The 57,423-nt window shown below is 62.8% G+C and carries 49 protein-coding genes and 3 pseudogenes (1 of these 52 only partly in view); 31 read left to right on the top strand and 21 right to left on the bottom strand.

Translation table 11 applies throughout. The features are described 5' to 3' along the window. Positions 1-242: the start of an FMNH2-dependent alkanesulfonate monooxygenase gene (ssuD, locus tag AWB82_RS15240; RefSeq protein ID WP_086968470.1), read on the bottom strand. It extends 907 nt beyond the left edge of the window; 242 of the gene's 1,149 nt are visible here — the first part of the coding sequence; its start codon is at positions 240-242; its stop codon lies off the left edge, out of view. Between the two features lie 143 nt (positions 243-385). Then, positions 386-1,372, bottom strand: coding sequence for a sulfonate ABC transporter substrate-binding protein (locus AWB82_RS15235; protein ID WP_086968467.1), 987 nt, complete (start codon positions 1,370-1,372; stop codon positions 386-388). Positions 1,373-1,607: 235 nt separating this feature from the next. Between AWB82_RS15235 and AWB82_RS15230 the strand changes: the two genes are divergently transcribed. Then, the gene (locus AWB82_RS15230; protein ID WP_086968466.1) at positions 1,608-2,435 is read left to right on the top strand and encodes a MetQ/NlpA family ABC transporter substrate-binding protein; all 828 of its coding nucleotides are present in this window, start codon (positions 1,608-1,610) and stop codon (positions 2,433-2,435) included. A gap of 247 nt (positions 2,436-2,682) precedes the next feature. Here AWB82_RS15230 and AWB82_RS15225 read toward each other — a convergent pair whose 3' ends face one another. The 3 genes from AWB82_RS15225 to AWB82_RS15215 all read right to left on the bottom strand — a co-directional run bounded on the left by AWB82_RS15225 (position 2,683) and on the right by AWB82_RS15215 (position 4,891). Further along, positions 2,683-2,877, bottom strand: a complete 195-nt coding sequence (locus AWB82_RS15225; protein WP_086968463.1) for a hypothetical protein — start codon at positions 2,875-2,877, stop codon at positions 2,683-2,685. A 319-nt stretch (positions 2,878-3,196) separates the two neighbouring features. Continuing rightward, positions 3,197-3,892, bottom strand: coding sequence for a CBS domain-containing protein (locus AWB82_RS15220; RefSeq protein ID WP_086968634.1), 696 nt, complete (start codon positions 3,890-3,892; stop codon positions 3,197-3,199). Positions 3,893-4,051: 159 nt separating this feature from the next. Next, entirely contained in the window at positions 4,052-4,891 is an 840-nt protein-coding gene (locus AWB82_RS15215) for an alpha/beta hydrolase (protein ID WP_086968461.1), read from the bottom strand. Positions 4,892-5,159: 268 nt separating this feature from the next. On the opposite strand from AWB82_RS15215, the gene AWB82_RS15210 reads away from it, so the two are divergent. Together AWB82_RS15210 and AWB82_RS15205 are read left to right on the top strand one after the other, a co-directional pair. After that, entirely contained in the window at positions 5,160-6,722 is a 1,563-nt protein-coding gene (locus tag AWB82_RS15210; protein ID WP_086968458.1) for a hypothetical protein, read from the top strand. Between the two features lie 349 nt (positions 6,723-7,071). Then, complete coding sequence (locus tag AWB82_RS15205; protein WP_086968456.1) at positions 7,072-10,203, top strand: acetoacetate--CoA ligase; 3,132 nt, start codon at positions 7,072-7,074, stop codon at positions 10,201-10,203. Positions 10,204-10,262: 59 nt separating this feature from the next. Here AWB82_RS15205 and murJ read toward each other — a convergent pair whose 3' ends face one another. Next, positions 10,263-11,642 carry a murein biosynthesis integral membrane protein MurJ gene (murJ, locus tag AWB82_RS15200; protein ID WP_086968453.1) on the bottom strand — a complete coding sequence of 460 codons (1,380 nt, stop codon included), beginning with the start codon at positions 11,640-11,642 and terminating at the stop codon, positions 10,263-10,265. 296 nt (positions 11,643-11,938) lie between these two features. Between murJ and AWB82_RS15195 the strand changes: the two genes are divergently transcribed. The 4 genes and pseudogenes from AWB82_RS15195 to AWB82_RS15175 all read left to right on the top strand — a co-directional run. Continuing rightward, a complete protein-coding gene (locus AWB82_RS15195; protein ID WP_235023303.1) occupies positions 11,939-12,988 on the top strand; it encodes a glycoside hydrolase family 55 protein in 1,050 nt (349 codons plus the stop codon). 101 nt (positions 12,989-13,089) lie between these two features. Then, positions 13,090-13,398 (top strand): hypothetical protein, encoded by a 309-nt coding sequence (locus tag AWB82_RS37645; protein WP_086968448.1) that lies wholly within the window; start codon positions 13,090-13,092, stop codon positions 13,396-13,398. Positions 13,399-13,542: 144 nt separating this feature from the next. After that, complete coding sequence (locus AWB82_RS15185; protein ID WP_086968445.1) at positions 13,543-14,571, top strand: SGNH/GDSL hydrolase family protein; 1,029 nt, start codon at positions 13,543-13,545, stop codon at positions 14,569-14,571. 306 nt (positions 14,572-14,877) lie between these two features. Next, positions 14,878-15,207: pseudogene (locus AWB82_RS15175) on the top strand (dihydrofolate reductase family protein); the annotation flags it as partial. Here the strand turns inward: AWB82_RS15175 and AWB82_RS39340 are convergent. After that, a pseudogene (locus AWB82_RS39340) lies at positions 15,208-15,549 on the bottom strand (bestrophin-like domain); the annotation flags it as partial. Between the two features lie 158 nt (positions 15,550-15,707). After that, positions 15,708-15,998: pseudogene (locus AWB82_RS15165) on the bottom strand (dihydrofolate reductase family protein); the annotation flags it as partial. Here AWB82_RS15165 and AWB82_RS15160 point away from each other — a divergent pair. Then, the gene (locus tag AWB82_RS15160; protein WP_235023302.1) at positions 15,903-16,394 is read left to right on the top strand and encodes a bestrophin-like domain; all 492 of its coding nucleotides are present in this window, start codon (positions 15,903-15,905) and stop codon (positions 16,392-16,394) included. The pseudogene AWB82_RS15165 and the gene AWB82_RS15160 overlap by 96 nt on opposite strands. Positions 16,395-16,404: 10 nt before the next feature. Here the strand turns inward: AWB82_RS15160 and bktB are convergent, their stop codons facing one another. From bktB to AWB82_RS15145, 3 genes are all read right to left on the bottom strand, one after another. After that, positions 16,405-17,589 carry a beta-ketothiolase BktB gene (gene bktB, locus AWB82_RS15155; protein ID WP_086968442.1) on the bottom strand — a complete coding sequence of 395 codons (1,185 nt, stop codon included), beginning with the start codon at positions 17,587-17,589 and terminating at the stop codon, positions 16,405-16,407. Positions 17,590-17,620: 31 nt separating this feature from the next. Beyond that, the gene (locus AWB82_RS15150) at positions 17,621-19,423 is read right to left on the bottom strand and encodes an acyl-CoA dehydrogenase (protein ID WP_086968439.1); all 1,803 of its coding nucleotides are present in this window, start codon (positions 19,421-19,423) and stop codon (positions 17,621-17,623) included. 159 nt (positions 19,424-19,582) lie between these two features. Continuing rightward, positions 19,583-20,587 (bottom strand): AraC family transcriptional regulator, encoded by a 1,005-nt coding sequence (locus tag AWB82_RS15145; protein ID WP_200818115.1) that lies wholly within the window; start codon positions 20,585-20,587, stop codon positions 19,583-19,585. 277 nt (positions 20,588-20,864) lie between these two features. Between AWB82_RS15145 and AWB82_RS15140 the strand changes: the two genes are divergently transcribed. Next, the gene (locus tag AWB82_RS15140) at positions 20,865-21,374 is read left to right on the top strand and encodes a hypothetical protein (protein ID WP_235023301.1); all 510 of its coding nucleotides are present in this window, start codon (positions 20,865-20,867) and stop codon (positions 21,372-21,374) included. A 30-nt stretch (positions 21,375-21,404) separates the two neighbouring features. Here AWB82_RS15140 and AWB82_RS15135 read toward each other — a convergent pair whose 3' ends face one another. Beyond that, complete coding sequence (locus tag AWB82_RS15135; protein ID WP_235023300.1) at positions 21,405-22,298, bottom strand: LysR substrate-binding domain-containing protein; 894 nt, start codon at positions 22,296-22,298, stop codon at positions 21,405-21,407. Between the two features lie 116 nt (positions 22,299-22,414). On the opposite strand from AWB82_RS15135, the gene AWB82_RS15130 reads away from it, so the two are divergent. Next, positions 22,415-23,170, top strand: coding sequence for an SDR family NAD(P)-dependent oxidoreductase (locus tag AWB82_RS15130; RefSeq protein WP_086968436.1), 756 nt, complete (start codon positions 22,415-22,417; stop codon positions 23,168-23,170). A gap of 7 nt (positions 23,171-23,177) precedes the next feature. On the opposite strand, the gene AWB82_RS15125 is transcribed toward AWB82_RS15130, so the two are convergent. From AWB82_RS15125 to AWB82_RS15100, 6 genes are all read right to left on the bottom strand, one after another. Continuing rightward, a complete protein-coding gene (locus tag AWB82_RS15125; protein WP_086968434.1) occupies positions 23,178-24,065 on the bottom strand; it encodes a class I SAM-dependent methyltransferase in 888 nt (295 codons plus the stop codon). A 74-nt stretch (positions 24,066-24,139) separates the two neighbouring features. Beyond that, entirely contained in the window at positions 24,140-24,955 is an 816-nt protein-coding gene (phaZ, locus tag AWB82_RS15120) for a poly(3-hydroxyalkanoate) depolymerase (RefSeq protein ID WP_086968431.1), read from the bottom strand. A 42-nt stretch (positions 24,956-24,997) separates the two neighbouring features. Continuing rightward, positions 24,998-26,689 carry an alpha/beta fold hydrolase gene (locus tag AWB82_RS15115; RefSeq protein WP_235023299.1) on the bottom strand — a complete coding sequence of 564 codons (1,692 nt, stop codon included), beginning with the start codon at positions 26,687-26,689 and terminating at the stop codon, positions 24,998-25,000. Between the two features lie 44 nt (positions 26,690-26,733). Then, positions 26,734-27,198 carry a MaoC family dehydratase gene (locus tag AWB82_RS15110; RefSeq protein ID WP_086968428.1) on the bottom strand — a complete coding sequence of 155 codons (465 nt, stop codon included), beginning with the start codon at positions 27,196-27,198 and terminating at the stop codon, positions 26,734-26,736. Between the two features lie 11 nt (positions 27,199-27,209). Further along, positions 27,210-27,581 (bottom strand): BON domain-containing protein, encoded by a 372-nt coding sequence (locus AWB82_RS15105; RefSeq protein WP_086968426.1) that lies wholly within the window; start codon positions 27,579-27,581, stop codon positions 27,210-27,212. A 44-nt stretch (positions 27,582-27,625) separates the two neighbouring features. Further along, the gene (locus tag AWB82_RS15100; RefSeq protein ID WP_086968424.1) at positions 27,626-28,750 is read right to left on the bottom strand and encodes a porin; all 1,125 of its coding nucleotides are present in this window, start codon (positions 28,748-28,750) and stop codon (positions 27,626-27,628) included. A gap of 273 nt (positions 28,751-29,023) precedes the next feature. Between AWB82_RS15100 and AWB82_RS15090 the strand changes: the two genes are divergently transcribed. The 4 genes from AWB82_RS15090 to AWB82_RS15075 all read left to right on the top strand — a co-directional run bounded on the left by AWB82_RS15090 (position 29,024) and on the right by AWB82_RS15075 (position 32,137). Further along, positions 29,024-30,079: a BKACE family enzyme gene (locus AWB82_RS15090; protein WP_086968419.1), complete on the top strand. Its 1,056-nt coding sequence runs from the start codon at positions 29,024-29,026 to the stop codon at positions 30,077-30,079. A 168-nt stretch (positions 30,080-30,247) separates the two neighbouring features. Continuing rightward, on the top strand, positions 30,248-31,600 hold the full coding sequence (locus AWB82_RS15085) for an MFS transporter (RefSeq protein ID WP_086968417.1): 1,353 nt from the start codon (positions 30,248-30,250) through the stop codon (positions 31,598-31,600). A gap of 38 nt (positions 31,601-31,638) precedes the next feature. Continuing rightward, entirely contained in the window at positions 31,639-31,842 is a 204-nt protein-coding gene (locus tag AWB82_RS15080; protein WP_086968414.1) for a hypothetical protein, read from the top strand. Positions 31,843-31,849: 7 nt separating this feature from the next. Then, a complete protein-coding gene (locus tag AWB82_RS15075) occupies positions 31,850-32,137 on the top strand; it encodes a Rieske (2Fe-2S) protein (RefSeq protein ID WP_086968411.1) in 288 nt (95 codons plus the stop codon). A 14-nt stretch (positions 32,138-32,151) separates the two neighbouring features. On the opposite strand, the gene AWB82_RS15070 is transcribed toward AWB82_RS15075, so the two are convergent. Both AWB82_RS15070 and AWB82_RS15065 read right to left on the bottom strand, forming a co-directional pair. Further along, positions 32,152-32,883 (bottom strand): oxygen-binding di-iron domain-containing protein, encoded by a 732-nt coding sequence (locus tag AWB82_RS15070; RefSeq protein WP_086968408.1) that lies wholly within the window; start codon positions 32,881-32,883, stop codon positions 32,152-32,154. A 145-nt stretch (positions 32,884-33,028) separates the two neighbouring features. Then, the gene (locus tag AWB82_RS15065; RefSeq protein ID WP_086968405.1) at positions 33,029-34,327 is read right to left on the bottom strand and encodes a citrate synthase; all 1,299 of its coding nucleotides are present in this window, start codon (positions 34,325-34,327) and stop codon (positions 33,029-33,031) included. Positions 34,328-34,487: 160 nt separating this feature from the next. Between AWB82_RS15065 and AWB82_RS15060 the strand changes: the two genes are divergently transcribed. From AWB82_RS15060 to AWB82_RS15045, 4 genes are all read left to right on the top strand, one after another. After that, positions 34,488-35,849: an MFS transporter gene (locus AWB82_RS15060; RefSeq protein WP_086968403.1), complete on the top strand. Its 1,362-nt coding sequence runs from the start codon at positions 34,488-34,490 to the stop codon at positions 35,847-35,849. Positions 35,850-35,995: 146 nt separating this feature from the next. Continuing rightward, positions 35,996-36,757, top strand: coding sequence for a class II aldolase/adducin family protein (locus AWB82_RS15055; RefSeq protein WP_086968401.1), 762 nt, complete (start codon positions 35,996-35,998; stop codon positions 36,755-36,757). A gap of 150 nt (positions 36,758-36,907) precedes the next feature. Further along, positions 36,908-38,815 carry an FAD-binding monooxygenase gene (locus AWB82_RS15050; RefSeq protein ID WP_086968398.1) on the top strand — a complete coding sequence of 636 codons (1,908 nt, stop codon included), beginning with the start codon at positions 36,908-36,910 and terminating at the stop codon, positions 38,813-38,815. Further along, positions 38,796-39,269 (top strand): MarR family winged helix-turn-helix transcriptional regulator, encoded by a 474-nt coding sequence (locus tag AWB82_RS15045; protein WP_407643005.1) that lies wholly within the window; start codon positions 38,796-38,798, stop codon positions 39,267-39,269. Before AWB82_RS15050 ends, AWB82_RS15045 begins: the two co-directional genes overlap by 20 nt. A gap of 21 nt (positions 39,270-39,290) precedes the next feature. On the opposite strand, the gene AWB82_RS15040 is transcribed toward AWB82_RS15045, so the two are convergent. Then, positions 39,291-39,854 (bottom strand): sugar O-acetyltransferase, encoded by a 564-nt coding sequence (locus AWB82_RS15040; protein ID WP_086968396.1) that lies wholly within the window; start codon positions 39,852-39,854, stop codon positions 39,291-39,293. A 283-nt stretch (positions 39,855-40,137) separates the two neighbouring features. Here AWB82_RS15040 and AWB82_RS15035 point away from each other — a divergent pair, with 283 nt between their 5' ends. From AWB82_RS15035 to AWB82_RS37950, 13 genes are all read left to right on the top strand, one after another. Beyond that, positions 40,138-41,274, top strand: a complete 1,137-nt coding sequence (locus tag AWB82_RS15035; RefSeq protein ID WP_096031432.1) for a branched-chain amino acid ABC transporter substrate-binding protein — start codon at positions 40,138-40,140, stop codon at positions 41,272-41,274. A gap of 632 nt (positions 41,275-41,906) precedes the next feature. Then, complete coding sequence (locus AWB82_RS15025) at positions 41,907-44,375, top strand: arylsulfatase (protein ID WP_086968393.1); 2,469 nt, start codon at positions 41,907-41,909, stop codon at positions 44,373-44,375. A 173-nt stretch (positions 44,376-44,548) separates the two neighbouring features. After that, complete coding sequence (locus tag AWB82_RS15020; RefSeq protein WP_235023313.1) at positions 44,549-45,643, top strand: formylglycine-generating enzyme family protein; 1,095 nt, start codon at positions 44,549-44,551, stop codon at positions 45,641-45,643. A gap of 213 nt (positions 45,644-45,856) precedes the next feature. Continuing rightward, entirely contained in the window at positions 45,857-48,241 is a 2,385-nt protein-coding gene (locus AWB82_RS15015) for a bifunctional salicylyl-CoA 5-hydroxylase/oxidoreductase (RefSeq protein ID WP_086968389.1), read from the top strand. 2 nt (positions 48,242-48,243) lie between these two features. Next, positions 48,244-49,005, top strand: a complete 762-nt coding sequence (locus tag AWB82_RS15010) for an SDR family NAD(P)-dependent oxidoreductase (protein WP_086968386.1) — start codon at positions 48,244-48,246, stop codon at positions 49,003-49,005. Further along, entirely contained in the window at positions 49,002-49,562 is a 561-nt protein-coding gene (locus tag AWB82_RS15005; protein ID WP_086968384.1) for a MarR family winged helix-turn-helix transcriptional regulator, read from the top strand. The genes AWB82_RS15010 and AWB82_RS15005 overlap by 4 nt, the downstream gene beginning before the upstream one ends. Before the next feature lie 17 nt (positions 49,563-49,579). Then, positions 49,580-50,431, top strand: coding sequence for an enoyl-CoA hydratase family protein (locus AWB82_RS15000; protein WP_086968381.1), 852 nt, complete (start codon positions 49,580-49,582; stop codon positions 50,429-50,431). A 1-nt stretch (position 50,432) separates the two neighbouring features. Next, on the top strand, positions 50,433-51,614 hold the full coding sequence (locus tag AWB82_RS14995; protein ID WP_086968379.1) for an acyl-CoA dehydrogenase family protein: 1,182 nt from the start codon (positions 50,433-50,435) through the stop codon (positions 51,612-51,614). Beyond that, a complete protein-coding gene (locus tag AWB82_RS14990) occupies positions 51,611-52,060 on the top strand; it encodes an acyl-CoA thioesterase (protein WP_086968377.1) in 450 nt (149 codons plus the stop codon). Before AWB82_RS14995 ends, AWB82_RS14990 begins: the two co-directional genes overlap by 4 nt. Further along, complete coding sequence (locus tag AWB82_RS14985; RefSeq protein WP_086968374.1) at positions 52,057-52,452, top strand: RidA family protein; 396 nt, start codon at positions 52,057-52,059, stop codon at positions 52,450-52,452. The genes AWB82_RS14990 and AWB82_RS14985 overlap by 4 nt, the downstream gene beginning before the upstream one ends. Positions 52,453-52,464: 12 nt before the next feature. Next, a complete protein-coding gene (locus tag AWB82_RS14980) occupies positions 52,465-54,102 on the top strand; it encodes an AMP-binding protein (RefSeq protein WP_086968371.1) in 1,638 nt (545 codons plus the stop codon). A gap of 85 nt (positions 54,103-54,187) precedes the next feature. After that, a complete protein-coding gene (locus AWB82_RS14975) occupies positions 54,188-55,795 on the top strand; it encodes an ABC transporter substrate-binding protein (RefSeq protein ID WP_086968369.1) in 1,608 nt (535 codons plus the stop codon). A 647-nt stretch (positions 55,796-56,442) separates the two neighbouring features. Next, a partial coding sequence (locus AWB82_RS37950) for an alpha/beta hydrolase (RefSeq protein WP_235023298.1) occupies positions 56,443-57,423 on the top strand: 981 nt, incomplete at its 3' end.

Genomic DNA, 57,423 nt, shown 5'->3' with positions numbered 1-57,423 from the left:
CTAAGCCCAGGCCGGATCGCCACGAGAAACTTGAGGCGCTTGGTCGCGGGAATGAGGCTCGACGCGACCACCCACGCGTCCTCGCATGAACGGCCCGTGGGCAGCAGCACGCCTTCATAGCCGAGCGTGTCGGCGGCTACCGCGATCTGGCGAAAGTAATCGTAATTCGCAGCGCGCGCGCCTTGCGCAGTGCCGAGATAACGGCTGTCGCCGTGCGTGGGAATAAACCAGAAAACGTTCATATTCGTCGGTCTAAATGAGGGCTTGCCGCGTGCAGGAATGCAGCGGCGCTCCGGCGAGTCTAACGACGCGTCGCGCGCAGCCGAACCATCGATTCGCACTAAGGATGTGTGCGATCGTGCTAACGCTAACGCCGGCCGCCGCGTCAGGCGACGTTCCAGCGCGCCTCGGTCACGTCGAGCTTCTTCGGAATCAGCTTGAGGCTCGTGAAGGTATCGGCGATCTGTTGCTGATAGGCGAGCGTGGCCGGATCGATCGATTGCACGCCATACGACGTGCGTCCGAGCGCCGTTTCGAGGATGCCACTATCGAGCCCGACGAGCGGCGACAATTGCGCGGCCACAGCCGGCACGTTATCGCGCGCCCAGCGGTCGACCTGATCGAGTTCTTCGAGCACCGCGTGCACCAGTTGCGGCTGCGCCGTCGCGATCTTGCGCGTCGCGAGGTAGTACTGCACGTTGCGCACGATGCCGTTCGCGTCGGTGAGTTGACGCGCGTTCGCCTGCTTTTCGGCGGCGGCGAGATACGGGTCCCAGATCGCCCATGCATCGATGCTGCCTTGCACGAAGGCGGCGCGGGCATCGGCGGGCGCGAGATAGACAGGCTGAATATCGGACCAGGCGAGGTTGGACTTTCTGAGCGCCTCGACCAGCAGGTAGTGCACATTCGATCCTTTATTCAGCGCAACTTTCTTGCCGCGCAATTCGGCAACGGAATGGACGCCCGAATCCTTCGGCACGACGATAGCCTCGGCGTGCGGCGCGGGCGGCTCGTGGCCGATATACACGAAATCGACGCCCGCGGCCTGCGCGAAGATCGGCGGCGTTTCGCCGACCGTGCCGATATCGACCGCGCCCGCGTTCAGTCCTTCGAGGAGTTGCGGCCCGGCGGGGAATTCGAGCCATTGCACGGTGACGCCTTGCGCGGCAAGGCGCTTGTCCAGCGACCCGCGCGCCTTGAGCACCACGAAGTTGCCATACTTTTGATAGCCGATGCGCAAGGTCTTCGGCGCATCGGCGGCCTGCGCGATGCCCGCCGCGAGTCCGCTCGATAGCCCCGCGCCGAGAGCGGCGAGCTTGAACAGCGTGCGGCGGCGCGCGGAATCGAAGGGCTTGTTCGTGCGGTCGGACATGCGTGTTTCCTCGTTGAGCGAAGGCATACTTACCGATGCCAATGCTGCCGATGTTAACAACGCGCGTCTTATGGGCTAAACGAGAAATCGTGATATCGATAGTGCGCGCGGCGCTTGTTATTCGCTTGTTATTCGATTGTTATCCATTCAGCATATCGATAGTGCCCGATATTATTTGTCGCGCCACGCCCGCGCCTCTAGCATCACGCTTTCTCAATCAGCGGCGTCCGCATCCATGAAGATCAAGCATCCATTCAAAGCCACTCTGTTCTCGATCCTGCTCGCGTGCGGCGTCGTGAGCGCACAGCCGTCGCTCGCGGCGAATCAGACGGTGCGCGTCGGCATCATGTCTGGCGAAGACGAGGATGTGTGGCGCGCCGTGGCGGCCAACGCGGCGAAGCATGGCATCACCGTCAAGGTCACGACCTTCTCCGATTACACGCAACCGAACGAAGCGCTCGCGCAGCACGACCTCGACGCCAACTCGTTCCAGCACAAGCCTTATCTCGATGCGCAAATTCAGGCGCGCCATTACGATATCGTGCCCGTGGGCTACACCTACGTGCAGCCGATCGGCCTGTATTCGCGCAAATGGAAATCGGTCGATGCATTGCCGCAGAACGCCGCTGTCGGCGTGCCGAACGATCCGAGCAACGAAGGCCGGGCGCTGCTGCTATTGCAGGCCAATGGCGTGATCAAGCTGCGCGATAACGTCGGCCTGTTGCCGACCGCGCGCGATATCGCCAGCAACCCCAAGCACGTGCAGATCAAGGAACTGGACGCGGGCATCGTGGGCCGCGCGATCAGCGATGTCGATGCGGCCGTCGTCAACACAGACTGGGCGATCAAGGCGGGAATCGATATTCAGAAGGAACGCATCGCGCAGGAGAAGATGCAGAGCAATCCGTATCGCAACTTCATCGCGGTCAATGCGAAGGATGCGCAGGCGCCTTGGGTCAAGACGCTCGTGGAAAGTTATCAGCAGGCCAATGTCGCTTCGTCGATCCTGAGCGTGTACCACGGCGCGACGCTGCCCGCCTGGGAGGGCGCGCCGCAACGGTGACGTGCGCATTGCCGCCTCGCGGCGCATTCAGTTTCGCCTAACCTTGAATCGGCTTCGACACGGTCCTCTCGCGAGCGATCGTGTCGATACGCACCGGCGCAAAGCCAGCGTTCCCTTTCAAGTCTCAATACCTTGCTTAGGATCGCGACTTATTTAGCTAGCCGATATCGTTCTCTGGCGTGCAGAGACGATATGCCGAGCGATCGATAGCGAAAGCAAGTTCGAGTCGTCGCACCCGCTCGACGAATCAATGAATACGCCGCACGGCACGCAGCAGCAGATCGCCATCTTCCGTGATGCGCGGCAGCCGCGCGCCGCTCACGAGTTGCTCCATCGCGACCAGTTGACGTTCGAGAAGCGTATCGAGTTCGTGCCGGTCGACGATCTGGTCGGCGGCATCCTTGACGAGCATGAGGGTTGCGAATTCGTGGGCGCTGAGCATACCTGTCTCCCGATCTTTTGAATAACTGATGTAGGTATGCGTCGGCTGCAGGCGAAGCGGCACGATGATTTCAGTGCGCGCTTCAGGACACATGACCCCGGGGTACCTCTGGCCGCGATAACAGCGGGATTTGATAGTAGGGCCTGGTGACTATCCACGGCAATTCGGGTCGTCCCGTATGTTGGGAGGCGGGAAGGCAAGTCGGATGGCGGCGCAAGACGCGGCCTGAACGCGATGAAGATCGCCGCAGAAAACGGTTCGAAAAGCGCCAGCGCCTGCCCGACAAGCTCCGACGCTTCATCTCAGACCGCGCGTTTGCTCAGAGACCCGGCATGATCGGATACGGAATCGTGTGATCTTCCACGCCCTTCACGCCCGGAATGCTTTGCGACGCAATCCGCATTGCATCGAGTTGATCCCTCGACCACACCGTGCCCCACAAATGCACCACGCCTTCGCGCACGACGATATTGCGTCCCGGAAACGCCCAGCCGCGTCCCGTGAGATCGCCCATCAGCATCGCGCGAATTTCGGCATCGCTTGCGAGCGCGCCGGGCGAGGCTTCCACGGCGAGCGCCGAAGCCAGCGCCTGCACCAGATTCGAGCGGCTGACGATGCCGACGAGACGGCCCTCGCGCAGCACCGGCACGCGCTTGATGTGATGGCTTTCGAGCACCGCGGCGATGTCGGCGAGCGACGTGTCTTCTTTCACGCAAATGGGTTCGCGCGTCATGATCTCGCCGACCGTCGGCGCATGCGACTTGATGTAGTCGGCCGCGCCGCCATCGTTGCCGAGCATGTCGAGCCACCACGAGCGGCGGTTGCGCTTTTCGGTGCCGATTTCCTCGCGATGAAGCAAATCGCCCTCGCTCACCATGCCGACGACGCGCTCCTCCTGATCGACGACGGGCGCGGCGCTGATACGGTGCTGCACCAGCAACTGCGCCAGGTCATGCACCTTCGTTTCGGGCGTGACGGAAACGACGGGGGAAGTCATTACATCGCGTGCTTGCATCATGTGCTCCGGAGGTCGATTGATGTGGCCATGCGCGTGCGGCGCATGGGTTCGCTTGCGCGAGCCTTGCATCACTTTAAGGATCGCCGCACCATCAACGGTTGACCTGCATCAAGTGTTTCGCTGGAGCACACGTGCGGCGGACCGACGCGGCCAGGCTCAGTGCGCGCCGATGAACGCGGTGACATCGGCGAGAACGGGCGAGTCTTTGCGCCGCGCCGCCGAGAACGATTCGATGATCGTATCGTGGCCGTATCCCGCATATTTCTTCAGTTCGACGACGTCATGATGCGCGCGCAGCGCCTCTGCGAAGCGGTCGCTGTTGCGCGGATCGACATCGGTATCGGCGGTGCCCGCGGCGAGCAGCATCGGCGGCTCGTGTCCCGAGATGAACGCGATGGGCAACGCGCCCGCGCGCAGCGCCGCCGGAAAGATCTCGTCCATGTGGGGGTCGCTCGTCGGGATGGCGGCGTAGGGGCCGGCGAGTCCGATCATCCCGGCAAGCGAAGTATTCGCGATACCTTGCGCGGCGAGATAGCGCGGATCGGTCGCGAGCATGGCGGCCATGTGCGCGCCGGAGGAATGCCCCATCAGGAAGATGCGTGCCGGATCGCCGCCGAATTCGCGCGCGTGATCGCGGGTCCAGCGCACGGCGGTGGCGGCGTCATCGAGGAATCCCGGAAAAACGGCGTCCGGATAGATGCGGTAATCCGGCGCGACCGTCACGATGCCGTGCGCGGCGAGCGCTTGCGCGACATCGCGCGAATCCGTCCGATGACCGCTTTGCCAACCTCCGCCGTAGAAATACACGACGACCGGGCGGCTCGCGCCCGCGCGGGAATCGGGGGCATAAACATCGAGCCGCTCGCGGGGCGCGTTGCCATAGGCGACGCCGTCGGCGCGTTCGTCATCGTGTTCCAGTGCGCGGGTCGCTATCACGCCGCCCACGCTTGCAGCCAGCGCGAGCGAGATGAATTTTCTTCTTGCCGGAAAATGCATGTTGCCTTCGGATTTTCTTTTCAAACGAAATTACACGATGTTCGCGCGCGGCTGTCCGTGCGGAAGTTATCGTTTCGAGCAGTCGAATCCATGCTTACGCTGACCTGACGAATACTTTATTAATAGATCATTTTCTTAGGATGCCGATTGCTTTTCCGCTAACAATAACCCATTTTTTCGAAAGCTTTTTGAAAAACATTCGAAGGTCATTCGTTCTCCAATCTGTCGCCTCGTGCAATCGCTCGATGGGACTTTCGAGGAGAACGTCATGGCCAACGTATTTTCAGATATCGATGTTATCCGATCGTCGATCCGAGAACGCTGGGGCATCGTCGACTGGGACAAGTATTTCCCGTGGTGGCGGCGACCGTCGAACGTTCGTCTGCTTATCTATGCGGACGGCGGCGTGCATTTGCAGGGCGGCTCGTTTCTGGGCATGCAGTATGTCTACAACCTGCTGAAGAGCCGCGCCTACACGTATGTCCACTTCTCCGTTTCGTTCGTGCACCGTGACGGAACCGATCCCACCGCGACGATCCAGGGCGCGAAGAAGCTGACCGACCTCGACATCATGAACAACTATGACGAGATCTGGTTCTTCGGGCAGAACTCCATCCCGGACCTCACACCGGACGAACTGACGCTGCTCGACACGTTCATGGCCGCGCCGAAGCAAGGCGGCGTGCTCGCAACCGGCGACCATGCCAGTCTCGGCCGTGCGATTGCCGGACAGATTCGCCGCGCGGGAAAAATGCGTCTGTATCCGGCGCCCGACTCCATCGCGCCCGGCTGGAACACGACAATCGTCGAGGGCCCGGACACGAACACGACCTATGACTTCGACGATCAGTCCGACGACACGCCGCAGCAAATCCGCTACAGGCGTTATGTCGTGAGCCAAACGGGAGCGTTCTTGCGCACGCGGCCGCATCCGCTGCTGTGCGGGCCGGACGGACCCATCGACGTGCTTTGCGATCACGAGCACGAAGGCGAAGCGCTCGCGCCCACGCCCGTGCCCGGCGATCCGGACTGGCCGTCGAAAGCCGGCTATCAGGAGCCGCCCGAAGTCATCGCCTGGGGCAGGATCAAGGACCCGGCCGCGACGAAGCACGGCCAGGAGATCGGCGTGATTTCGGCCTATGACGGACACAACGTCGATGTCGGGCGCATCTCCGCCGACTCGACGTGGCACCACTGGTTCGACATCAACCTGACGGGAATCGCCGCGCTGCCGTCGCCGTATGCGGGATTCGACGACACGCCCGCAGGCAGGCTCGCGCTCAAGAAACTCGACGCCTATTTCCTGAACACCGGCGTCTGGCTCGCGCCGCCCGCGCGACAGGTGGAGATGCGCAACGCGGCATGGTGGTCGATCTTGTGGACGAATTACATCGTCGAGCTTTCGGGCGCGACGTCGATCATTCAACTGGGGGCGGCCGCAATCGACGCGCTAGGGCGGCGTTCGTCGCGATGCATGACGAGCCAGTTCATTCTCGACGTTCCCATCATCAAGTCGAAGATCCCCAAATGGGAATGGCCGATGTGGCTGGACAAGCTTCGTCTCATCGAATTTCCGCTCGAACAGTTCGTGGCCGGCGGCATTCTTCAACGCTTGATGCACGACTTCGGCGTGACGGCGCGGCAAACGCGCTTTCCTGTCGCGCCGCCTAACGACGAACAATTCGGGCGCGCCATCGACCAAGGCGCCGAAGCCGGACTTCATGAACTCGCGCGGTATTACCGCGAGGACATGGCGCAGTTGAACGAATTGCTCGAACGGCATCTGAGCGACGCGCGCATCGAAGAAGAGGAAGTTATCGCGCAGAAGTAAATGCAACGCGCGCGAATAAAGCATAGCGGCAGGCGTGTTTCGTCATGCGATGAAATGCGCCTGCGCGGTTTGTCGACAAGCTATCAACCATTCAATTGGCTTCAATGGTCACGTCATTCCTACCGAATCCCGGCACGCTCCGTCAGTCAGCCGACGACTTTTGTTTCTCTCCGCACATTATCGGACGATCTGGCTGGCTACGCTTCATCGTCGATGACAGCGGTCCGCCCGGAAACGGACCTTAACAATTCAAGAGCGTCCGAAGCGCCCACCACAATTCAAAGATTCAAAAATAAAAAGGCAAACCGACGGCACAAAGGTATTGCCATAACCGCTGAGGGAGCATTTCATGGATCGTTCGCAATCGCCCAGCGAGGCGAAGTCGCGTCTGCCGATTTTCGACCAGGAGACCGTCCGCACCACACCGTCGCAGATAAGCGCATTCACCGCGGCGCTGCAGGCACACACTGGTCAGTCATTCAAAAGCTATAGCGAATTGCATAACTTCTCGACCCGGGAATACCGGGAATTCTGGAAGTGCTTCATGCAATGCACGCCCGGATTGGAATGGTCGGGCAAAGCCGAGCCCGTATGCGTCGGCGATAGCTGCGAACACGCGAGTTTCTTTCCCGACGTCAATCTGAACTACGCCGAGAATCTTCTCGGGTTCTCGATCGCGCCCGCCGACGCGCCCGCGCTCACCGCCTGTCACGCCGATGGACGCCGCGTGCGTCTCACGCGCGGCGAGTTGCGCGCGCGCGCGGCTCGCCTGGCCGACGCGCTCATGCAACTCGGCTTGCGCGAAGGCGACCGCGTCGCGGGCGCGATGCGCAACGATGCCGATGCGATCGTCACCGCGCTTGCCGTGACCGCGATCGGCGCGACGCTGTCCACCGCCGCGCCCGAGATGGGCATCGAGACGCTGCTCGACCGCTTCACGCAACTCGAACCGCGCTTCCTGTTCGCGCACACCGCCGCGCAGCCGTTCGACACCGGCACGCCGCTCGCCGCGAAGATGGCGATGCTCGCCGACGCGCTGCCTTCGCTCGCGGGCATCGTCTGCATCGACGGCGATCCGTCGGCGGTGCGCGCCGCGCCGCCCGTCCACTCGCTCAACGCGCTCTGCGCGGCCGGCGATCCGGAGCGCCTCGAATGGAAACGCTTCGGCTTCAACCATCCGCTCTTCGTGATGTTCTCGTCGGGCACGACAGGCAAGCCCAAATGCATCGTGCATGGTACGGGCGGGAGTCTGATCGAGCATCTGAAGGAACATCGGCTGCATTGCGATCTTCGTCCCGGCGATCGTATGTTCTTCCACACGAGTTGCGCGTGGATGATGTGGAACTGGCAGATGTCCGCGCTCGCGTCGGGCGTCGAAGTCGTGACCTACGACGGGCCGATAGCATCGGTCGATACGTTGTGGCGGCTCGTCGCCGAAGAGCGCGTCAACGTGTTCGGCACGAGTCCCGCCTATCTGAAGATGTGCGAGGACGCCGGGCTCGTGCCATCGCGTGAGTTCGATTTGAGCGCCCTTCGCTCGATGATGTCGACCGGCGCGATCCTCTTCGACGCGCAGTTCGAATGGGTTCGCGACAACGTGAAACCGTTGCGGCTTCAGTCGATTTCCGGCGGCACCGACATCCTCGGCTGCTTCGTGCTCGGCAATCCGGACCTTCCCGTGTACGCGGGCGAAGCGCAGTGCAAGAGTCTCGCATTCGACGTGCAGGCGTGGCGCGACGGTGCGCGCGCGCAAGGCGTAGGCGAACTGGTGTGCGTGAATCCGTTTCCGTCGCGGCCGCTCGGATTCCTCAACGATCCGGATGGCGAGCGCTTTCACAAGGCTTATTTCAGCGCCAATGCCGGCGTATGGACGCATGGCGACCAGATCGAGTTTCCGCCGGAAGGCACGGCGCGTATGCACGGCCGCAGCGACGGCGTGCTCGTCGTGCGCGGCATCAATGTCGGGCCGGGGGAGATTTATCGCGTGCTCAACGACATCCCCGAGATTCGCGAGGGCATCGTCGTTCAGCAGCGCGTGCGTGACACCGCCGGAGTCGATGCGCCGGGCAATCCTGTCGGCGAGCGGCTCGTGCTGCTCGTCACCCTTAAAGCCGGCGCGCGGCTCACGGGCACGCTGATCGCGCGCATCCGCCGCGATCTCGTGCGGCGCGCGTCGGCCGCGCATGTGCCCGATGTGATCGCGGCCGTCGACGATCTGCCGGTCACGCATAGCGGCAAGCTCACGGAAGCCGCGGTGCGCAATGCGGTCAACGGACTAGACGTGACCAACGCCGCCGCGCTGCGCAATCCCGCATCGCTCGATGCAATCCGCCTGCATCCGGCGCTGCAACCGCGATCCGGCAACCAGCCGCAGAGCTACGCCACGCGCGAGGAACTGGAGCGGCTGTTGCAGATGAAATGGGAGCAGCTCTTCGCGTTCGCCCCGATCGGGCGCGACGACAATTTCTTCGAACTCGGCGGACATTCGCTGCTTGCGGCGCGTCTGCTCGCGGAACTGCAACCGATCGTCGGCCGGCCGATTCCGCTCGCGACCATGTTGCGCGCGCCGACCATCGCGAAACTCGCCGATGTGATCGACAACGGCGCGCTGCCGCAGACATCGGAACTGCTCGTGCCGATGCGCGAAGGCGAAGGCGCGCCGCTCTTTCTCGTACACAGCGTGACGGGATCGGTGCTCGAATGCACGCGGCTGATCGGCAGCATGCGCAAAGAGCGCCCGGTGTACGGCCTGCAAGCGCTCGGGCTGGATGGCGAAACCGCGCCGCAACGCCGCGTCGAGGACATGGCGAAGACTTACGTCGAGCAGATTCGCAAGGTTCAGCCGAACGGGCCGTATGCGCTCGCCGGATTCTCCTTCGGCGGACTCATCGCGCTCGAAATCGCGCAGCAATTGTTCGGCGCGGGCGAGCAGACGGAATTCGTGTGCCTGCTCGACACCTACGTGCAGGAACGCTGGCTGCCGTTCTTCGCGTTGCTCTCATTCCGGCGCGAATATGCGAGCCGGTTGTTGAAGACGGTCGCGAGCATGTCGCCACGGGAGCGCGTGGGTTTCGCGAGCGCCAAGTTTTCAGCCGCCGCGAACAGAGTGGCGATGCGGCTCGGCCGCGTGCCGCGAGCGCAGCCAGCGCCAACCGCCGATCCCATGCCGCCGGTGTTGCGGCGCATGCGCGACACGTTCCGCGCCGCGATGAACAATTATCGGCCGAAGCCGTATGAAGGCGGCCGGATCGTCTACGTGCGGGCGGCTTCGCGCGAGAATGACCGGGGCGATCCGCTGCCGCTCTATCGCAAGATCGCGCGCAAGGGGCTGACAGTTGCGGAAGTGCCGGGCAACCATGCGGGCGTCATCGAGGAACCGGGTGTGTCCGCCGCCGCCGCCGCGCTCGACCGGGACTACAGCGCGGAGGGCGAACCCGAAGTGCGGCGGCGCGGTCATCGCGTCATGGTTCGGGGCGCGTAGAACCGGCGCACGGATCGTCGGCCGCTCGCCACAACGGAGCGGCCGACGATCGACGAGATTTACTCGCTGCCTGAACCTTCCTTGCCATTGCCCGTATAAAGCGGCGCGTAGCGCGTCCAGACGAAATAGCAGGCGAAGACGGCTGCCGCGCCGACTCCGGTGCCGAGCGGCACGCCTAGCGTTCCATAAAAGCGGATCAGGACTGCATTGGCGGCCAGCTTGGTCGCGAAGCCCAGCACCGAAATGATCGTGATGGCCCGGTAGCGCGCCTCGCTCGCGAACAACTGGATCAGCACGCACATCCCGAATGAAAACGGTATCTGTGAAAGTCCGCAGCGGAACAGGCTCGTGACGGCAATCGTGTCCTCGCTCGTGAAAGCGCCCTTCTGGAAGAGCAGCTTGATCGCGAATGGCGCAAGGGCATAGGCGATCACCGCGCCGACCGTGCCCACGCCCAGCATCACGAACGACCATTTGCGCGCCGTGCTGCGCGCGCGCGCATGATCGCCGCGATGCAGGATTTCGGAAAGAATCGGCAAGGTCGCGCGGCTGATGGCGATCGCGCCCATGCTCACGAGCAGCGAGAGCAACCGGTTCGCATAGCCGAGCGTGGCGATGGCGCCGTCGCCCATATGCGCCATGAAGTATTGATCGACGGGAAGCCACAGATTCGCCACCACCGAGCCGATCAGCAACATGCCGAGCGAGCGCGTCATGCCCGGCCATTGCGGCGCGCGAAACGACAGGCGCGGGCGCGCGGGCACGCCATCGGCGCGTTTGGCGAGTATGCGCAGCCACACGGCCTGAATCACGATGCCGATGGTCGTGCCCACGATGAGCGGCATGATCGACGTGTTGTCGCGCGGGCTCAGCACGAAGATCAGCAACGCAATGGCCGGCACGCATTCCAGCAGCGTGTTGATGTGCCTTTCCGATGCCTGGAGCCGCGCCGCCGAGATACAGATCGTGAACGCCAGCACGCCGACCGGCGTCATCCCGACGACCATTTGCCGGCACATCTCGCGCGTCGATTCGGCGAGCGTTCCCGAGAAGAAGCCGACCATGTGCGGCCAGAAAAAATACAGCAGCAGGGAAACCACGACGCCGATGGCAAGCCCCGCGCCTTCGAGTTCGCTGAGAAGCCGGTTCTGCTGCGGCTTGTCGTTTCTGAGCGCGACGAGCGCGGGCACGAGCAGCACGCTCAACTGATTCGTGATCGTCGCGGGCAGCCACGTGACCATCGTGAGCGCGAGTTGATAGGCATCGACGGTGCCGCTGACGCCGTATCGATACGCGATCGCCATTTCCTTCGATGCGCCGATCAACTTCCCGGCAAGCACGAATAACAGCAGGACGAACGCGCTCCTCGCGATGCGCTTGTGATCCTGATGAACCCCGAGCAGACGTTCTCTTAGCGATTGCACTGTTGCGGTCAGCACTTCCCCTCCGGCAATTTGACCTCGATCCGCGCAAGATCGATTGCTACCTTGCGCACCGGGGGAGAGTGCATCAAACGGCGGAGGCGAACTGTTCGCCACGCCACCGGCGCGGGCCGATGCCAGCGCCCATGCCAGCGTCATTACGCACGATCATGCGGGCACGCACGGGTATTTTGCGCACTCGCCGGGTGCGCTACCGTGCAGAAGTCCACGTTCGTAACGTGCGAGAGTTGCCGTTGCGCGCCGGCATGCCGGCGCCTCGTCGTCGTGAATACGCAAGCGTGCACGGAAGGTAAATGAAGAAATCCATTTGGGTTGTTGTAATAATGATTGTCGTTTCCGTGCTCGCGATCAACACGCCCCGCGTGACGCAGCATGTCCAGACGGTCTACGCGGTTTGGGACGACGGCCGGGTTCTGGACCGGCTGAACTGGCAAACCTTCGTGCGCTGGTGGCACCGCCTTAGAAACGAGAGCGACAACGGCGGCCACCGCGCCAGCCTGACGAGTTCGCCGGTCCCGGCCACGTCGAGTTGCCCGCAGACGTCGTTCACGCCGCCCACTCTGATCGACCCGCGCAGTCCGAAGGCGTTCGGCGCGACAGGCGACGGCAAGACCGACGACACCAAGGCGTTCCAGGCCGCCGTCGATGCCGGCGACGTGCTCGTGCCCGCCGGCACCTATCTGCTCAATCACACGGTCGTCGTCACGGCGAGCAACCGGCATATCCAGTGCGAACCGGGTGTGACGCTCAGGAAGACGATCCGCAGCAACGGCAACATGTTCAACTATGAAGGCCCGTCGACGGGAAACAGTCTCGTCGGCTGCAACTTCGCGGGCGCGAATCCGACCCGCATCCGCGAATGGGATCGTCCCGGCGAATACGATATTCCGGTCCAGACCAACGGCGCGGTCGACAACTTCGTCCTCGCGGGCAACAGCTTCCGCGATTTCTTCGGCCAGTCGATGTTCCAGACCGAAGGCCAGGGCGGCGGCACCGGAGCCGTGCTGGTGTTCAACTCGTTCGCCAACTGCCCGCTCTACGGCATCGCGCTCGTGGGCTCGATCAACGGACGCGTGGCCTACAACCTCGCCGACAACTGCCGCATGGGTCCCGAGAACAACGACGCCACGCAAGACACCGGCGGCAATGTCCTCGAATGCAACCGCATGGTCAACGGCGGCAACATCACGGGCGGGGCCAATGGTGAGGGAGGCGTCGACTACAGCCGCAACGTCGTGCGTCACAACATCCTCGACGGCGGCTATATGCAGGTCAGCCCGCCGGAGCACGGGAAAGCGGCGAGGTACATCGACAATACCTGCAACGGCTGCGGGACCGAATGAGGGCGCGCGGCGTCGCGCTCATTTTTCGCTCATTCCCGACGTCCAGAATCCTTCTCAACCGATGCGCGTTCACGCCGCACCGCGTTTCCAGGAGAAGGATCATGAACAAGATCGGATATGTCGCCGTTGCCACGGCGTTCGGAATCGGACTGGTGAGCAGCGCCCAGGCGCATGTGTTCGTCGGCATGAGCGTCGGGATGCCGGTCGTGCCCATCGCGCCTGTCGTGGCGGTCGCGCCCTTCGCGCCCGTGGTTCCGGTCGCGCCGTTCGCTCCGATGCCCGTCTATGCGCCGCCCGTCGCCTATTACGCGCCGCCGCCGCCCGTGTACGCGCCGTCGGTCGCGGTCGGATATTGGGGCGGACATCCGGGCTGGGGTTATCGGCACTATGCGGCGGGTTACTGGCGCTAGCGCGCTGAGTTTCGCCGCCATGCGAAGCGCATCTTTCTTGCTTTACGTTGCCATCGATACCCGAGGCCGCGAGTTCTTCCTCGCCGGACGACATCCCGTCGCCGCGCGCAAAGCCGCCCCGGACAACGATGGGACGGAGGAGCAATGCGCCACGACGGAATCACATTCGGCATTCGCCGCGCAATTTCTGCCGCGTTGATTGCACTCCTTACCTCATGCGGCGGCAGCGGCGGAAGCGACTCGGGCGGAGGCGGCTCGACTGCTCCGGCGGGCGGCGTCAAGCTGCAAGTCGTGGCGTTCGGTGACAGCCTGTCGGACGTCGGTACCTACGCGCCTATCGCAAGCGTGGTCGGCGGCGGGCGCTTCACGACCAATCCGGGACAAGTCTGGACGCAGGACGTCGCGCAATATTACGGCGACACGCTGACCGCGGCGTTCACGATCAACCTCGGGCACGAGTTGAAGCCGCAAAACGGCTTGGGCTACGCGCAAGGCGGCTCCACAGTCGCCACGCCGGCCGACCAGAACCAGTTCCTGACCGATGTAATCGGCGATGTCGAAATGCCGGTCAATCAGCAGATTTCGAGCTATCTGTCCGCTCACGGCAGTTTCAATTCGAGCCAGCTCGTGCTCGTCTGGGCCGGCGCGAACGACGTGCTTCGCGCCGGCAGCCCGCCCGCCGCGACCGCGACCGTGCAGACTGCCGCCAACACGCTCGCGCAACTCGTCGCGAAGATCGTGCAGAGCGGGGCCGCGCATGTGGTGCTCGTCAACGTGCCGAACATCGGACTATCGCCGGACGGCATTCAGTCCTCCGATGGCGGCGGCAACCTCACGCAACTTTCGCAGCTTTTCAACGCGACCTTGACTTCGGCGTTGCAGGCCAACGGTCTGCAAGGCAAGGTCATCGTGATCGATTCCTATACGTGGACGACGCAGACCATCGCGAATTACCGGGCCAACGGCTTCACCGTGTCCAACACGGCCCAGGCCTGCAACCCGTCGAAGACGCCGCACGACACGTCGCTGCTTTGCTCGCGGGCCACCTACGCCGCGTCGGACGCGGACCAGACCTACATGTTCGCCGACGACCTGCATCCGACGACGCGCATGCACTCGCTCTTCGCGCAGTATGTCGAGCAGCAGATCGCGGCGAGTGGACTGGGGCATTGAGCGCGTAATCGACGGGAAACATGGCAACAGACATCGGCGCACTTGCAGCGGCCACACTCCCGCGGAACTCGAAGGTTTCGCCGACGACACGTTCCGGCAGGCGCTGGCCGGCAAGAACCGGATCATCTATCGGGTGCGGGAAGACGTTCTGTACATTCACCTCGTCTGCGACGCGACGCGATCTGCAGGGCCTGCTTCACCGAATCGTGCTGCGCCTGATCTGAACGCCGCCGCGCTCGTCGATTTCCGTCCGGGTCGTTCGTCGTATCGATGGACCGATCGCGTCCATCGACTCGGAGAACACTCATGCGCAAGCTCGTCGTTTCGATTTTCATCAGCGTCGATGGCGTGATTCAGGCTCCCGGCGGCCCGACCGAAGACGCAAGCGGCGACTTCCGTTTCGGCGGCTGGATCGTTCCCTATGCCGACGAAGCCATCGGCCAGCACGTGCAAAGTCTGCTCGCGCAGCCGTTCGAGTTGCTGCTCGGGCGTCGCACCTACGACATATTCGCGTCGCACTGGCCGCACGTTTCCGCCGATTCGAAGAGCCGCGCCATCGCCGATGTGTTCAATCGCGTACCGAAGCACGTGGCCACGCATCGCTCCGGCGCGCTCGACTGGCGCAACAGTCATGCGCGCCATCATCGGCCATTCGGTGCCGACGGTGTACTCGATGTATTCCCGCACCAGCTTTCGCAACTGCGTCTGCGCGTCTTCCGGGAACACGGCGGAAAGCACGACGACCGATCGCAGCGCGCCGGCTTCGGCGTCCACGGCGTTGTTGGCGCGCGCCGTGTCGTTCCAGACCTGCGCGGCGGTGAAGGCGATGAGCAAGCCGAAGATGATGCCGATCGGCGAAAGCAGGCCGGGCGAAAGCGCGGTGAACGAGCGCCGATACGCGCTGGCCGCGAGCCGTCCCGTCACGAAATGGACCGCCGCGCCTGCCGCGCCCGTCGCGCCGAATACCGCGAGCGTCATCTGCCACAACGGAAGGTTATGCAACCAGGTGCTCGTCATCGGGATGTGCTCCGTGGACAAACGACGGATCGATGTATCGGCTGGACGGAAAGCACATTTAATCACAGGCGGCGCGGTATCGACCGGTGCGACGCCGCGCGTTTGCGAGCGTCAATCGCTTATTCGAACGTGCCGGTGCGCACGTTGCCATCGCGCAGATAGCGCGTGACGAGCACGCCGCCGGGCGTGCGCGCCGAGTGCGCCAGCGTGAAGGCGGACGCGAGCGCGTCGTCGCCGAACAAGCGTTTGCCGCGTCCCAGCATCACGGGGTAGATCAGCAGGCAAAGCTCGTCGACGAGGCCGGCCGCGAGCAGTTGACGCACGGTTTCGCCGCTTCCGAAAGTCAGCAGATTCGCGCCTTCATCACGTTTGAGCGCGCGCACCGCGTCGGCGAGTTCGCCCGTCAGGGCGCGGTCACGCTGAAAATCAGTCCGCCCACGCTCAACGAGGCGCTTCAGTTCACGCTCGCCCTGCCGGCGAACACGGCGGGACAACAGACCGCGCAGCGCCAGTTGACGGTATCGCTGGAGCAGGCGCTCGAAGCGCGCCGCGAGCGCATTCTGGTGAGCCGGTCCGAAGTCAGCGGCATCAAATGGCTATGCCTGAGCTTTCTCGCCGTGTGCCTCGTGTTCGCGATCGCGCTAGTGCATGGCGAAAACCGGCTCACATCCGCACTCGCGCTCGGGCTTTTTTGCGCGAGCCTCGCAACGACCATGCTACTGATTCTTTCGCACGATCGCCCTTTCTCCGGCGAGATCGCCGTGAAGCCCGAACCGCTGTTGCAGGTGATTCCCGCAGCCCGGTGACTTCATCGTTTCATTGCAGATTTTCGAAAATCGCCGCGATGCCCTGACCACCGCCGATGCACATCGTGACGAGCGCGTAACGCCCGCCGATGCGCTTCAGTTCATAGAGCGCCTTGACCGTGATGAGCGCACCCGTCGCGCCGACCGGATGACCGAGCGAAATGCCCGAGCCGTTCGGATTGACCTTTTGCGGGTCCAGTCCCAGCTCGTTTGTCACCGCGCACGCCTGCGCGGCGAATGCTTCGTTGGCCTCGATGACATCGAGCTGGCCGATGTCGAGACCGGCCCGTTCGAGCGCCTTGCGCGTCGCCGGCACGGGACCGATGCCCATGTACGCCGGATCGACGCCCGCGTGAGCGTAGGACACGAGCCGTGCGAGCGGTTTCGCGCCGCGCCGCTCGGCTTCGCCGCGCTCCATCAGCAGCACGGCCGCCGCCGCGTCGTTGATGCCCGAAGCGTTGCCGGCCGTCACCGTGCCGTTCTCCTTCGCGAACACCGCCTTCAGGCTTTCGAAGTCGCTGGGGCTCGCATCGTGGCGCACGTGCTCGTCGGTATCGAAGACGACATCGCCCTTTTTCGCGCGCACGGTGATCGGCAGGATCTGGTCGCCGAAGCGCCCTTGCGCGATCGCACGCGCCGCACGGCGATGCGATTCGAGCGCGAGCGCGTCTTGCGCCGCGCGCGAAATGCCGTATTTGCGCGCCACGTTCTCCGCCGTCACGCCCATGTGGATCTTCTGAAAGGGATCGTGCAGCGCGCCGAGCATCATGTCGACGAGCTTGCCGTCGCCCATGCGCTGTCCGAAGCGCGCGCCCGGCAGCGCGTACAGCGCGCGGCTCATGGACTCCGCGCCGCCGCCAATCGCGATATCCGCGTCGCCCAGCATGATGCTCTGCGCGGCCGAGACGATGGCCTGCAGGCCCGAGCCGCACAGACGATTCACCGTCAGCGCCGGCACGTGGTGCGCCACGCCGCCGTCGATCGCCGCGACGCGCGCGAGGTACATGTCCTTCGGCTCCGTATGAATGACATTGCCAAACACCACGTGATCGACTTCATCGCCGGCGACGTTCGCGCGCTGCAGCGTTTCGCGCACGATCATCGCGCCCAGTTCGGTCGGAGAGAAATCCTTCAGGCTGCCGCCGAAGTCGCCGATCGCAGTCCGCACGCCGCTTGCCACCACTACTTCACGCATTGCTTCGCTCCTGTTGGTTTGCGCTCTCGCGTCAGAATTGCGCTTCGCTCAATGCGAACAGCGGGTCGTCGCCGTGCGCGCAAACGATCGCCGTTTCCAGCGCGCGCGCCTGCGTCAGCACGTATTCGGAGAAGCAATGCGCGGTCGCGATCTTCGCGCCGTGGAACGCCGGATCTTCGGCGCGCCTGCGTTGTGCGACCAGCAGCGCGCGCGCCATCTGCCAGCCCGACAGTACGATGCCCGCGAGCTTCAGATAGAGCACGCCGCCCGCGAACACCGCATTCGGATCGCGCTTGCCGGTTTCGAGCACGTACGCGACGACGTTCGCAAGCGCGTCGCGTCCATCGGTGAGCCGCCGATGCATCGCCTCGAATACGCGCGCCGCATCGCCCGCATCGGTCGACTTCAATGCGTCGAGCGTCTCGTCGATTTGCGCGAGCAGCGCGTGCGCGGCCGCGCCGCCGTCGCGAAGCGTCTTGCGGCCGACGAGATCGTTCGCCTGAATCGCGGTCGTGCCTTCGTAGATCGACAGGATGCGTGCGTCGCGATAGAACTGGGCCGCGCCCGTCTCCTCGATGAAGCCCATCCCGCCATGCACCTGAACGCCGAGGCTGGTCACGTCGATCGCCATTTCGGTGCTCCAGCCTTTCACGATCGGGACGAGGAATTCGTTGAGCGCCAGATGACGGGCGCGCGTGTCGGCGTCATCGTGATGATGGGCGATATCCGCGTGCGCGGCCGCGACGTAGGCGAGCGCACGCGCGCCTTCGGTCAGCGCGCGCATCGTGCCGAGCATGCGGCGCACGTCGGGATGCCGGATGATCGCGACGGAGCCCGCGCCCGAACCGTCTACGGGACGGCTCTGAACGCGTTCCTTCGCATACGCGGCGGCCTTCTGATACGCCGCATCGGACAGTGCGATGCCCTGCAGACCGACGCCGAAGCGCGCCGCGTTCATCATGATGAACATGTATTCGAGACCGCGATTTTCTTCGCCCACGAGGTAGCCGATCGCGCCGCCGTGGTCCCCGTACTGGAGCACGGCGGTCGGGCTCGCCTTGATGCCGAGCTTGTGTTCGATCGACACGCACTGGACGTCGTTGCGCGCGCCGAGCGTGCCGTCGTCGTTCGACAGGAACTTGGGCACGACGAAAAGCGAAATGCCCTTCACGCCCTCGGGCGCATCCGGCGTGCGAGCCAGCACCAGATGGACGATGTTTTCGGCCATGTCGTGCTCGCCCCAGGTGATGAAAATCTTGGTGCCGAACACCTTGTAGGTGCCGTCGCCCTGCCGTTCGGCGCGCGAACGCACGAGCGCGAGATCGGAGCCGGCTTGCGGCTCGGTCAGGTTCATCGTGCCGGTCCAGACGCCTTCGATCAGCTTCGGCAGATAGCGCGCCTTCAATTCATCCGAGCCCGCGAGCAGCAACGCCTCGATGGCGCCGTCGGTGAGCAGCGGGCACAGCGCGAACGACAGGTTGGACGCGTTCAGCATCTCGATGCACGGCGAAGCGATGAGCTTCGCGAGTCCTTGTCCGCCGAACTCGGCCGGATGGCTGATGCCTTGCCAGCCGCCTTCCGTGTATTGGCGGAATGCATCGGCGAAACCGGGCGTCGCCGTGACCGTGCCGTCGCGCCACTCGCTCGGCTGCTGGTCGCCGCGCGCGTTCAGCGGCGCGATGACTTCGGCGGCGAGTTTCGCGCCTTCGTCGAGAATGGCAAGCGCTGTGTCCGCATTCGAATCGGCGAGGCCGGGAAGCTCGCTGATGCTTGCAATATCTGCCAGCTCTTCCATGACAAACATCATTTCTTTGACGGGCGGCGTGTAATTCATCGATGACTCCTGACCCGCAGCTTTTCGATAAACACGCGCTGCGGCAACGAACGTTGATGTGTTGCGGTGCATGGTATCAACGCCGCCGGATTCCTTTGCTACCGGAATCTGCCCTTTCACTGACAAAATCTGCCAAACGAGCCGGCCGCTCGCCGCGCGTTATTCGTCCTTTCTTTGCCGGTATGCGGCAGGCGTGCTGCCGGTCCAGTGACGGAACGCGCGATGAAACGCGGTCGGATTGTCGAATCCGACGTCATAGGCAATCGCCGCGATGGCGTCGTCCGAACGGGTCAGGCGCTGAATCGCGATATCGCGGCGCACTTCGTCCTTGATCGCCTGAAAGGTCGTTCCTTCCGCTTCGAGACGCCGGCATAGCGTGCGCATCGAATAGTGCAACTGCTGCGCGACGGCATCGACGGTGGGCGTTTTCGGCAGGCCGGCGGCGATGCAGTGCCGCACCCGATGACACACCATTTCCTCCGTGAACGAGACGAAAATCCAGTCTTCCGGAGCGCGCTGAAGGAACGCGTCGAGATCGGATTTCCGCTGCCGGATCGGGCGGTCGAGATAGCGCGCGTCGAACGCGATGAGCGTGCGATCGCGCCCGAAGCGAACCGGCCCCGGAAACAGATACAGCAGATCGCCGGACTGCGCGGGGCGCATGAATTCGAACGCCGCTTCGACCAGCGGAATCTTCGCGCGTATGAGCCACGAAGCGACGCCATGCACGAGCTTGAGCACGAGTTCGCGCGCGAGCGCGCTGGCCTGCGGCCCATGCGGATTCGCAATGAACTCGACGATCGCGTAGCGCCCTTCCCTGCGCGACACGAGCTGGAATTCATCGAGTACCAAGTGGAAGAATTGTCCGAAACGATGCAGCGCGACCTCCAGACGCGGCGCGTCGAGCAGGCTCAGACACAGGAACTTGAGCGTGCCGTTGCGCAGCGGGCGCGCGAAGATTCCCGGCATCTCGTCGTCGAGTTCCATGGCGAGCAAACGGTAAAGCGTCGAGAACTGTTCCTGCGTGACGCGCGCGGCGGGCATGCCGAGCAGATCGTGCGGAATGCCGGAATGCTCCGCGAGCCGAACGACGGCTGCGCGGTCGGCGCCCGAAAGGAAACCGTTGACGACCGAAATGGGAACAGTGGCGGAAGGAGGCCTCATGACGAAATCGGACAGGGTGGAAACGCGAGGCTGATTTTGTCATAGCTCCGGCGCGAGGTTGCCGGAGACGGGTTTGCGGTTTCGTCTACGTCGACGCCATGCGTACGTTCGTGCTTCGCGAATCGGTAAGAACGAAGCACTGGATCTTTCAATTTGAAACTTCTATAAAAGGATGTGCAAGCATCGTCCGAAAGGCATCCATCAGGGACCAAGGTGCTTGCATAATTTATTTAGTAATTCGAATGATTTACGAAGAATAACATCACCGAGGTCGATCATGGCCGGCTTCAGCGGTTCACGGAAAATCCTCACACTGTCGCTTTCGGGCATGGTTGCCGCCGTATCGGCGACATCCGCCGGATGGGCGCAGACGCTTCCCAAACAAGGCAATATCGAAGCCACGTACACCGCATCGGGAGCGGACGTGCGCAACATCAGCGTGAGCGGCGACGACGCGGTGTATCTCTTCGAGTCGACGCTTCTGATGACGAACAACAACAAGGCGCCGCTGATGCAGAACGTCACCGCGCGCTGTGTCGAGGCCGGCTTCAGCGCGGGCACGGCAACCGGCTACTGCGTGTATTCCGACAAGGACGGCGACAAGTTCGTCGAAGCCTTCACCTATCAGGGCGGTTCCACCAAGGGCAAGGGAACGCTCGGATCGGGCACGGGAAAGTACAAGGGCATCGAAGGGCACTTCGACTGGCAGCAGACGCTCGCCCTGCCCTCCGACAAAGGGACGTATAACTACGTCGGCAAGAAGACCGGAAGTTATCGCATTCCCTGATCGAGCCGCGCCTCGCGCCCGGACGATCCGTCAAAGCTCGAAGATGGACGCCACGTGATCGATGAATGCCCGGACGACGGGCGGCAGTCCGCGGCGTGTCGTGAACACGAGGTGGACGATTCCGCGCTCGGTTTTCCATTCCGGAAACACATGAACGAGCGCGCCGCTAGCGAGTTGCTCCCGGCAGACATGATCGGGCAGCAAGGCGACGCCGAGCCCCGCCGCCGTCGCATCGCGCAGTGAGACGTAGTCCACGCACGTCATTCGCGGCTCGCTTCGGATCGTATGAGAGGTATCGTCCGGTCCGGTGAATTCCCAGGCGATCTCGCCCATCTGGTCCGTGGTCGCGAGAGTCGGCAAGGTGGACAACACGGCAATGTCCCCGTTCGCGCAAAGCGACGCGACGACGGGCGCCGCCACCAGAATGCGGCTCGAATGTCCCAATGTGCGCACGATCAGCGACGCGTCGGTATCCAGTCTGACGCGCACGCGAATGGCAATGTCGATGCGTTCCTCGATCAGATCGACGGGGCGGTCCACGGCGACCACCTGCAAGCGCGCCTTCGGAAACCGCGCGAGGAACGTGTTGTATGCCTTCGACAGGGTCGGCATGAGACCGAGCGGACAACTGCACCGGATAAGCCCGCGCGGTTCGCTCAGCGCCTCGGAGACAACCGAGTCGGCCTGCTGGACGTCGAGGATGATCGTCCGGCAACGCTCGTAGAAGGCTTGCCCGACTTCGGTCACGCGAAAGCGGCGCGTCGAGCGCTCGATGAGGCGCACGCCGAGCCGCGCTTCGAGCCCGGCAATGCGGCGGCTGATCGTCGATTTGGGCGTGCGCAATACGCGACTCGCCGCGGCAAAACCGCCGTGCGCGACCACCTCCGCAAAAAGAACGTAATCGTTGATGTCCGCCATGCTCATTGACCCATTTTTGGAACGATCAAACCCGAATTTGGAGTCTACCGCGCCGATTGTCTCATCGGCATGATGTTCTCAACGCGACGCAGCGTGCGCCGCGAAATCATCGGAGAGTTCAAATGACTGGCAAATTCGAAAACAAGGTCGTGGTCGTGACGGGCGGCACCAGCGGGATCGGCTATGCGAGCGCGGCGCGCTTCGCCGCGCTTGGCGCGTCGGTGTTCATCACCGGTCGCCGGCAGAAGGAACTGGACGAGGCGGTCGAATCGATCAAGGGACGCGTCGTAGGCGTGCGGGCGGACATGTCGAAACTCGCGGACATCGACCGCCTCTACGATGCCGTCCAGCAGAAGCATTCGAGCATCGACGTGCTGTTCGCGAATGCCGGCGGCGGCTCCATGCTGCCGCTGGGCGCGATCACTGAAGAACACTACGAAGACACGTTCGGGCGCAACGTGAAGGGCGTGATCTTCACCGTCCAGAAAGCGATTCCGCTTCTGCGCGACGGTGCCTCCGTGATCCTGACCGGCTCCACGGCGGGCAGCACCGGCACCGCCGCGTTCAGCGTCTACAGCGCGTCCAAGGCGGCCGTGCGCAATCTCGCCCGAAGCTGGACTCTGGACCTCAAGGACCGGGGGATTCGCGTGAACGTCGTGAGCCCGGGACCGGTGAAAACGCCCGGTCTGGTCGAACTGGCCGGCCCGGATCAGGCGCAACAGCAAGGGTTGCTCGACTACATGGCGTCGAACGTGCCGCTCGGACGGGTAGGCGATCCGGACGAAGTCGCCAAGGTCGTGCTTTTCCTGGGTTCCGACGACTCCAGCTTCGTCGCGGGCGCGGAGTTTTTCGTCGACGGCGGTCTCGCCCAGGTCTGAGCCATCGCTATGGTTTGGCGAACCTGAGCGTCATGCGATCCGATTCGCCGATGGCGGCGTAGCGCGAGCGGTCGACGTCGCCGCCCTTGTATGTGGGCGGCAAGGACCACACGCCGTGCGGATAGTCTTTCGTATCCTTCGCGTTCGCATTGATCTCGCTGCGCGCAACCAGCACGAAACCCGCTGCTTGCGCGTGCTCAATGACGAACGCCTCGGTCACGTAGCCGGAATCGATCATCTGCTGCACGCTCGCGCCCGGCCGCGCGCGATGTTCCTCGACGCCGAGCACGCCTCCGTGCTTCAGCGCGCCATAAAACGCGCGCAGGTTCGCATCGATCTGGCCATCCTTGATCCAGTTATGGATGTTTCGAAACGTGAACACGCGGTCGAATCGCTCATGCGCGTCGAAGCCGATGAACCGGCCGGCGTGCAACGTGCCGACGACGACGTTTCCATACACGGCGGGAGCGTCCGCGAGCTTGCGCCGATAGGCGGCATCGGTTGCGTCGTCCTCGGCGGCGAGATCGGCGGACGTGCTCAGATATTGCGCTTCGTAAAGCTGCCCCGAATTGCGCAGATACGGCGCGAGAATGTCCGTGTACCAACCGCCGCCCGGCGCGATTTCCAGCACCGTCTGGGTCGGAGCGAGTTCGAAGAACTGCAGCGTTTCTCGCGGATGACGATAGACGTCGCGCGCACGCGCCTTATCGCTGCGTTGCGATCCGGCCATGGCGGCATCGAGCGACGCCGCGCCGGCGGCCTGCGATTGCGATTGTGAATCGCGCGATGAATTCCGCGTATCGGACGACGAGGACGCGCATCCGGTCAGCGCGAGCATGAAGCAGGTGGCGGCGATGGCAATCGCGCGGCCCCGCGCAAGGCGAATTGGGTTCATGAAGCACGCTGCGAGTTCAAGGTACCCGACACGATACGCGTTTCTTTCGCGATCCGCTTCACGCAACGGCGACGCTACTCGCTCAACAGAAAGCTGCGCACCAGCGGACCGACCTCGCGCGTTTGCGTGATAAGAAAGAGATGGCCGTCTTCGATTACGTGCAGCGTCGCGCGCCGGATGCGCCGGGCAAGGATTTGCGCGTTGACAAGCGGAACGATGGGATCGTCGTCGCCGTGCATGACGAGCGTCCGCTGGCGCAGGCAACCGAGCCACAGCAGGCTGCTCCATCCGCACGTCGCGAGCAGTTGATACATGTATCCGCGTCCGCCCGGCGCGCGAATGTGACGACCGTGTTCCGCCAGAAGCGCGGGGTCGCGCCGATATGCGCCGCCATAGATCTCCGCGCCCACTTCCCGCAGATAGTCCGGGTCGCGATAGCGGCGCGCGCCGACGAGCTTCGACAACACGGAGAGCCGCCCCGGCACCATGATGACGCCCGGCGATGTCGCGGCCAGCACCAGCCTGCGGCAGCGCAACGGATACAGGTACGCGAACTGTTGCGCCAGCGCGCCGCCCCACGAGACGCCGAGGACATCCACCGGTCCTTCATAGCCGAGCTTCGAGAGCAGCTTGTCGGTCATCACCGCGAGCGTGGCGAAGCGATACGGCACAAGCGGCGCGGGCGATCCGCCGACGCCAGGAATGTCGAAGATCACGACTTCGACATCGCCGAGCGCATCCACGAATGGTTGCACCAGTTCGAGATTAGCGCCGATGCCGTTGAACACGACGAGCGGCGGCGAAGCGTCGCCGCCGCGCCAGATGCCCACGCGAAGTAGTTGGCCGTCGAGCGAGACGGTCTGTATGTCCGGTGCGCGCATGTTTTTCATCGTTCTTGTTCCATGTGAATGCCGATCGGGCGCCGGTCCGGATCAGGCCTCGCTGACATACGTTCCCGGCGCATCGGCCAGTCGCTTGTGACGCCTGTTGCCGAGCGTTCGCGGCGCGGGGCGCAATTCGCCCGAGCGTTGCGCGAGCCATTCGCGCCAGTCGCTCCACCATGAATCCGCTTCGGGCCGGGCGTCGGCGAGCCATGCATCGGCGTCTTCGGGCAATGCGTCGTTACGGAAGTACTTCGCCTTCGGATTGCCCGGCGGATTGATCAGGCTCTGGATATGTCCGCTCGAACTCAGCACGTAACGCGTCTTGCCGCCGAATGCGCGCGCCGTGTTGTAGACGCCCTTCCACGGCGTGATGTGATCGGTCATGCCGGCCATCACGTAGGTGTCGCACGTGACCTTCGACAGATCGACCGGCGTGCCGAGCACCGTCAGCTTGCCCGGCTCGCTCAACAGGTTATGCGTGAAGATGTCGAGCAACTGGCCGTGCAGCTTCGCGGGCAGACGGGTCGCGTCATTGTTCCAGTAGAGAATGTCGAAGGCCGGAGGCGCCTCGCCCATCAGATAGTTGTTGATCCAGAAGCTCCAGACGAGATCGTTCGGTCTCATCCACGCGAACACGCGGCCCATTTCCTCGCCCGGCAACACGCCCTTCGCGCGGCTATTGCGCTTGGCCATTTCGATAGCCTCGGGCGTCGTGAAGAGACCAAGCTGCGATCGCGCGCTGCTGTCGAGCACCGCCACCATCAGCGTGGCCGCGTGGACCGTCTTCTCGCCACGGCTCGCCAGATGGCCGAGCAGCGCGGAGATCGTCATCGCGCCGGAGCACGCGCCATGCAGGTTCACGTCCGCGTGGCCGGTGATGTCGCGCACCGCGCCGATCGCTTCGATGAGCGCGGCGACATACGTGTCCATGTCCCACTCGCGCTGCGCCTCGGTCGGGTTGCGCCAACTGACTGCGAACACCTGGAACTCGCTCTTCACCAGATACTCGACGATGCTCTTGTTCGGCGACAAATCGAAGATATAGAACTTGTTGATCTGCGGCGGCACGATCAGCTGGGGACGCGCGTGGACGTTCGGCGTCGCCGGCGCGTACTGGATGAGTTCGAGCACTTCGTTGCGAAACACGACCGCGCCGGCGGACGTCGCGAGATTCTCGCCGACGCGAAACGCGCGCTTGTCGACCTGCGACGGCATGCCCTTGTTGTTGAGCGTATCGGTCAGCATGTTTCGCATGCCGGCGACGACACTCGCGCCGCGCGACGCCACGAGCTTTCGCAGCGCCGCGGGATTGCCCGCGAGCGTGTTGGTCGGCGCGAGCGCATCCGTCACAAGCGACATCACGAACTGCGCGCGCTCCTTGCTGGCGTCGTCGAGCGCGGATCGATCCACGAATCCGGCGAGCGCGTTGCGCCATGCCAGATAGCCCTGCATGGTCGTGCGATACAGCGTCTGTTCGCGCCACGCCGGATCGGCGAAACGCTTGTCGCCCTGTTGCGGCGAACATGCGTCCTTGCCATTGGCCGCCGATGTCAGATCGCGCACGAGCGCCGCCGTCTGTCCCATCAAAAGCGCGGGATGCAGCATCGCCTGAGCGCCGATTTGCCCGGCGGCGGCGAGCATGTCCATCGCGCGCAAGCCCACGAACGGGTTGGGTCCGAGCATGCCGTCGGTTGCGCTGGCCGTGAGGCCGTCGTTTTCGTGGCTCATGTTTGCTGCCATACCAATCTCCATACTTTCATTCCGGTCTCCTCCAGCACCGTCCGTCACGCGACGAGCATCGCGAGCGTCTGGGCGATCAGCGCGGGCTTGTCCTCGCCTTCGATCTGCAGTTCGCTGTCCGTCCTGACGAGAATGCGACCGCCGCCCTTTCTTTCCACCGAACTCAGCACCACACGGCATCTCACCCGCGCGCCGGATCTGACCGGCGTCATGAAGCGCACCTTGTCCAGCCCGTAATTCAAGGCTGCGGATGCATCTGCGGGAATCAGGCCGACTTCGATCGCGAGCGTCGCCAGCAACGAGAGCGTGAGATAGCCGTGCGCGATGGTTCCGCCGAAAGGACTCTCGCGTCGCGCGCGTTCCTCGTTCACGTGGATCCACTGCATGTCGCCCGTGCATTGCGCGAATGCCTCGATGCGCGCCTGATCCACGATGACCCAGTCCGACACGCCCAACTCGCGGCCGACGAATTCATCGATCGTCGCCATGCTGTATTCGATCGTTCTCATGCGATTCCTCGTTATTGCGCGAAGTTGCGCCTGACGGTCAGCTTGTTCGTCACGGAGCTCACGCCGGAGACGCCTTTCGCCAGTGAGACAGCTTTGTCGATCTGCGCCGGGTCGGCGGCCGTGCCGGTCAACGTCACCGCGCCGTCTTTCGCACTGACGCCGATGTCGCCGGCGTCGATGCTTTTGTCCTTCGCGAATGCGGCGTACACGAGCTTGCGCAACGCGCGATTGTCTTTCCGGGTTGCTACAGGCGCGCTTGCGCTCGACGCCATCGAAGGCGCGCTCGCCGCCGCCATCGACTGGCTCGATTGAAAGCCGGCGCTCATCGACGCCAGCACGATAGATACGGCGCACATAGCATTGCGTGACTTCATTTTCTGCATGGATTGCTCCGGGTTATGGTTCACAGGATTTCGGCAGCCGCCACTCAGAAGTTATGTCGCAGGCCGATCATCGCGGCCGTGGTCGACTCGCCCGGAGCCACGGGTTGTCCGTAGACGATCGTCTGGTTCATCGTGCCGTGATTGTCGACATAGCCGACTTGCGCATAGGCGAGCGTGCGTCTGGACAAGCTGTACTCGGTGCCGATCGCGAATTCGCTCGAATGATTCGTCGAGTTGTTCTTGTCCTTCAGGTAGTAGAACCCCGAAGTGAGTTTGAGCACCGGCGAGAACCGATAACCAAGACCCAGCGAATAGAGGTCGTAATCCGCCCGGCCGGTATTCGCCGGGTTTTTGCCGTGGCTGTACGAACCGGACACCGAGATGTCGCTGAACGTGTACATCGCGCCGAGGTACACGAGGCGGTTATTGTTCAGACCGGTCGGCGCGACGCCGGGTAGCGGGTTCGCATCGTGTCCGTTGTAGTAGACCGCCGCGAGGTTAAGGCCGAAGTTCGAATACTTGAGGACGACGGACTCGCGCGTGCCGCCCTGAAACTCCCCCGGCACGCCACCCGGCGCATATTCGAGCGCGAGCGACGCACCATAGAATTTCGGCGATTCGTAGACGAGCGCGTTGCTGTCGTACAGCGCGCCGATAGGACCGTTCGTGCTCGTGCCGGGCCAGCCGGCCGCCTGATTCATGCCGAGCCACGCGGTAAGAATGCTGCCGAAGTACTGCGCTGCGCGCACGTCGGTATCGAACATCGCGTAGACCATCGGCACGATCTGGCGGCCCGCGTTGAACGTGCCGAACGGACCGGACACGCCCAGCGTCGCGAACTGGTTGAATTGCGCGGGCACGCCGGGTGTATCCGAGAGACCGAAGCGGCCGGTGCCCGAATCGAAGGTGCCCTGCAACCTGAAGTTGACGCGATATCCGCCGCCCAGATCTTCGCTACCTTTGAGGCCCCAGTAGCTCGCGTAAATGCCGCCGTCCTTGTAGCGATACACCTTGCCGAGATTGGGCGCGTTCGGCGCGAACGACGCGGCTGACGTGCTCTGATAAAGCACGCCTGCATCGACTACGCCGTAGAGCGTCACCGAGCCTTGCGCCGCCGCGGCGCCTGAGCACGCAAGCAATACCGCGAAGCATGGAATTCCGAGTTTCATAAGGTCTCCGTATTTTCTAGCTTCTGGACATCCCGTATGAAGAAGATGTCCGGGCCGCTCGAACAGGCAGTCGCAGGATGGTCTGCCTCACGACGCGTGAAGTCATGTTGAAAGAATACGGAAAGCGCGCGGCCGTTGCCCCTCTCGCGGAGGGAGGGGCAACGGCGGCGGATCGCGCCCCCAATAAGCCCCCTCCCGACGCGAGAGGGTTGCATGAGGCATCTCTCCACTACGATTGGATCAGGTCAACAAATTCAATTCTCTGGAGCAAACATGCAATTCCTCGACGATTCGCTTCACCCTGAAAACCAGGACAAGGTCGTGATCACCGTTGCGCCCTACGGCCCCGAATGGATGCCGGAAGATTTCCCCGAAGATATTCCCGTGACGATGGAAGAACAGGTGCAGAAGGCCGTCGATTGCTACAACGCGGGCGCGACGGTTCTCCATCTGCACGTGCGCGAGCTGGACGGCAAAGGCAGCAAGCGCCTGTCGAAGTTCAACGAACTGATCGCCGGCGTGCGTGCAGCGGTGCCGGACATGATCATCCAGGTGGGCGGCTCGATCTCCTTCGCGCCGGAAGACGACGGCCAGGCGGCAAAGTGGTTGTCCGACGATACGCGCCACATGCTCGCCGATCTCGATCCGAAGCCCGATCAGGTGACGGTCGCGATCAACACGACGCAGATGAACATCATGGAGTTGCTGTATCCGGAGTATCTGGCGGGCACCTCGCTCTCGAACCCCGCGTTCATGGCCGCCTACGCCGAAATGACGGTTCCGGCCGGTCCCGCGTGGGTCGAGGAGCATCTGCGCCGTCTGCAGGCGTCCGGCATCCAGCCGCACTTCCAGCTGACCGGTATCCACGCACTGGAGACGCTCGAACGCCTCGTGCGCAAGGGCGTGTACAGGGGACCGCTGAACCTTACGTGGATCGGCATCGGCGGTGGCTTCGACGGTCCGAACCCGTTCAACTTCTTCAACTTCGTTCACCGTGCGCCGGACGGCTGCACGCTCACGGCCGAGTCGCTGCTGAAGAACGTGCTGCCGTTCAATATGATGGCGATGTCGATGGGCCTGCATCCGCGCTGCGGCATCGAGGACACCATCATCGATCAGCACGGCAAGCGCTTCACTTCGGTGCAGCAGATCGAGCAGTGCGTGCGCGTGGCGCGAGAACTGGGCCGCGAGATCGCGAGCGGCAAGGAAGCGCGCGACATTTATCGCATTGGCGTGCAATACGAAACCGTCGATGAGACGCTCGCCGCCAACGGCATGGCGCCCAACCGCCGGGCCGGTCAGGTCAACCTGCCGCTGCGCGCGGCCTGAAAACCGGGCTAGCAGGCGTTGCGCCCGTCGCCGCGCCTGCTGCCTGAACTCAACACTCCACGGCGAAGGCGGGATGCTCACGTTTCCCGCCGGAACAAACAGCGGCCCGCCGCGCACTCATGCGCGAGACGGCGCCCACGCCAAACATCGGAGGAGACAATCTTGGATATGCATTGCATCGAGCCGGCGAAGTGTGACGACAACACCGCTCTGGCCACATCACGCAAATACGCGTGGATCGTATTCGCGCTGACTTTCGGTCTGCTGCTATCGGACTACATGTCCCGGCAGGTTCTGAACGCGGTGTTTCCGCTGCTGAAGCAGGCGTGGAGTCTGTCTGATACGCAACTGGGTTCGCTCAGCGGCGTCGTGGCGCTGATGGTCGGCCTCCTGACCTTCCCGCTTTCCGTGCTCGCCGACCGCTGGGGCCGCGTGCGCAGCCTCGTTCTGATGGCCACGCTTTGGAGTCTCGCCACGCTCGGCTGCGCGGTCGCGACCAGTTACGGCGAAATGCTCGTGGCGCGCGCCTGCGTCGGTCTCGGCGAGGCGGCCTACGGTAGCGTCGGCATCGCGCTCATCCTCAGTATTTTTCCCGCGCACCTTCGCTCCACGCTCACGGGCGCCTTCATGGCCGGCGGCGCGTTCGGTTCGGTGCTCGGCATGGCGCTGGGCGGTTTCGTCGCCATTCACTTCGGATGGCGCGCGTCCTTCGCCGCGATGGCGATCTTCGGCATCGTGCTGGTGATCGTCTACCGGCTGACGGTTTCCGACAAGCGCATCGCCACGCGCTATGGCGACGCCCAGTCCGCCGCGCGGCAGGCGGGCGGCATGCGCACGAGCCTGCGCGCGCTGGTGGCGGGCCTCTTCTCGACGGTTTCGGTGGTCTGCGCCTACGTCGGCAGCGGCTTGCAACTCTTCATCATGGGCGCGGTGATCGCGTGGATGCCGAGCTTTCTGAACCGCTACTACGCGATGCCCGCGGACAAGGCCGCTGCAGGCGCCGCGGTCTTCGTGCTGCTCGGCGGCATCGGCATGGTCGGATGCGGTGTCGTTACGGACCGGGTCTGCCGGGATGTGCCCTCGCGCAAGTGGATCACGGCGCTCGCCTATTGCCTGATCTCGCTCGTGCTGCTGTCCATCGGCTTCCGGGTCCAGCCCGGCGCATTGCAGCTTGTCCTGCTCGGCGCGGGCATTCTGGTCGTCGCGGGCACGTCGGGTCCGGCGGGCGCGATGGTGGCCAATCTCACGCCATCGACGATCCACGCGTCCGCATTCGCGACGCTGACGCTCGCGAACAATCTGCTCGGCCTTGCGCCCGGCCCGCTCGTCACTGGCGCGATCGCCGACCGGATTGGTCTGCTGGGCGCGTTGCAGGTGATTCCCGTCGTCGGCATCGCGGCCATGCTTGCGTTCGCGCTCGGCCGGGCGAGATACGCACGCGATCTGGGCCGGATCGACGCGCTGCGCGGTCGGGCGGCGGAGCAGCGAGTCATCGCTGGAACCGACGCGCCTGGCCACTGAATTCACGTACACGCCTTCTTTTATCTGGAGAAAATGCAATGCCCGATTGCCTGCACACAGCCTCGCCGACGGAAACAGCCGACACGGTCGATACGGTCGAATCGAAGCGCGATCCGCAGACCAAGCGGCCAACCGACGCCTCGTCGGCCGCATCGCGAACATTTGCCTGGGGGAAACCATACGGACCCTACGACTGGATGGACGCGCACACGCCGTGCGACGATCTGAGCGCGTGGCATTGAACCCGAAATGACACGGACGATCTCGATTGCGCCGGACAAGCTTCCCGAGCCCGGCGCGCGCTCGCTGACATTCGTCGATGGACGCAGCGTCGTGCTCTTGAATATCGAAGGCGTGGTTCACGCGATCGACAATTCATGTCCGCACAACGGGGCTTCCCTCGCCAACGGCCGGCTCGACGGACGCATTCTGCAATGTCCCGCGCATGGCTTGCGCTTCGATGTCGTGACGGGCTGTGTCGTCGGCGCGAGCGGAATGTGTCTGACGAAACTCGATGTCGAAACCGTCGGCGAGTGACGCCCGAAGGCGCTTCATTGACGCACGCTCTGAGCCAATGCACGCAACAGCCCAGCACCGTCGCCGCTCCACGCGCTGCCATGCATGCAAGCGAGCGTCGTGGGTTCGAGCTGCGCGAGGCGCTCGAACATCGCGTCGGCATCGCGGGTGTGCGAGAAGTAATCCATGCTGCGCCGGAACGCTTCGCTCGGGCCGAGAATATCGGCCGTGGTCAGCGCGGGCAGCGTCGCGCCGCCTTGCGTGAACAGGTCGCCGCATAGCAGCGTGCGCGTGCTTTCCTCCATCATGAAGCCGCACTCCCACGCATGCGGCAGATGCGGCGTGTCGATCCAGCGCACGCTGTGGCGTCCGAGCGAGACCGCCTGCCCGTCGGCGAGCGCGACGGGCGCGCGATCGGCCAGATCCGTGATGGACACCATCGCCGCCACCGTGCCGCAGAGCGGCGTGGCATCGGGCGATACCGCCAGCCACTCGTTGAGCGAACCGCATTCGTCTGCTTCGACGTGCGAAAACGCGATATGCCGCAGACGCGCCGGATCGAGCACGCTCGCGAGCGCTTCCCGCACGAGCGCAAACATCTTGCGCGGGCCGGTATGAAAAAGCAGCGGATCGTCGTCGACGATCAGATACTGGTTGAAGGAGAAGCCTCCCGCGTCGCCGGGCAACGTCACCGGCGTGTTGATGCGATACACGCCAGCAGCGATTTCCTCGACGTTCGTGCCGGACTGCGAGTTCGTGATGACCATGCGCGCCTCCTGGTTTATCGTTTCCCCGCTTTGATTGCCGGCATTCGCCGCATGCGCCCGATTGTCGGCGTTTCACGCGGCCGTGTCGATTGGTCGAACCGTCGAATGGTCGTGCGCATTGGGACGTTCAAATGGCGCGTCTTCGTCAGGAACCCGTGCCGTTTTCAGGCGAAGGCGTCGTTTCGTACTTCGCCCGCGGACGCAGCAGGAAAGCCTGCGTGCGTTGCTCCATCACGTGTGCGACCCACCCGGCTGTGCGGCTGACGATCCAGATGGCGGTCGCTGTCCCGTCGGGCAATCCGAGCGCGCGGGCGAGCGTCACGAGGCCGAGCGCGACGCCCGGATGCGCGTCCAGTTCGCGCCGCATGCGCTCCAGAAACGCGATCGTGATGCGCGTTCCCTCGCGCGCGGCAGACGACGATTCGCCACGTCCCGCGATTTCCGCGGCCGCCTGGAGCATCAGATCGGCGCGCGAATCGCCGCCGGCATAGAGCGGATGGTTGAATCCGAAGAGACTCGCGCCGTATTCGCGCACGCGGTCCACGCGCGAATCCAGTTCCGACAACGGCTCGCAAAGCAGCAAGGTCTCGATCTTTTCAGTGCCGGTGCCGGTAGAAAAGCCGATATGCGAGCCGATTGCCGCCGCCACGCAACTGAAGATATCCGCATTGGTCGACGCGGCCACGCGCGCGGAAAACGTCGCGGGCGCGAGTTCGTTGTCGGCCAGCACGACGAGCGCCGTAGTGACCGCGCGCAGCGTCTCGGGCGTCACCGCCGCTCCCGCGCCGCGCAAGATCTGGCCGGCGATGCTCTCGCCTTCGGCGCGCGGGCAGAACGCACGCTCGGGCCCGAGGAATCCCACGCATCCCGCCATGCTTTGCAGCATCAGGCGCGCGGCCTGCACCGCGCCGCCGTCGGCGATCTCTCGCGTGCCGCGCCCCTGCATCGCGAGCGCGAAGGGCACCATGCCCAGCAGCGCGCCGATGTCGCCGCTCGCGATACCGCCCTCGTAGACCGACAGGAAGCGCAGCACGTCGGGCGGCGTCGCGAGCGGCGCCCACACCGCGAAGCCGCTCTGCCAGATGCCCGTCGTAAGCAGATGCACGACCGATTCGAACGCGGCGCCCGACCCGGCCAGATCGACGGCGAGCCGATTGCGGTAGCGCGGTCCGTGCGGCGTGATTTGCGTGATTGCGGAGTGCAGCACCGGATCGCCGAGACGCAGCGTCGATTCGGCCACCGCGCCGCTGGGCGGGCGTCCGCGCTTGCGCGCGGCCAACCGCTCGATGTCGCGCCGCAGGTACAAGCGCTTGCGGCCGTCCGCATGCGGCGTGGCGCGCACCAGGCCACGGCTGACATAGGCGTAGAGCGTCGCCGCCTTGATGTTCAATCGCGCCAGCGCTTGCTCGCAGGTGACCACATCGTTCCACTCTCGTTCACTCATGTTCTTTCCGGCCGCGCGGTGAAAGCGTCGTTATGTTGATTTTAAAACTCAATATTGATAGATATAAACTGTACCAGTAGAGTGAACTCCGGGACAAAAAACAAGGACGCCGCGAGCCGTATCGGCAAGAGCGGCAAGTCCTCACATCCGGAGACACTGCATGACCCTGGACTCGACGCCGTTACCGCGCAATCGCCTCGATTTGCGCGACACGCTGCAAGCCGCGCCGCTCGGCGCTTTTCACTTCCGTCTCGCGATCCTGCTCGCGCTGATCCTCTGGTACGACGGTTTCGATCTGTATAACGCGTCGTATATCGTCCACGACGTCGCGCCCGCGTGGCATCTCTCGCCGAGTCAGATAGGCCTGCTGCTCTCGTGCGGGCTTGGCGGCTTCGCGATCGGCTCGGCCGTTTCGGGTCTGTTCGGCGACCGCTTCGGACGACGTCGCGTGATCCTGCCCGGCGTCTGGCTGTCAAGCTTGATGAGCCTCGCCATCGGGCTTTTCGCCCACGATCTGTTCTCGTTCGTCGTGTTGCGCTTCGTCATGGGGGTCGCGCTCGGCCTGCTCATGCCGATGTGCGTCACGTACATCAACGAGATCGCCCCGAAGCGTTCGAACAACGTGTTCACGATCGGCTTTTTCTCGCTCGGCTGGATCGGCGGGGCGACCAGTTCCGGCTTCATCGCGGCGTGGCTGATGCCGCACTTCGGCTGGCAAAGCATGTACTTCACGGGCGCGCTGGCGATGGTGCTCGCGTTGGCCCTTCAATTCGTGCTGCCGGAATCCGTGGCCTTTCTCGGAAGCCGCAACCGTGTGGACGAGGTGCGCGCGCAACTGATGCGCTTCTGGCCGGCGCGCGCTGCGGAGTTTCGCAACGCCGAACTGGTCGCGCCTGCGCCGACCGTGAAGGCCGGCTCGTTCCGCGCGCTGTTCGCCGCGCGCTTTCGCCGTCAGACGCTATGTTTCTGGGCGATGGGCGCGCTCTCGCTGTTCTCGTCATACGGACTGTCGGGCTGGTTGCCGACCATCCTGCTCAAGCGCGGCGAGAATCTTTCGATCAGCTTCGCGTATGGCTCCCTGCTGGTGTTCGCCTCCGCGTTCGGCAGCCTGCTCTCGGGCTTCATGGCCGACCGCATCGGCAACCGGCGTCTCGCCATGTCGATCGCCTGGCTGCTCGGCGCGAGCGCCATCGGCATGCTCGCGCTGAAGAGCGGCGGTCAGATCTTCTGGATCATCGTGGTCGCGGGCATGTTCGTGATCGGCACGCAGACGGTCCTCAACAATCTCGTCGCCGTCAGTTATCCCACTGAAATCCGCAGCACGGGAGTCGGCGTTTTCTTCGGCATCGCGCGCTTCGGCGCCATGTGCGGACCGGCATTCTCGGGCGTGCTGCAACAGGCGACAGGCGGCCCGGGCGCGATGTTCCTCGTGCTGGGCGCCTCGCTCGTCACGGCTGCCGTGCTGGTCTTTCTGGTCGAGCGGCCGGAAAGCCTGCCCGACGCCGCCGCGTTCGGACACTGACACGTCGAGACGCGCGCGCTCTTGCCAGCGTCGCGCTCAATGCCTTCCCGCGCCGCTTGCCCGGCGAGTTGTTTCCACCCGAGGTTTCGGCCGCCGGCGCGCGCCCGACCTCACCTCACATCACATCACTCGCAACGATATAAACCATGACGCAGAACACGCCCTACACCGCCGCCCCGACCACGCATGACGCGCATGACATGACGCGCCTGTTCGATGACCTCGCCGCCGCCAACCACATCCTCGCGCAGCACGAAGTGCTCGACGGTTTCGGCCACGTGAGCGTGCGCGATCCGCGCAATCCGCAGCATTTTCTGATCGCGCAGTCGATGGCGCCCGAATTGGTGCAACCCGACGACATCCTCACGCTCGACTTCGACTGCCAGCCGGTCGACGGCGACACCCGCAAGCGCTATCTGGAAACGTGGATCCACGCCGAGATCTACCGCGCGCGCCCCGACGTGAAGGCGGTCGTGCATAGCCATTCCCCTTCGGTGATTCCGTTCGCGGCGTCGTCGGTGCAACTGCGCCCGATCTATCACATGGCCGGCTTCCTCGCCACGGGTTCGCCGGTGTTCGACATTCGCCACTGCTTCGGCTGCACCGACATGCTGGTGCGCAACAGCGCGCAGGGCAAGGCGCTGGCCGAGACGCTCGGCAACTCGGACGTCGCGCTGATGCGCGGTCACGGCTTCGTGGCGACAGGCCCGTCGCTGCCGGCGGCGGTTTATCGTGCGATCTATACGGAACTCAACGCCGCCATGCAGCAGAAAGCCATCGCGCTGGGCGGCGAGGTCACGTATCTCGACGAGGGCGAAGGCCGCGCCAGCACCGAGACCAACCTCGGCGTGATCGAGCGGCCCTGGACGCTCTGGAAGCGGCAAGTCGAGACGCTGCGTCGCGATTGACGCTGCATTGCACGGACGCCGCGCGTCGCCGCACGGAACGCGACGCGCGCATCTAGGGGTAAACATCCGGTTCGTCGGAATCGCTTTGAAAATGGTTGGTGTACGGAGTATATTTCGAACCATCGAGACATCCATCAAAGAGGAGACACCATGCAATTTCATCTCGACGGTTTCCGCGTCGGCGATCCGACGATCGAACCTGCCGCCGAAGGCGCGCCTCATGCCGACATGCCCGCTACCGTCGATGTCCTCATCGTCGGCAGCGGGCCGGCCGGACTCGTGCTGGCCGCGCAACTCTCGCAGTTCCCGACGATCGATACGCGCATCGTCGAACGCCGTTCGGGACCGCTCCTGATGGGTCAGGCGGACGGCGTTGCGTGCAGGACCGTCGAGATGTTCCATGCCTTCGGCCTGAGCGAGCGCCTGCAGCGCGAGGCGTGCTGGGTCAACGAAACTGTCTTCTGGCGGCCCGATGCCGACGATCGCGGCGCGATCAAGCGTACCGGACGTGTTCAGGATACCGAAACAGGTTTGTCGGAGTTTCCGCACGTCATCGTCAACCAGGCGCGTGTCCAGGATTATCTGCTGAATGTGATGCGACGCTCCGCCCCGCGTCTCGAACCCGACTACGATCTCGAAGTCGTGAACGTGGAGCGCGACGAAGACGGCGACTACCCCGTGCGGGTCACGTTGCGGCGCACCGATGCATCGCGGCTCGACGAGACCGTCACCGTGCGCGCGCGTTACGTAGTGGGTTGCGATGGCGCTCGCAGCCGCGTGCGCACGGCCATCGGGCAAACGCTGCGCGGCGATGCGGCCAATCATGCGTGGGGCGTGATGGATGCGCTCGCCGTCACGGACTTTCCCGACATTCGCCTGAAGGCCGCGATCCAGTCCGCGAGCGAAGGCAATCTGCTCATCATTCCGCGCGAAGGCGGCTATCTGGTGCGCTTCTACGTCGATCTGGGCGAGGTCAAGGCCGAGAACCGCGACACCCTCAAGCAGATTACGGTCGATCGCATCATCCAGACGGCGCAACGGATTCTCCATCCCTATTCGCTCGACATCAAGGAAGTCGCCTGGTTTTCCGTGTACGAGGTCGGCCAGCGTCTGACCGACCGCTTCGACGATGCGATCGCAGCCGATGGCGCGTCTCGCGAGCCGCGCGTGTTCATCGCGGGCGACGCCTGCCACACGCATAGCGCGAAAGCCGGTCAGGGCATGAACGTCTCGATGCAGGACGGCTTCAATCTCGGCTGGAAGCTCGGCGCGGTGCTGCGGGGACTCGGCGATGCCGACCTCCTGCGCACGTATTCCGACGAACGTCAGCCCATCGCGCAGGAACTCATCGATTTCGACAAGGAGTGGTCGGCCATGATGGCCGCGCCGCCGAAGGACCCAAGCCGGCCCGAAGCAGGCGGTGTGGACCCCGCCGAGCTTCAGGCGTACTTCGTCCGTGCGGGCCGCTATACGGCGGGCGTCGCGACGCGCTACCGGCCGGCCATGCTGACGGGCGAGCCGACTCATCAGGCGCTCGCGAGCGGCTTCACGATCGGCACGCGCTTTCACTCGTCGCCCGTCATTCGCGCGGCGGATGCGAAGCCCATGCACCTCGGGCATGCCGCGCGCGCCGACGGTCGCTGGCGTCTGTATGCGTTCGCGGATGCCAGTCGCAACGCGCTCGATGCGTTGTGCGAACACCTCAGCACGTCGCCGGATTCCGTGTTGCGCCGCGTGACGCCGGAAGGCGCCGATCCAGACAGCGTTCTCGATCTGCGCGCGGTGTTGCAGCAGGATCATCGCGACGTTCGGCTGAACGATCTGCCCGGCATTCTCCTGCCGCGCAAGGGACGGCATGGCCTCGTCGACTACGAGAAAACATTTACCAGCGATTCGGTGACTGATATCTTCGACGAGCGCGGCATCGACCGCGAACGGGGCGCGCTCGTCGTGGTCCGTCCGGATCAATATGTCGCGCACGTCCTGCCCCTGGACGCGTATGAGGAGCTGAACGCCTTTTTCGGGCCGATCTTTCCGCATGCGTCAACTCGCTCATGAACTGAACAAATTGCCGAACAAAGAAGATGACCGCGACGCGCTGTCGAAATATACGGGCAGCCTCGTGCGTCGCTCGCAGCAGCGCCATGTAGCGGTGTGGCTCGCCGAGGTTTCCGCCGAGGTCACGAGCGTGCAGTACGCCGCGCTCGAAGTGCTGCACGAGACGCCCGGCGTCAATCAGCGTCAACTCGGCGATCAACTCGATGTAGACCGTTCGACGATTGCCGATCTCGTCGCTCGCATGGTTCGCAACGGCCTTATCGAGCGCTCCGACGATCCCGTGGACAAGCGCAGCTATGTGCTCTTTCTGACGGCGGCCGGAAAGAAGCAACTGGCTGCGTTGCGTCCGAGCGTCGAGGAAGTCGAGCGCATTCTCACCGCGCGGCTGACAAGGAAAGATTGTCTGGAGTTGCGGCGGCTGCTTGCTGCGTTGCTGCCGGATCGTGAGGCTTGATGCTTGCGGCGCGCGATGGTTTCAGTCGCGCACAGCAGGACGTACACGTGCCGGGTTCCCCACCGCGGTCGCGCCAGCCGGTACATTCCGCGTCACGATGCTGCCCGCGCCGATCAGTGCGTCATCGCCGATCGTCACGCCCGGCAAGATGATCGCGCCCGCGCCGATCCATACATTGCGGCCGATCCGCACGGGCCGCCCCAATTCCAGACCTGTCGCTCGTACCGCCGGATCGCGCGGATGATCGGCGGTCAGAATCTGCACGCCCGTCGCGATCTGCGTCATGTCGCCGATTTCCACCGAGACGACATCGAGGATCGTGCAGTTGTAGTTCAGGAATACCCCGGCGCCAAGGCTGATGTTGTAGCCGTAGTCGCAAAAGAACGGCGGCCGCACCATCGAGTCTGATCCAACGGCCGCGAACCGTTCCTTCATAAGCTGATACCGCTCCGCAAGCGGCATGTCGAAGGCTCCATTGAAACGCGCCATCCATGCACGGGCCGCTGCCTGATCGGTCTGAATCTCGGAATCGTTGGCGGTGTACAACTCGCCGGCCAACATCTTCTCTTTCTCTGTTCGATTCATTTGTAGCTCGTCTGAAGTGTTATCCATGTCTGCGGACTATACAGAGTGTGGCTCTCTCGATATCCGAACAACCGTTCATCCGTGGCGGGGTAAGTATTTAACCCGAATACGAAACGCGCGAATTGGACAGAGAATAAGTACCGAAACATTTTGCCCGGAGACATTGAAGATATACCAGACCGAACGACGGGCCTTCGACTCGCGTTTCCGCGAACGCCTGAACTGCCGCCGATTCACGATGCTGGCTGAAACGTATGTCCTTCCTTCGATGGAGTGCTCTGTCATGAAAACGTTCGTTTCCCTCTTCGCCGCGTCCGCGCTGTGCATCGCGCCGCTCGTCGCCAACGCCCAGCAAACCGTTCGGATCGGCCTGTCGGCGCCGCTCACCGGCATCAGCGCGTCCAATGGCAAGGATCTCGAAAACGGCGTGCGGCTCGCCCTGGAAGAGGCCAACGCGCAACACATCAGCATCGGTGGGCAGCCGGTTCAGTTCGAGCTCGCATCCGTCGATGATCAAGGCGATCCGCGCATAGGCGTTCAGGTGGCGCAGAAGCTCGTCGACGATGGCGTCGTTGCCGTCGTCGGCTACTACAATTCCGGCGTCGCGCTTCCCTCCGCGCCGATCTTCGCGCGCGCCGGCATTCCGCTGCTCGATCCGGCGGCGACGAATCCGGCGATCACGCGCCAGGGCTTGAACAACGTGTTCCGCATCATCGCCACCGACACCCAGAACTCCGGCAACGCCGGCACCTACGCCGTGAAGGTCACGAAGGCGAAGCGAATCGCGGTCATGGACGACCGGACAGCCTTCGGACAAGGCGCGGTCGAAGAGTTCAGGAAGGCCGTGCAGGCGGCCGGTGGCCAGGTCGTGTCGGAGGAGTACACCAACGACAAGGCGGTCGAATTCAATGCGCAACTGACCAACATCAAGGCCGCCAATGCCGACCTCCTGTACTTCGGCGGACTCGATGGTCAGGCCGGGCTGATCGTCAAGCGCATGAAGCAACTCGGCATACGTGCGCAGTTCGTCGGAAGCGGCGGGATTGCCGACAGCGTATTCATCAGTTCGGCGGGAAACGCGGCTGAAGGCGCGATGGCCTGGGAATACGGCCGGCCCGTCGATTCATTGCCCGCAGGCCGCGCGTTCGCGGAGAAATTCAAAAAGCGCTTCGGCGCAGATACGCTGACGTATGCACCGTTCGCGTATGACTGCGCGTGGCTCGCCATCACCGCCATGAAACAGGCGAATTCGGTGAAGCCCGCCGCAATCATCCAGACGCTGCGCACGATCCAGTACGACGGCATCACCGGCCATGTCTCGTTCGACAAATTCGGCGACCTGAACAATCCGACATCGACGCTGTATCAGGTCAAGTCGATGAAATGGCAGCCGGTGACAACCATCGGCGCGGAAAAATAGCGGCGGTCGGGGAACGTATGTCGATGCGGGCGTGGGAACGTCTGCGTCGATATTTGATTGAGCGACTGCGTTCCCGCGCATCGGTGCTGTGTGCGGCTACGTCAGAACTTGTGCCGCGTGCCGATGCGCGTGATCCGCGCGGCCGCGCTTTGTCCCAGCGAATCGGTGCCGCTCGCCTTCTCGAAGACGCGACCGTGTCCACGTCGGTGCGCTTCGAGAGGAAGTAATCGACGCCCGTATTGAACAGGTTGTTGTTCGCGCCGCCCTTTCCGCCCGCCCCGCCGTTTTATTCTCCCGTCTCGTCGCGCCATCTTGGTGCGTCACCTCGCTGAAATTAGGCTGGACAAAAACTTGATTTCTTCCTGGCCGCGGCCAATAGTGTATTCACCCTTTCCGAAACAGGTCGTCCTTGTCCTGTGCATTCCGTGCTTGCTGTGAAGCAGCCGGGCCGATGATCGAGCGAAACGGGAACGAAAGCCGCGGCGTTATCACGAACACACGTACGCGAAGGGTACGGAAAGGTCGGGCAGATTCATGTTTTCGCATTGCAGCCGTGGGACCGGGCAAGCTTTCAGCACGCGCCCGTGCAGCAGTGAACGCTCGTAAAGGCAGTTGGTAAGCGGAGCGACCCAATGAAAGCACGATCACTCGAAGCGGCGATTAAAGCCTTGCTTGTAGTTATGGCCTGCTTCATCACCGGCGCATATTCTCCCGCAACACCGGCGGAATCGCCCAGCGATACGTCTGCCGCCGTTTTACCGTATCCCGACCCACCTTTCAAAGGCAAGATAGGCAGAACTGTTGAGCAGTCAAAGGCAGACTTTCCGAAGGAGGTCTCCGCGCCGAAGGGCGCTCCCAACGTGCTGGTGATCATGACCGATGACGTCGGCTTTGGTGCCGCCAGCACTTTTGGTGGGCCCATTCCCACTCCGGCAATGGACAAGCTTGCTGCAAACGGACTGCGTTACAACCAATTCCATACCACGGCGCTTTGTTCCCCCACGCGCGCAGCATTGATTACCGGTCGCAACCATCATTCAACGGCGACCGGGAACATCATGGAACTCGGCACCGGGTATCCGGGCTATAACACATTGACCCCGAGAAGCGTGGGCACGGTAGCGGAGGTGCTGAGGGACAACGGTTATACGACCGCCTGGTTTGGCAAAGACCATAACGTGCCGGATTGGCAAACGAGTATGGCTGGCCCATTCCGTTATTGGCCAACGGGTCTAGGCTTCGACTATTTTTTCGGCTTTATAGGCGGTGATGCGAATCAATGGCGGACGCCAATATTCGAGAATACCGTGCCTTATGACTCGCCGGAACAACTGGGCGATCATCCGAAACATTTCAACGAAATTCTGGCCGATCGCGCAATTTCATGGATGAACATGCAGCACGCCGTTGCGCCACAGAAGCCATTTTTTGTTTATTACGTGCCAGGCGGTACGCATGCTCCCCACCATGTGCCGGACGAGTGGATCAACAAGTTCAGGGGGCAGTTCGATCGGGGTTGGGATAAGGTTCGCGAAGAAACACTGACGCGCCAGGTCAAGTTGGGAATCGTGCCACAGGATACGAAGCTCACAACGCGTCCAAAGGAAATTCCCGCGTGGGATAGCCTTAACCCTGATCAGAAGCGGATTTACGCACGCATGATGGAAGTCTATGCTGGTTATCTTGCGCAAACCGACCACGAAATAGGCCGGGTTATCGATGCGGTGTCGCAGATGGGAGAACTCGACAATACCATCATCATCTACATTCAAGGGGACAACGGGGCAAGTGCCGAAGGATCGTTGCAGGGCACTGCCAATGAGATCGGCTTGAACGCAAATGGCGTGGAAGAAAGCGAGGAATACCTGAAATCCACTTTGAACGGTCTGGGCGGAGAGCTTTATTACAATCACTATCCGGTCGGGTGGGCCCATGCGATGGATGCGCCGTTCCAATGGACCAAACAAGTAGCTTCGCACTTTGGCGGAACCAGCAATGGCATGGTAATTTCTTATCCGAGGCTGATATCGGATCGAGGATCGCTGCGTAATCAGTTCTGCCATATCATCGACATCACGCCGACCATTCTCGACGTCGCGAACATCAGATTTCCTTCTATGCTTAACGGCGTTAAGCAGAAACCGTTGGAAGGAACCAGCCTTGTGTACACGTTTAGCGGCGCGAATACGCCCACGCGCCACACGGTGCAGTATTTCGAAATGATGGCCAATCGCGGTATTTATAAGGACGGCTGGATGGCCTCGACCACACCGCTTCGCCTTCCATGGGTCAACTACGGAAATACGCCGCGCCCCGACGACTTCAAATGGGAGCTGTATCACATCACCGAAGACTTTTCACAAGCGAACGACGTTGCCGGAAAGTATCCGCAAAAGTTGAAGGAAATGCAGCAGGTCTTCGACCAGGAGGCGAGAAAATATAACGTCTATCCGCTCGACTCTTCTATGGCCGAGCGGGTCGATCCGGCAATCAGACCGAGCCTTACCCGTGGCCGAAGCGATTTCACTTACCTCGACGGCATGGTGCGGATTCCGGAGGCGAGTGCACCGGATATCAAGAACAGATCTTTTACGGTCACGGCGGAACTGGAGATTCCGTCAAGCGGAACAACGAGCGGAGTCCTGGCTACGTTGGGTGGACGGTTCGGCGGATGGGCGCTGCTGATAAACGACAACAAGCCGCAATTCGTATATGCGTTTTCAAATCAGGACAAGGATAACTACCGGATCACGTCAGGCGAGGCGCTCTCGCCAGGCAAGCATACAATCGCGTTCGATTTTAAATATGACGGCGGCGGACTGGGCAAAGGCGGATCTGGAACGCTAAGCGTCGACGGCAGGCAGGTTGCTCAAGGACGCATCGACCGCACTATTCGCGCACGGTTTTCGTTCGATGAGACCTTCGATGTGGGCGAGGATACCGGAACATCGGTGGTGGAGGACTACTCCGCCAAGATGCCATACAAGTTCAATGGAAAGCTCGACAAGGTGACGATCCACCTTGGAGAGAGCCAGCTAAACGTCGTCGATAGAAAAGCGCTCCAGCGCGCCGCGCGCGCGGTAGCGGACGCAAGGGAATAGCGGCGCTGAGCGATCGAGCCGAAATACGCTCCAGCCCGATACTCAAGGCGGCGCTGCAACGGCACGCAAGACGGTTGCATCACGCGTCCACGATAGCCAATCGGTCGAGGCTCCAAGTGAACACGATTGCAAGTCGCAGAAAATATTTGCTGGGCGGCGCGTCGGCCGCTGCGCTGATCGCTACTGCTGGCTTCTGGCTGCAAGGTAAGCAACGCCGGCCGGAGGTTCTCGTCGGTGATGGAACGAGCGGACCCCGCGATATGGCGTGGATACCTCCCGGAACGTTCCTCATGGGGAGTACTTCGAGGCGTGCACAACCGAATGAAGGGCCCGCTCATCCGGTAACGCTCAGGGGCTTCTGGATGAGGCAGTATGACGTCACGAATGCCGAGTTCACGCAATTCGTCATGGCGACCCAATACAAGACAACAGCGGAACGCGTTCCCCGCTGGGAGGATCTCGCACCGCAGTTGCCGCCCGGCACGCCCAGACCACCGACAAGCTTGCTTGTCCCCGGAGCGCTGGTTTTTGTGGGAACCGATATGCCAGTACCGCTAGACGACTTCAGTCGTTGGTGGCGGTTCGTACCGGGAGCCGACTGGCGTCATCCGCTCGGACCGGATTCATCGATCAAGGGCAAGGAAGGACATCCGGTAGTCCAGGTGTCCTATGAGGACGCACTCGCCTACGCCCGTTGGGCGGGTGGCCAGCTTCCGACAGAAGCACAGTGGGAATACGCCGCTCGCGGCGGCGTCGAGCAGGCGGACTTTGTCTGGGGTGATGAGTCTCCACTTGAAGGTAAGCTTCGCGCAAACGTCTGGCGCGACGACGTCACCCGATTCCCTGTCGTGCCTCCGGGCAGCGAGAAAATTGCCGTAGGGACGACGCCCGTCGGTTCATTTCAGGCCAACGGCTACGGTCTGTGCGACATGGCTGGGAATGTGTGGCAGTGGACGCGAGACTGGTACAGAGAGGACGCATTTCGGATCGCTGCTGCCAGCTCGGCAGGCAAGATGAGCGTCGACCCGCCAGGCCCCACTGACAGTTTCGATCCCGATGAACCCGGGGTTCCTCCGAATGCACCGAAGCGCGTCTCGCGAGGCGGTTCATTTCTTTGCAGCGAAACGTATTGCCAAAGTTATCGGACGAGCGCCCGGCGCGGAACCGATCCGATGAACAGTATGTCGCATCTGGGCTTTCGGATCATCATGACGGAGCAAGATTGGGATCGTCGTCAGCATTCGCAGAGAGCGACAACTGATTCATAAGGCACGCGGGCGAAGACATAGGATTGTCACAAGCTATCGGGAGGCGATCGCCTTCCGCATGACGCAAGGCTCCTCGGCGAATCAACGCCGTGCCCGACTTTAATCCCTCGCATCAATTCTCTCCACCGCCCGCATCGCCCCGGAATTTTACTTGACATCTAAACTATCTAAACCTAAATTATCAACACACGGAGACACCAGCGGAGAGCAAGCATGCGCATCGTCTGCATCGGCGGAGGCCCCGCGGGGCTGTATTTCGGGCTTTTGATGAAGCGCCGTCACCCCGCCTACGACATCACTATCGTCGAACGAAACCGCCCGTACGACACGTTCGGCTGGGGCGTCGTGTTCTCCGATCAGACGCTCGGCAACCTGCGCGCGGCGGACCCGCAAAGCGCCGAAGCCATTCTCGACGCTTTCACTCACTGGGACGACATCGATGTCCACATCGGCGGACGCACCGTGCGTTCGTCGGGTCACGGCTTTTGCGGCATCGGCCGCAAACGTCTGCTGAATATCCTGCAAGCGCGCTGCGAAGAACTAGGCGTGAAGCTCGTCTTCGAAACGCAAGTCACGAACGACGACGACTACGACGCCGATCTCATCATCGCGAGCGACGGATTGAACAGCGCGATCCGCCAGAAATACGCGTCGACGTATCAGCCCGATATCGACATGCGCGACTGCCGCTTCGTGTGGCTCGGCACGCACAAGTGTTTCGACGCGTTCACGTTCGCATTCGAAAAGACCGAATGGGGCTGGTTCCAGGCGCACGCTTATCGCTTCGACGAAGACACGTCGACGTTCATCGTCGAGGCGCCCGAGCGCGTGTGGCGCGCGGCCGGCCTCGCCGACATGAGCAAGGAAGACGGCATCGCCTTTTGCGAGAAGCTCTTCGCGAAGTATCTCGACGGCCACGCGCTGATCTCGAACGCCACCCACTTGCGCGGCTCCGCGCAATGGATTCGCTTTCCTCGCGTCGTCAATCGCGAATGGGTGCATTGGCGCGAAGCCGCGAACGGCAAGCGCGCGCCCGTCGTGCTGATGGGCGATGCCGCGCATACGGCGCACTTCTCCATCGGTTCGGGCACGAAGCTCGCACTCGAAGATGCGATGGAACTCGCGAACAGCATCGACACCGCGTTCGCGAAACAAGACGGCGATCTCGAAGGCGCGCTCGCGCATTACACACAGGTGCGCAGCGTCGATGTATTGCGCATTCAAAACGCCGCGCGTAATTCGACCGAATGGTTCGAGCACGTGGACCGTTACGCGTCGTTCGAACCCGAGCAGTTCGCTTACTCGCTTCTCACGCGCTCGCAGCGCATCTCGCACGAAAACCTGCGCGAACGCGATGCGCAGTATCTCGCTTCGTTCGAAGACTGGCTCGCCGCGCGCGCGGGCATCGAACGCGACGCGCAACAACGTTCCGTTCCGCCGATGTTCACGCCGTTCACGCTGCGCGGGCTCACGCTCAAGAACCGCGTGGTCGTCTCGCCGATGGCGCAGTATTCCGCCGTCGACGGCATCGCGGGCGACTATCATCTGATGCATCTCGGCGCGCGCGCGATGGGCGGCGCCGCGCTCGTGATGACCGAGATGACCTGCGTGTCGCCCGAGGCGCGTATCACGCCGGGATGTCCGGGCATGTATGCGCCGGCGCATCTTACTGCGTGGAAGCGCATCGTCGATTTCGTGCATGCGCAATCGGATGCGAAGATCGGCATGCAGCTCGGCCATGCGGGTGCGAAGGCATCGACACGCGTGAGCTGGGAAGGCATCGATCAGCCGCTTCCCGATGGCAACTGGCCGCTCGTTTCAGCATCGCCGCAGCAGTATTTGTCAGGCGTGAGCCAATGGTCGCGCGAGGCCTCGCATGAAGAGTTACGCGAGATCGAAGCGCAATTCGTAAGCGCCACCGAGATGGCGGCGCAGGCCGGCTTCGACTGGCTCGAATTGCACTGCGCGCACGGCTACTTTCTATCGAGCTTCCTCTCGCCGCTGACGAATCATCGCACCGACGCATACGGCGGCTCGCTCGAAAACCGTCTGCGCTATCCGCTCGAAGTATTCAGGGCGATGCGCGCCGCGTGGCCGCAAGACAAGCCGATGTCCGTGCGCATCTCGGCGCACGATTGGGTCGATGGCGGCACGACGCCCGACGACGCCGTCGAAATCGCTCGCGCGTTCAAGGCCGCTGGAGCTGACATGATCGACGTGTCGTCGGGGCAAGTCAGCAAGCAGGAAAAGCCGGTGTATGGCCGCATGTTCCAGACGCCGTTCGCGGATCGCATCCGCAATGAAGCGGGCATTGCGACGATTGCGGTCGGCGCGATATCGGAAGCGGATCATGTGAACAGCATCATCGCGGCGGGACGCGCGGATTTGTGCGCGGTGGCGCGTCCGCATCTCGCGAATCCATCGTGGACGCTGAACGAAGCCGCGAAGATCGGCTTCTTCGATGTTACGTGGCCGAAGCAGTACGCGGCCGCCAAATCGCAACTGGAACGCAATCTCGAACGCGAGCGCGCGATGGCCGCCGACAACGCGCGCCTCACGCCGCAGGAACGTGCGCAACGCGCCGAAGGAACAGTCTGATCATGACGACTCTCGCCAATAAGCACGCGGTCGTGACGGGCGGTGGCAGCGGCATCGGCGCATCGTGCGCGCAGGCGCTTGCGCAAGCTGGCGCGCGCATCACGCTGATGGGCCGCGATTTCGCGCGCCTCGAAGCACAGCGCGCCGCGATGCGTGCACACGGCGATGTCGCGTGCATCGGCGTCGATGTGACGAACGAGGCGGCCGTTGCTGAAGCTTTCTCGCGCGCCGGTCCCGTCGATATCCTCGTGAACAACGCAGGCCATGCGCAAGCCGCGCCTTTCACGCAAACCGACGCGGCGCTCTGGCAACGCATGCTCGACGTGAATCTCACCGGCGTGTTCTTTTGCACGCGCGCCGCCCTGCCCTCGATGATCGAGCGCGGCTATGGCCGCATCGTGAATGTCGCGAGCACGGCGGGACAGATCGGCTATGCGTATGTCGCCGCGTATTGCGCGGCAAAGCACGGCGTGATCGGCCTCACGCGCGCGCTCGCCGCCGAGGTCGCGATGAAAGGCGTCACGGTCAACGCGGTGTGCCCCGGCTATACCGAAACCGAACTGCTGCGCGCGTCGCTCGATCAGATCATGTCGAAGACCTCGCGCAGCGAACAGGACGCGCGCGACGCGCTCGTGCGAAACAACCCACAACGCCGCTTCGTGCAACCGGAAGAAGTCGCCAACGCCGTGCTATGGCTTTGCGCGCCCGGTTCCGCTGCGATGAACGGCCAATCCCTATCCGTTTCAGGTGGAGAAGTAACGTGACCCACGCCGCAAACAACAAGAAGACGACCGCCGCGACGGAGCAGAAGACGCCGCGCAAGGGCATCGAGAAGCCGGCGGACAATGTCGTCGATCTGGAAATGAGCACGGGCGTCGACAGCCACATGGGGCTGCGTTTATGGCTTCGCATGCTGACCACGACGAACCTCGTGCAAGCCGAATTGCGCAAGCGCCTGCGCACCGAATTCGATACGACGCTGCCGCGCTTCGACCTCATGGCGCAACTCGAACGCCATCCTGAAGGGCTGAAGATGACCGAGTTGTCGCGCCGCATGATGGTCACGGGCGGCAACGTGACGGGCATTACGGATCAGCTCGAAAAAGAAGGACTGGTGTCGCGCTATACCGATCCGAACGATCGTCGCTCGACCAGCGTGCGTCTCACGCCGCAAGGCCGCAGCGCGTTCGACAAGATGGCGACCGCGCATGAGCAATGGGTCGTCGAAATGTTCGGCGGCCTCGAACTGAACGAAAAATCGCAGACGCATCAGCGCCTCGGAAAGCTGAAGCAGCATCTGCTGAAGACACTGAAGGACTGAAGGTGAAGGAGACAACGATGACCTTATCCGCCGCCGACGCGCTGCTCGCCGGCAACCGCACCACGCTCGCGGACTATCGCGCGACGCACTTCGGCTGGACCGTGACGAACGGCGTCGCGACCATCGTGCTGAACCGGCCCGAGCGCAAGAACCCGCTGACCTTCGAGTCGTATGCGGAGTTGCGCGATCTGTTTCGCCGTCTTGCATATGCGAGCGATGTGAAAGCCATCGTGATACACGGCGCGGGCGATAACTTCTGTTCCGGTGGCGACGTGCACGAAATCATCGCGCCGCTCATCGATCTGCCGATGCCCGAGCTATTGCTCTTCACACGCATGACGGGCGATCTCGTCAAGGCGATGCGTCATTGCCCGCAGCCGATTGTCGCCGCCGTCGATGGCGTCTGCGCGGGCGCGGGCGCGATTCTCGCAATGGCTTCCGACCTGCGTCTCGGCACCGCGCGCAGCAAGCTCGCGTTCCTGTTCGCGCGTGTCGGTCTCGCGGGTTGCGACATGGGCGCGTGTTCTATTTTGCCGCGCATCATCGGCCAGGGACGCGCCGCCGAATTGCTCTTCACGGGGCGCGCCGCAAGCGGCGAAGAAGGCTATCAGTGGGGCTTCTACAACCGTCTTTGCACGCCCGAGACCTTGCTCGACGAAGCCGCGAAGCTCGCATCCGAACTCGTCGCGGGCCCGACCTTCGCGCATGGCATCACGAAGAAGATGCTGCATCAGGAATGGAGCATGAGCATCGACGAAGCGATCGAATCGGAAGCGCAGGCGCAAGCCATCTGCATGAGCACGCGCGATTTCGAGCGCGCCTATCGCGCGTTCGCGGCGAAGTCGCGTCCCGTGTTCGAAGGAGACTGAGTTGAAGCTCGATCCACACAGCGCGCTCGCGTGGCCCTTCTTCGACGAACGGCATCGCGAACTCGCGCGCGACGTCGATGCATGGGCCGGCGAGCATCTGAAGCATGTCGATCACGCCGACACCGACGCGGCCTGCAAGCGCCTCGTGCGCCTGCTCGGCGATGCGGGATGGCTCCGGCATTGCATCGGCGGAACGCGATACGGCGCATCGAACGATACGATCGATACGCGCGCCGTGTGTCTCCTGCGCGAAACGCTCGCAAAGCACGATGGCCTCGCGGACTTCGCCTTCGCGATGCAAGGACTCGGCTCCGGCGCAATTTCGCTTGCCGGAACCGATGAACAGAAAGAGCGCTATTTGCCGCGCGTCGCGAACGGCACGGCGTTGGCGGCGTTTGCGTTGTCGGAACCCGAAGCAGGATCGGACGTCGCGGCAATGTCGCTCGATGCGCGCGTCGATGGCGATGTCTATCTGCTGAACGGCGACAAGACGTGGATTTCCAACGGCGGCATCGCGGATTTCTACGTCGTGTTCGCGCGCACCGGGGAAGCGCCGGGCTCGCGTGGCATCAGCGCATTCATCGTCGATGCGGATACGCCGGGCTTGCAGATCGCCGAACGTATCGACGTGATCGCGCCGCATCCGCTCGCGCGTCTGCACTTCGACCACGCGCGCGTGCCGCGCACCCAGATGCTCGGCGCGCCCGGCGAAGGCTTCAAGATCGCGATGCGCACGCTCGATATCTTCCGCACGTCGGTGGCAGCCGCGTCGCTCGGCTTCGCGCGCCACGCAATGCAGGAAGGGCTCGAACGCGCCGCATCGCGCAAGATGTTCGGCCAGACGCTCGGCGACTTTCAACTCACGCAGGCCAAGCTCGCGCAGATGGCGTTGACCATCGACACGAGCGCGCTGCTCGTCTATCGCGCCGCGTGGCTGCGCGATCAGGGCGAGAGCGTGACGCGCGAAGCCGCAATGGCGAAATGGCACGCGAGCGAAGGCGCGCAACAGGTGATCGATGCAGCCGTGCAGTTGTGGGGCGGCCTCGGCGTGAAGAGCGGCACGGCGGTCGAATCGCTTTATCGCGAGATACGCGCGCTGCGCATCTATGAAGGCGCGACGGAAGTGCAGCAGTTGATCGTCGGACGAGACTTGCTCAAAGCGCACGGAGAACATCGGCGATGACGCGAACCTTCGATATGCCCATGCGAATTCGCTTCGCGCACTGCGATCCGGCGGGCATCGTTTATTTTCCGCAATATCTCGTGATGACGAATGCGCTCGTCGAAGACTGGTTCGACGAAGCGCTCGGCATCGACTACGCGCGGATGATTTCGCAGCGTCGCGTGGGGCTTCCCATCGTGAGGCTCAATTGCGAGTTCTCGCGGCCGAGCCGCATGGGTGAAACGGTGACGCTTTCGCTTGCCGTCGACTCCGTCGGACAGCGCTCGATTCGCATCGACATCGTTTGTCATTGCGATGGTGAAGTGCGCTTTCGTGCGAAGCAGGTTCTGGTGACGACATCGCTCGACGATGGCCGCTCGATCGACATTCCCGGCGACATCGCCCGCGCAATCGAGCAGTTCGCGCCGGGCACGCGCCGCGCATTGCAAGAGGAGACACGCTCATGAAAAAGACGCTTCTGCCTTCGGGCTGGATCAAGCCGCGCGGCTACGCGAACGGCGTCGCGGCGCGCGGCACGCAGGTGTTTATCGCCGGGCAAATCGGCTGGAATGAACAGGCGCGCTTCGTCAGCAACGAGTTCGGGGCGCAGGCCACGCAGGCGTTGCGCAACGTCGTGGCCGTGCTGCGCGAAGCGGGCGGCGGCCCCGAGCATCTCGTGCGCATGACGTGGTACGTGACCGACAAGCGCGCGTATCTCGCGGCTGCGAAGGAGATCGGCGCGGCGTTTCGCGAGCTGATCGGCGACTACGACATCGCGATGAGCGCGGTGCAGGTCGTCGCGCTCATCGAAGATGAAGCACAGGTGGAAATCGAAGCCACGGCTGTTATCCCCGATTAAGCGGAGGGCACGATGGAACGTTCGGCACACGTCGATACATTCGCGCGCGATCATCTGCCGCCGCAGGAACAATGGCCGCTGCTCATGCTCGACAACGCAGATCTTGCCTATTCAGCGCGCATGAACTGCGCGACGGAATTGCTGGATCGCGCGATCGAAAGCGGACACGGCGATCGCACCGCGATCTGGTCCGATGCCAACGGCGAGCCGCATGCAACGACTTATCGCGAGTTGCGCACGCTCGTGAATCGCAGCGCGCATGTGCTCGTTGACGAGATGGGCTTGCGTCCCGGCAATCGCGTGCTGTTGCGCGGACCGAATACCTTGCAGATGGCGGTCGCGTTCCTGGCTGCGTTGAAGGCGGGACTTGTCGTCGTGCCGACCATGCCGTTGTTGCGCGCGAAGGAGTTGAAGCAGATCATCGAGAAGGCGCGGATATCGGCCGCGCTGTGCGATGTGCGTCTCACGGAAGAACTGAAACGCTGCGAGACGAAAGGCGACGACTTCCATTGCGAGGCGCTGGCCCAAGTTTTCACGTTTCATGACGACGCGCCCGCTTCGCTCGAATCGCTCGCGCGAAACAAGCCCGATCATTTCGATGCCTGCGACACCGCCGCCGACGACGTGTGCCTGATCGCGTTCACGAGCGGCACGACCGGAGCGCCGAAAGGCTGCATGCACTTCCATCGCGACGTGCTCGCGATGTGCGATCTGTTCCCCCGACACATTCTGAAGCCCACGTCCGACGATGTGTTTTGCGGCACGCCGCCGCTCGCGTTCACGTTCGGTCTGGGCGGCCTGCTGTGCTTTCCGCTGCGCGTGGGCGCATCGACCATTCTGCTCGAAAAGCTCACGCCCGAAACGCTGCTGCAAACCGTCCAGCGCTATCGCGCGACGATCATGTTCACCGCGCCGACGTTCTATCGGCAGATGGCGCCGCTTATTAAAAGCTTCGATGTATCGAGCTTGAAGAAGACCGTGTCGGCAGGCGAAGCGCTGCCCGATTCCACGCGCGCGTTATGGCGCGAAGCGAGCGGCATCGAAATGATCGACGGCATCGGCGGCACAGAGATGATCCATATCTTCGTTTCTTCCGCGTGTGCGGACGTGCGCGAGCATGCGATCGGGCGCGCGGTGCCGGGCTATATCGTGCAGGCCGTCGACGATGCGATGCAGCCCGTGCCGCCCGGCACGATCGGCAAGCTCGCGGTGCGCGGGCCGACGGGCTGCCGTTATCTCGCCGATGAACGTCAGACGAAGTTCGTGCGCGACGGCTGGAACCTGCCCGGCGATTCCGTCGTGATCGATGAAGACGGCTACGTGTTCTATCAGGCGCGCGCCGACGACATGATCGTATCGGCGGGCTATAACATTTCCGGACCCGAAGTGGAAAGCGTGCTGATGCAACACGAAGCGGTCGCGGAATGCGGCGTGATCGGCGTGCCCGACGAAACACGCGGACAAGTGGTGAAAGCATTCGTCGTGCTCAACCCGGGCTTCACGGGCGACGATACGCTGATTGCCGAATTGCAGGACTTCGTGAAGCGCAATGTCGCGCCGTTTAAGTATCCGCGCGTCGTGGCCTTCCTCAACGCGTTGCCGCGCACCGAGACCGGCAAGCTCAAGCGCTTTGCGTTGCGCTCGATGTAGCAAGCTCGCCAATCGTTTGCTTGGTAGAGTATGGTTCACGCCCGCCGCGAGGCGGCTTGCCAACTCTTCGGAGCAAACAAGAAAAATGGTTCTGACGCACCGACTCCTTGCCGTTTCCCTTTTTGCCGCATTCGCATTGACCTCGCAAGCCGCATCGGCCGCGAACAAGACGCTCGTGTTCTGCTCCGAGGGCAGCCCCGCCGGTTTCGATTCGGCGCAGTACACGACCAGCACCGACTTCGACGCGGGCGCTCACGCCGTCTACGATCAGCTTGTCGAATTCAAGCGCGGCACGCTCGATCTCGTGCCGGGTCTTGCCGAGAAGTGGGATGAGTCGCCGGATGCGAAGACCTTTACGTTTCATCTTCGGCGTGGCGTGAAATTTCAGTCGACGGCGTGGTTCAAGCCGACGCGCGACTTCAACGCGGACGATGTCGCGTTCACGTTCAGGCGCATGATCGATCCGAACGAGCCGTTCCAGAAGGCGCATCCGGTCAGCTTCCCGTATTTGACCGATCTCGGCTACGACAAGAACATCGCATCGGTGGACAAGCTCGACGACTACACCGTGCGCTTCACCTTGAAGACGCCAGATGTCGTGTTCGTGCGCAACATCGCGATGGAATTCGCTTCCATCGTATCGGCGGAATATGCCGCGCAATTGCTGAAGCAAGGCAAGCCCGGGGACTTCAATCAGAAGCCTGTGGGCACGGGCGCATTCGTGTTCCGCGACTATCAGAAAGATGCGACGATCCGCTACGACGCGAACCCGACTTACTGGAATCGCAAGGACGTGCATATCGACAAGCTCGTCTTCTCGATCACGCCCGATGCCGCCGTGCGCGAGCAAAAGCTATCGAGCGGCGAGTGCCAGGTGACGTCGTTTCCGCGTCCCGCCGACATCGCCGCGTCGAAGCAGGACCCGAAGCTCACGGTGCTGTCGGGCGTCGGTTTCAACGTTGCGTATGTGGGCTACAACACGACGCACAAGCCGCTCGATAAAGTTAGCGTGCGCCGCGCGCTCGACATGGCGATCGACAAGCAGGCGATCATCAAGACGGTCTACGAGGGCGCAGCAACCGTCGCGACGAATCCGATGCCGCCATCGCAATGGTCGTATAACAAGGCGTTGAAGGACGCGCCGCACGACCCCGCGAAGGCGAAGGAACTGCTGAAGGAAGCCGGCTTTCCGAACGGCTTCACGATCACGCTATGGGCAATGCCGGTGCAGCGCGGTTATAACCCGAACGCGCGTTTAATGGCGCAACTGATTCAGTCGGACTGGGTAAAGATCGGCGTGAAGGCGAACCTCGTCACTTACGAATGGGCCGAGTACAACAAGCGCGCGAAGACGAACGGCGAGCACGATGCGATTCTCTACGGCTGGCTCGGCGACAACGGCGACCCCGACAACTGGCTCGGCACGACGCTCGGTTGCGACGCGGTTCACGGCAGCAACGTGGCGAAGTGGTGCAACAAGCAGTTCGACGATCTGCTCGCGAAAGCGCGTCTCGTAACCGATCAAAATGCGCGCACGAAGCTTTATGAGGAAGCGCAGGTGGTGTTCAAGGATCAGGTGCCGTACACGCCGCTCGCGCACGCGAATATCTTTCAGCCGATATCGAAACGCGTGCACGGCTATCTGATCAGCCCGCTCGGTGGGCATCGGTTTGACGGGATCACGCTCGATTGAGCGACGTCCGCGCGCGCGGTCGGGCAGCGGAATGAAAGCAAGGCGCGGCGGAAACGCCGCGTTGCCCTAGGCGCGGCGGCGCCGCTGCTGTTATTTGTCTGCACGCTCGTCCATATCGAAGGCGGCGCCAAAGCCGTCGCCGAAAGCGGGAATCACAGCGGGTCCGCTTACCGTGGCCGCAGCCCAGCAACCCGAGCGCAAAGTCACAGCCGCGATCTTCCCACTGAAAGCAACACCGGTGCGCGCGCCGGTGGGTGGCGTCTGTTGAGACCATTAGCAAACAGATCCTTTTCCGGATTTGGGAAATTTCACCCTATTTCTTGCACGCTTAATCAGATAAGGTCGAATGCTAGACCTCGCGGATGCGCGAAGGCTGATCAAAGCTTGCCGATCGGCAAGCATCGATAGCAGTACAGAGAGATTTATGTCGGGTCAAGCCTATCGTAGGCAGTAGCGATGATGGCGAAATCTGGGTGACGGGCCGTCGGTCTCCGCATCTTGAGGGGCCAAAGTGCAGAGAGCGCGGCGTCCTTCTCGGTGCCGGCGTATGAGATTTCGGAGAGGGTGGAAAGACCGGTCGCCTTAACGATTCGCGTGTCGCACTCCCCTGCGATCTCCCGTTACAACTATTTGAATGGAGTTTGAGTATGACGCAGGGATCGGACACGATGCAAAACGAGCAGTCGGCTGGAACGAACGACCAGCAACCGCAGCAAGCTATGCATGAAGTGCCAAGACAGACCGATGTCTTCGGACGGCCCTACTGGGAGTCGTATATGACGCCCGAGAGCTATCAGGTATGGGCTCAGGCGAAGCTCGGGCCACATTTGCCGGGTGTCGTTATCTTCGTGCATGGGGTGAATTCGGAGGGCGAGTGGTACAACGCCGCAGAAATGGGGCTGTGTAACGGCCTTAATCACCGTCTCAATCTAACGGGGAAGCACGAGCTTAGTCCGAACGAGTACGAAGACTATGACAGCGACATCAGACAGCCCTTTCCGCGCAGAATGAAAACCCCAGGCCGCTCGCCTGTAATTCGCTTTTACTGGGGGTATCGCGCCAAAGATGGCGAAGAGAAGAAGTGGCGAGTAGCGCTCCGGAACGACACGGGCGTGGACGTCTGGAAAGCCGACCTAGCAAAAGACAAGGGACCATGGTACTGGGGCGGAGGCCCATTCCAGAACGGCACCAATAATATTCAGCAACTCTGGAGCGCCATGGGGATGAAGCGGCACGTCTACGGGATTGATGCGCAGATGCTAAATACCGAAGCCGACCGCTACCTGCAAGACGCGCCACCCCGAGACTATTATTCGCACGCCGCGAAGCGTCTTGCGGACCTAATCGATGATATCCGGAGGCATTCGCCGCGCGACACGGTGACTATTATGTCGCACAGTCAGGGAACGATGATCGCATTAGCAGCCACGGCACTCTGTACTACTCGCGCGCCCGACGCGTTATTTGTCATGAACTCGCCGTGCGCTCTCGAGGACAAGCTTGTGGATGCGTTGACCTGCGGCAAAGAGCGCCCGACGCAGGAGGCGCGCTCAAACACATTCCGTCATATTGCGGAGCGCATCAAACATGACAAGTTCACGTTCGACGATGCATTAATGGAGCAGTTG

The organism is Caballeronia glebae, from assembly GCF_001545035.1.
GTDB lineage: Bacteria > Pseudomonadota > Gammaproteobacteria > Burkholderiales > Burkholderiaceae > Caballeronia > Caballeronia glebae.
Note: the sequence above shows the minus strand (reverse complement) of the source record. Positions and strands in the feature narration are given on the sequence as shown.

What these genes read in the sequence shown, in the direction of transcription:
- AWB82_RS15235 (WP_086968467.1), bottom strand. Translation starts at nt 1,372, where the DNA reads ATGTCCGACCGCACGAACAAGCCCTTCGATTCCGCGCGCCGCCGCACG.
- AWB82_RS15230 (WP_086968466.1), top strand. Translation starts at nt 1,608, where the DNA reads ATGAAGATCAAGCATCCATTCAAAGCCACTCTGTTCTCGATCCTGCTC.
- AWB82_RS15225 (WP_086968463.1), bottom strand. Translation starts at nt 2,877, where the DNA reads ATGCTCAGCGCCCACGAATTCGCAACCCTCATGCTCGTCAAGGATGCC.
- AWB82_RS15220 (WP_086968634.1), bottom strand. Translation starts at nt 3,892, where the DNA reads ATGCAAGCACGCGATGTAATGACTTCCCCCGTCGTTTCCGTCACGCCC.
- AWB82_RS15215 (WP_086968461.1), bottom strand. Translation starts at nt 4,891, where the DNA reads ATGCATTTTCCGGCAAGAAGAAAATTCATCTCGCTCGCGCTGGCTGCA.
- AWB82_RS15210 (WP_086968458.1), top strand. Translation starts at nt 5,160, where the DNA reads ATGGCCAACGTATTTTCAGATATCGATGTTATCCGATCGTCGATCCGA.
- AWB82_RS15205 (WP_086968456.1), top strand. Translation starts at nt 7,072, where the DNA reads ATGGATCGTTCGCAATCGCCCAGCGAGGCGAAGTCGCGTCTGCCGATT.
- AWB82_RS15195 (WP_235023303.1), top strand. Translation starts at nt 11,939, where the DNA reads ATGAAGAAATCCATTTGGGTTGTTGTAATAATGATTGTCGTTTCCGTG.
- AWB82_RS37645 (WP_086968448.1), top strand. Translation starts at nt 13,090, where the DNA reads ATGAACAAGATCGGATATGTCGCCGTTGCCACGGCGTTCGGAATCGGA.
- AWB82_RS15185 (WP_086968445.1), top strand. Translation starts at nt 13,543, where the DNA reads ATGCGCCACGACGGAATCACATTCGGCATTCGCCGCGCAATTTCTGCC.
- bktB (WP_086968442.1), bottom strand. Translation starts at nt 17,589, where the DNA reads ATGCGTGAAGTAGTGGTGGCAAGCGGCGTGCGGACTGCGATCGGCGAC.
- AWB82_RS15150 (WP_086968439.1), bottom strand. Translation starts at nt 19,423, where the DNA reads ATGAATTACACGCCGCCCGTCAAAGAAATGATGTTTGTCATGGAAGAG.
- AWB82_RS15145 (WP_200818115.1), bottom strand. Translation starts at nt 20,587, where the DNA reads ATGAGGCCTCCTTCCGCCACTGTTCCCATTTCGGTCGTCAACGGTTTC.
- AWB82_RS15140 (WP_235023301.1), top strand. Translation starts at nt 20,865, where the DNA reads ATGGCCGGCTTCAGCGGTTCACGGAAAATCCTCACACTGTCGCTTTCG.
- AWB82_RS15135 (WP_235023300.1), bottom strand. Translation starts at nt 22,298, where the DNA reads ATGAGCATGGCGGACATCAACGATTACGTTCTTTTTGCGGAGGTGGTC.
- AWB82_RS15130 (WP_086968436.1), top strand. Translation starts at nt 22,415, where the DNA reads ATGACTGGCAAATTCGAAAACAAGGTCGTGGTCGTGACGGGCGGCACC.
- AWB82_RS15125 (WP_086968434.1), bottom strand. Translation starts at nt 24,065, where the DNA reads ATGAACCCAATTCGCCTTGCGCGGGGCCGCGCGATTGCCATCGCCGCC.
- phaZ (WP_086968431.1), bottom strand. Translation starts at nt 24,955, where the DNA reads ATGAAAAACATGCGCGCACCGGACATACAGACCGTCTCGCTCGACGGC.
- AWB82_RS15115 (WP_235023299.1), bottom strand. Translation starts at nt 26,689, where the DNA reads ATGGCAGCAAACATGAGCCACGAAAACGACGGCCTCACGGCCAGCGCA.
- AWB82_RS15110 (WP_086968428.1), bottom strand. Translation starts at nt 27,198, where the DNA reads ATGAGAACGATCGAATACAGCATGGCGACGATCGATGAATTCGTCGGC.
- AWB82_RS15105 (WP_086968426.1), bottom strand. Translation starts at nt 27,581, where the DNA reads ATGCAGAAAATGAAGTCACGCAATGCTATGTGCGCCGTATCTATCGTG.
- AWB82_RS15100 (WP_086968424.1), bottom strand. Translation starts at nt 28,750, where the DNA reads ATGAAACTCGGAATTCCATGCTTCGCGGTATTGCTTGCGTGCTCAGGC.
- AWB82_RS15090 (WP_086968419.1), top strand. Translation starts at nt 29,024, where the DNA reads ATGCAATTCCTCGACGATTCGCTTCACCCTGAAAACCAGGACAAGGTC.
- AWB82_RS15085 (WP_086968417.1), top strand. Translation starts at nt 30,248, where the DNA reads ATGCATTGCATCGAGCCGGCGAAGTGTGACGACAACACCGCTCTGGCC.
- AWB82_RS15080 (WP_086968414.1), top strand. Translation starts at nt 31,639, where the DNA reads ATGCCCGATTGCCTGCACACAGCCTCGCCGACGGAAACAGCCGACACG.
- AWB82_RS15075 (WP_086968411.1), top strand. Translation starts at nt 31,850, where the DNA reads ATGACACGGACGATCTCGATTGCGCCGGACAAGCTTCCCGAGCCCGGC.
- AWB82_RS15070 (WP_086968408.1), bottom strand. Translation starts at nt 32,883, where the DNA reads ATGGTCATCACGAACTCGCAGTCCGGCACGAACGTCGAGGAAATCGCT.
- AWB82_RS15065 (WP_086968405.1), bottom strand. Translation starts at nt 34,327, where the DNA reads ATGAGTGAACGAGAGTGGAACGATGTGGTCACCTGCGAGCAAGCGCTG.
- AWB82_RS15060 (WP_086968403.1), top strand. Translation starts at nt 34,488, where the DNA reads ATGACCCTGGACTCGACGCCGTTACCGCGCAATCGCCTCGATTTGCGC.
- AWB82_RS15055 (WP_086968401.1), top strand. Translation starts at nt 35,996, where the DNA reads ATGACGCAGAACACGCCCTACACCGCCGCCCCGACCACGCATGACGCG.
- AWB82_RS15050 (WP_086968398.1), top strand. Translation starts at nt 36,908, where the DNA reads ATGCAATTTCATCTCGACGGTTTCCGCGTCGGCGATCCGACGATCGAA.
- AWB82_RS15045 (WP_407643005.1), top strand. Translation starts at nt 38,796, where the DNA reads ATGCGTCAACTCGCTCATGAACTGAACAAATTGCCGAACAAAGAAGAT.
- AWB82_RS15040 (WP_086968396.1), bottom strand. Translation starts at nt 39,854, where the DNA reads ATGAATCGAACAGAGAAAGAGAAGATGTTGGCCGGCGAGTTGTACACC.
- AWB82_RS15035 (WP_096031432.1), top strand. Translation starts at nt 40,138, where the DNA reads ATGAAAACGTTCGTTTCCCTCTTCGCCGCGTCCGCGCTGTGCATCGCG.
- AWB82_RS15025 (WP_086968393.1), top strand. Translation starts at nt 41,907, where the DNA reads ATGAAAGCACGATCACTCGAAGCGGCGATTAAAGCCTTGCTTGTAGTT.
- AWB82_RS15015 (WP_086968389.1), top strand. Translation starts at nt 45,857, where the DNA reads ATGCGCATCGTCTGCATCGGCGGAGGCCCCGCGGGGCTGTATTTCGGG.
- AWB82_RS15010 (WP_086968386.1), top strand. Translation starts at nt 48,244, where the DNA reads ATGACGACTCTCGCCAATAAGCACGCGGTCGTGACGGGCGGTGGCAGC.
- AWB82_RS15000 (WP_086968381.1), top strand. Translation starts at nt 49,580, where the DNA reads ATGACCTTATCCGCCGCCGACGCGCTGCTCGCCGGCAACCGCACCACG.
- AWB82_RS14990 (WP_086968377.1), top strand. Translation starts at nt 51,611, where the DNA reads ATGACGCGAACCTTCGATATGCCCATGCGAATTCGCTTCGCGCACTGC.
- AWB82_RS14985 (WP_086968374.1), top strand. Translation starts at nt 52,057, where the DNA reads ATGAAAAAGACGCTTCTGCCTTCGGGCTGGATCAAGCCGCGCGGCTAC.
- AWB82_RS14980 (WP_086968371.1), top strand. Translation starts at nt 52,465, where the DNA reads ATGGAACGTTCGGCACACGTCGATACATTCGCGCGCGATCATCTGCCG.
- AWB82_RS14975 (WP_086968369.1), top strand. Translation starts at nt 54,188, where the DNA reads ATGGTTCTGACGCACCGACTCCTTGCCGTTTCCCTTTTTGCCGCATTC.